General features: G+C 73.6%; 39 protein-coding genes, 1 tRNA gene and 1 pseudogene. 16 read left to right on the top strand and 25 right to left on the bottom strand.

Annotation, left to right across the window (positions count from 1 at the left end; all coding sequences use genetic code 11):
• Positions 1-130 precede the first annotated feature (130 nt).
• Positions 131-694 (bottom strand): hemerythrin domain-containing protein, encoded by a 564-nt coding sequence (locus tag ACWC24_RS23850; protein ID WP_450664881.1) that lies wholly within the window; start codon positions 692-694, stop codon positions 131-133.
• A gap of 166 nt (positions 695-860) precedes the next feature.
• The gene (locus tag ACWC24_RS23845) at positions 861-2,855 is read right to left on the bottom strand and encodes an ABC transporter ATP-binding protein (RefSeq protein WP_450664880.1); all 1,995 of its coding nucleotides are present in this window, start codon (positions 2,853-2,855) and stop codon (positions 861-863) included.
• Between the two features lie 165 nt (positions 2,856-3,020).
• Between ACWC24_RS23845 and ACWC24_RS23840 the strand changes: the two genes are divergently transcribed.
• Positions 3,021-3,953: a lysylphosphatidylglycerol synthase transmembrane domain-containing protein gene (locus tag ACWC24_RS23840; RefSeq protein WP_450664879.1), complete on the top strand. Its 933-nt coding sequence runs from the start codon at positions 3,021-3,023 to the stop codon at positions 3,951-3,953.
• Between the two features lie 81 nt (positions 3,954-4,034).
• Positions 4,035-4,799 (top strand): crotonase/enoyl-CoA hydratase family protein, encoded by a 765-nt coding sequence (locus ACWC24_RS23835; RefSeq protein ID WP_450664878.1) that lies wholly within the window; start codon positions 4,035-4,037, stop codon positions 4,797-4,799.
• A 50-nt stretch (positions 4,800-4,849) separates the two neighbouring features.
• On the opposite strand, the gene ACWC24_RS23830 is transcribed toward ACWC24_RS23835, so the two are convergent.
• The 3 genes from ACWC24_RS23830 to ACWC24_RS23820 form a co-directional block, all read right to left on the bottom strand.
• Positions 4,850-6,088, bottom strand: coding sequence for an NAD(P)/FAD-dependent oxidoreductase (locus ACWC24_RS23830; protein WP_450664877.1), 1,239 nt, complete (start codon positions 6,086-6,088; stop codon positions 4,850-4,852).
• Between the two features lie 72 nt (positions 6,089-6,160).
• Complete coding sequence (locus ACWC24_RS23825; RefSeq protein ID WP_450664876.1) at positions 6,161-7,564, bottom strand: FAD-dependent oxidoreductase; 1,404 nt, start codon at positions 7,562-7,564, stop codon at positions 6,161-6,163.
• Positions 7,565-7,709: 145 nt separating this feature from the next.
• Positions 7,710-9,149, bottom strand: a complete 1,440-nt coding sequence (locus ACWC24_RS23820) for an FGGY family carbohydrate kinase (RefSeq protein ID WP_450664875.1) — start codon at positions 9,147-9,149, stop codon at positions 7,710-7,712.
• A gap of 301 nt (positions 9,150-9,450) precedes the next feature.
• Here ACWC24_RS23820 and ACWC24_RS23815 point away from each other — a divergent pair, with 301 nt between their 5' ends.
• The 3 genes from ACWC24_RS23815 (at position 9,451) to ACWC24_RS23805 (ending at position 13,408) form a co-directional block, all read left to right on the top strand.
• Complete coding sequence (locus tag ACWC24_RS23815) at positions 9,451-10,434, top strand: hypothetical protein (RefSeq protein WP_450664874.1); 984 nt, start codon at positions 9,451-9,453, stop codon at positions 10,432-10,434.
• Between the two features lie 40 nt (positions 10,435-10,474).
• Positions 10,475-12,076, top strand: coding sequence for an amino acid permease (locus tag ACWC24_RS23810; RefSeq protein WP_450664873.1), 1,602 nt, complete (start codon positions 10,475-10,477; stop codon positions 12,074-12,076).
• A 240-nt stretch (positions 12,077-12,316) separates the two neighbouring features.
• A complete protein-coding gene (locus ACWC24_RS23805) occupies positions 12,317-13,408 on the top strand; it encodes a mechanosensitive ion channel family protein (RefSeq protein WP_450664872.1) in 1,092 nt (363 codons plus the stop codon).
• 35 nt (positions 13,409-13,443) lie between these two features.
• Here ACWC24_RS23805 and ACWC24_RS23800 read toward each other — a convergent pair whose 3' ends face one another.
• A complete protein-coding gene (locus ACWC24_RS23800) occupies positions 13,444-14,994 on the bottom strand; it encodes a M1 family metallopeptidase (protein WP_450664871.1) in 1,551 nt (516 codons plus the stop codon).
• Between the two features lie 197 nt (positions 14,995-15,191).
• Here ACWC24_RS23800 and ACWC24_RS23795 point away from each other — a divergent pair, with 197 nt between their 5' ends.
• The gene (locus tag ACWC24_RS23795; RefSeq protein ID WP_450664870.1) at positions 15,192-17,411 is read left to right on the top strand and encodes an NADP-dependent isocitrate dehydrogenase; all 2,220 of its coding nucleotides are present in this window, start codon (positions 15,192-15,194) and stop codon (positions 17,409-17,411) included.
• Positions 17,412-17,598: 187 nt separating this feature from the next.
• Here the strand turns inward: ACWC24_RS23795 and ACWC24_RS23790 are convergent, their stop codons facing one another.
• Positions 17,599-17,940, bottom strand: a complete 342-nt coding sequence (locus tag ACWC24_RS23790) for a DUF5713 family protein (RefSeq protein ID WP_450664869.1) — start codon at positions 17,938-17,940, stop codon at positions 17,599-17,601.
• Between the two features lie 81 nt (positions 17,941-18,021).
• Here ACWC24_RS23790 and ACWC24_RS23785 point away from each other — a divergent pair, with 81 nt between their 5' ends.
• Positions 18,022-18,819, top strand: a complete 798-nt coding sequence (locus ACWC24_RS23785; RefSeq protein WP_450664868.1) for an N-formylglutamate amidohydrolase — start codon at positions 18,022-18,024, stop codon at positions 18,817-18,819.
• 51 nt (positions 18,820-18,870) lie between these two features.
• Here ACWC24_RS23785 and ACWC24_RS23780 read toward each other — a convergent pair whose 3' ends face one another.
• Genes ACWC24_RS23780 through ACWC24_RS23770 form a run of 3 tightly spaced genes read right to left on the bottom strand, consistent with a single transcriptional unit; the run spans position 18,871 to position 21,508 of the window.
• Entirely contained in the window at positions 18,871-19,425 is a 555-nt protein-coding gene (locus ACWC24_RS23780) for a hypothetical protein (protein ID WP_450664867.1), read from the bottom strand.
• Positions 19,426-19,436: 11 nt separating this feature from the next.
• Complete coding sequence (locus ACWC24_RS23775; protein WP_450664866.1) at positions 19,437-20,075, bottom strand: RNA polymerase sigma factor; 639 nt, start codon at positions 20,073-20,075, stop codon at positions 19,437-19,439.
• On the bottom strand, positions 20,072-21,508 hold the full coding sequence (locus ACWC24_RS23770; protein ID WP_450664865.1) for a S8/S53 family peptidase: 1,437 nt from the start codon (positions 21,506-21,508) through the stop codon (positions 20,072-20,074). Before ACWC24_RS23770 ends, ACWC24_RS23775 begins: the two co-directional genes overlap by 4 nt.
• 155 nt (positions 21,509-21,663) lie before the next feature.
• On the opposite strand from ACWC24_RS23770, the gene ACWC24_RS23765 reads away from it, so the two are divergent.
• Positions 21,664-24,231, top strand: coding sequence for a CHAT domain-containing protein (locus ACWC24_RS23765; RefSeq protein ID WP_450664890.1), 2,568 nt, complete (start codon positions 21,664-21,666; stop codon positions 24,229-24,231).
• 30 nt (positions 24,232-24,261) lie between these two features.
• On the opposite strand, the gene ACWC24_RS23760 is transcribed toward ACWC24_RS23765, so the two are convergent.
• Positions 24,262-26,253, bottom strand: coding sequence for a LuxR C-terminal-related transcriptional regulator (locus ACWC24_RS23760; protein ID WP_450664864.1), 1,992 nt, complete (start codon positions 26,251-26,253; stop codon positions 24,262-24,264).
• Positions 26,254-26,564: 311 nt separating this feature from the next.
• On the opposite strand from ACWC24_RS23760, the gene absR1 reads away from it, so the two are divergent.
• Positions 26,565-27,650, top strand: coding sequence for a beta-glucuronidase AbsR1 (absR1, locus tag ACWC24_RS23755; RefSeq protein ID WP_450664863.1), 1,086 nt, complete (start codon positions 26,565-26,567; stop codon positions 27,648-27,650).
• 117 nt (positions 27,651-27,767) lie between these two features.
• On the opposite strand, the gene ACWC24_RS23750 is transcribed toward absR1, so the two are convergent.
• The 7 genes from ACWC24_RS23750 to paaA all read right to left on the bottom strand — a co-directional run bounded on the left by ACWC24_RS23750 (position 27,768) and on the right by paaA (position 32,780).
• Positions 27,768-28,634, bottom strand: coding sequence for a glutathione S-transferase C-terminal domain-containing protein (locus ACWC24_RS23750; protein WP_450664862.1), 867 nt, complete (start codon positions 28,632-28,634; stop codon positions 27,768-27,770).
• Between the two features lie 118 nt (positions 28,635-28,752).
• Positions 28,753-28,887 carry a putative leader peptide gene (locus ACWC24_RS23745; protein ID WP_450664861.1) on the bottom strand — a complete coding sequence of 45 codons (135 nt, stop codon included), beginning with the start codon at positions 28,885-28,887 and terminating at the stop codon, positions 28,753-28,755.
• A gap of 136 nt (positions 28,888-29,023) precedes the next feature.
• Complete coding sequence (gene paaE / locus ACWC24_RS23740) at positions 29,024-30,139, bottom strand: 1,2-phenylacetyl-CoA epoxidase subunit PaaE (protein WP_450664860.1); 1,116 nt, start codon at positions 30,137-30,139, stop codon at positions 29,024-29,026.
• On the bottom strand, positions 30,139-30,669 hold the full coding sequence (gene paaD / locus ACWC24_RS23735; protein WP_450664859.1) for a 1,2-phenylacetyl-CoA epoxidase subunit PaaD: 531 nt from the start codon (positions 30,667-30,669) through the stop codon (positions 30,139-30,141). The genes paaE and paaD overlap by 1 nt, the downstream gene beginning before the upstream one ends.
• Positions 30,663-31,514, bottom strand: a complete 852-nt coding sequence (gene paaC, locus ACWC24_RS23730; RefSeq protein ID WP_450664858.1) for a 1,2-phenylacetyl-CoA epoxidase subunit PaaC — start codon at positions 31,512-31,514, stop codon at positions 30,663-30,665. Before paaC ends, paaD begins: the two co-directional genes overlap by 7 nt.
• A 10-nt stretch (positions 31,515-31,524) precedes the next feature.
• A complete protein-coding gene (gene paaB, locus ACWC24_RS23725) occupies positions 31,525-31,812 on the bottom strand; it encodes a 1,2-phenylacetyl-CoA epoxidase subunit PaaB (RefSeq protein ID WP_450664857.1) in 288 nt (95 codons plus the stop codon).
• A complete protein-coding gene (gene paaA, locus ACWC24_RS23720; protein ID WP_450664856.1) occupies positions 31,809-32,780 on the bottom strand; it encodes a 1,2-phenylacetyl-CoA epoxidase subunit PaaA in 972 nt (323 codons plus the stop codon). The genes paaB and paaA overlap by 4 nt, the downstream gene beginning before the upstream one ends.
• A 153-nt stretch (positions 32,781-32,933) precedes the next feature.
• On the opposite strand from paaA, the gene paaI reads away from it, so the two are divergent.
• Both paaI and paaK read left to right on the top strand, forming a co-directional pair.
• Positions 32,934-33,473 (top strand): hydroxyphenylacetyl-CoA thioesterase PaaI, encoded by a 540-nt coding sequence (paaI, locus tag ACWC24_RS23715; RefSeq protein ID WP_450664855.1) that lies wholly within the window; start codon positions 32,934-32,936, stop codon positions 33,471-33,473.
• A complete protein-coding gene (gene paaK, locus ACWC24_RS23710; protein WP_450664854.1) occupies positions 33,470-34,825 on the top strand; it encodes a phenylacetate--CoA ligase PaaK in 1,356 nt (451 codons plus the stop codon). Before paaI ends, paaK begins: the two co-directional genes overlap by 4 nt.
• Before the next feature lie 702 nt (positions 34,826-35,527).
• On the opposite strand, the gene ACWC24_RS23705 is transcribed toward paaK, so the two are convergent.
• The 3 genes from ACWC24_RS23705 to ACWC24_RS23695 all read right to left on the bottom strand — a co-directional run bounded on the left by ACWC24_RS23705 (position 35,528) and on the right by ACWC24_RS23695 (position 41,381).
• Positions 35,528-36,076 (bottom strand): hypothetical protein, encoded by a 549-nt coding sequence (locus tag ACWC24_RS23705; RefSeq protein ID WP_450664853.1) that lies wholly within the window; start codon positions 36,074-36,076, stop codon positions 35,528-35,530.
• Positions 36,073-40,413, bottom strand: coding sequence for a polymorphic toxin-type HINT domain-containing protein (locus ACWC24_RS23700; RefSeq protein ID WP_450664852.1), 4,341 nt, complete (start codon positions 40,411-40,413; stop codon positions 36,073-36,075). Before ACWC24_RS23700 ends, ACWC24_RS23705 begins: the two co-directional genes overlap by 4 nt.
• 98 nt (positions 40,414-40,511) lie before the next feature.
• Positions 40,512-41,381: an FG-GAP repeat domain-containing protein gene (locus tag ACWC24_RS23695; RefSeq protein ID WP_450664851.1), complete on the bottom strand. Its 870-nt coding sequence runs from the start codon at positions 41,379-41,381 to the stop codon at positions 40,512-40,514.
• A gap of 431 nt (positions 41,382-41,812) precedes the next feature.
• Here ACWC24_RS23695 and ACWC24_RS23690 point away from each other — a divergent pair.
• Positions 41,813-42,440 (top strand): annotated as a pseudogene (locus ACWC24_RS23690) (tyrosine-type recombinase/integrase); the annotation flags it as partial.
• 85 nt (positions 42,441-42,525) lie between these two features.
• Here the strand turns inward: ACWC24_RS23690 and ACWC24_RS23685 are convergent.
• Positions 42,526-42,599, bottom strand: a tRNA-Pro gene (locus ACWC24_RS23685).
• A gap of 42 nt (positions 42,600-42,641) precedes the next feature.
• Complete coding sequence (locus ACWC24_RS23680; protein WP_450664850.1) at positions 42,642-44,075, bottom strand: MFS transporter; 1,434 nt, start codon at positions 44,073-44,075, stop codon at positions 42,642-42,644.
• Positions 44,076-44,506: 431 nt separating this feature from the next.
• On the opposite strand from ACWC24_RS23680, the gene ACWC24_RS23675 reads away from it, so the two are divergent.
• A complete protein-coding gene (locus ACWC24_RS23675) occupies positions 44,507-45,088 on the top strand; it encodes a TetR/AcrR family transcriptional regulator (RefSeq protein ID WP_450664849.1) in 582 nt (193 codons plus the stop codon).
• Between the two features lie 46 nt (positions 45,089-45,134).
• Here the strand turns inward: ACWC24_RS23675 and ACWC24_RS23670 are convergent, their stop codons facing one another.
• On the bottom strand, positions 45,135-45,767 hold the full coding sequence (locus ACWC24_RS23670; protein WP_450664848.1) for an SRPBCC family protein: 633 nt from the start codon (positions 45,765-45,767) through the stop codon (positions 45,135-45,137).
• Positions 45,764-46,126 carry an ArsR/SmtB family transcription factor gene (locus ACWC24_RS23665; RefSeq protein WP_450664847.1) on the bottom strand — a complete coding sequence of 121 codons (363 nt, stop codon included), beginning with the start codon at positions 46,124-46,126 and terminating at the stop codon, positions 45,764-45,766. The genes ACWC24_RS23670 and ACWC24_RS23665 overlap by 4 nt, the downstream gene beginning before the upstream one ends.
• A 190-nt stretch (positions 46,127-46,316) precedes the next feature.
• Between ACWC24_RS23665 and ACWC24_RS23660 the strand changes: the two genes are divergently transcribed.
• The 3 genes from ACWC24_RS23660 to ACWC24_RS23650 form a co-directional block, all read left to right on the top strand.
• Positions 46,317-47,093, top strand: coding sequence for an SDR family NAD(P)-dependent oxidoreductase (locus ACWC24_RS23660; RefSeq protein ID WP_450664846.1), 777 nt, complete (start codon positions 46,317-46,319; stop codon positions 47,091-47,093).
• 452 nt (positions 47,094-47,545) lie between these two features.
• The gene (locus ACWC24_RS23655; RefSeq protein ID WP_450664845.1) at positions 47,546-54,901 is read left to right on the top strand and encodes an SDR family NAD(P)-dependent oxidoreductase; all 7,356 of its coding nucleotides are present in this window, start codon (positions 47,546-47,548) and stop codon (positions 54,899-54,901) included.
• Positions 54,902-54,963: 62 nt separating this feature from the next.
• On the top strand, positions 54,964-57,671 hold a 2,708-nt coding region (locus tag ACWC24_RS23650), incomplete at its 3' end, for a beta-ketoacyl synthase N-terminal-like domain-containing protein (RefSeq protein ID WP_450664889.1).

Genomic DNA, 57,671 nt, shown 5'->3' with positions numbered 1-57,671 from the left:
CCTCACCTCCCCGCGACCAGTCCCCGCAACGGTTTCACCCGATCTTGGCACAGCGGCGTGTCCCTGTCGGTCCGGCGCGGAACGTGCGCCGGGCCTCGCCGCGCGAAAGGAATCGCGACCCGCCCCGGGCTCAGCCGGCCTTGCCGCGGCCCGTCAGGGCGTCGCGCAGCCGGTCGATCATGCCCACGCCCGGCGCCAGCATCTTGTTGGCGGGCGGCCGGTCCGGCGCGGCGGGGTGCGGCCGGGTCGGCGCCGCCTTCTTCGCCCGGCGGACCTTGTCGCCCAGGTCGTCGAGGGCGGCGGGCTCGCACGCGGCGCGCAGCCGGGGGAAGAGGTTGTTCTCCTCGTCGCCGATGTGGTCGCGCACCTCGGTCATGAGGGAATCGACCAGCGCGTCGAACCGCGGGTCGTCCGCGGCACAGCCCTCCAGGTCCTTCATGAGCCGCTCGGCACAGGCGTGTTCCTCGAGCTCCCGGTCCGCCAGGGCGTCGCCGCCCACGACGTGCTCGCGCACGGCCGGGTAGAGACAGGCCTCCTCGGCCACCGAGTGCCGCACCAGCTCCATCGTGGCCTGGTCGGCGTACAGCTTGCGGTCGCGGTCACCGGGCGGCAGCGCGTCGATCTTGCCGAAGAGCTCCTCCACCTCCCGGTGATCGGTCATCAGTTCGTCGATGACGTTTCCACCGTGTCCCATGCCCTCGACCTCCGCTCGTGGCAGGCGGTCCGTCCGATGCGGATGCGCCGCGGTCCGAGTCCCCGGTCCCGGGCGCGCCACACAAGTCGTGTGGCCGCGGGCGACCTCGGCGCCGCCTCATGAGGCGGGCCGGCCCCGCGTGGCGTGGCGGGGCCGGCCCGGCCGCTCAGCCCACCGGCGCGGCGGGGAGCTCCTCGTGGTCTCCGGGCGTCGTCCCGGCGGTCGCGTGGTCCCGGGGTGTCGTCGCGGTGGTCCCCTGGTCTTCGGGTGCCGTCGCGGTGGCCGTGACGGGTGCGGTCGCTCCCGGGGCGAACTGGGTGCGGTAGAGCTGGGCGTAACGGCCCTCGGCCGCCAGGAGTTCTCCGTGGGTGCCGCGCTCGACGACCCGCCCTGCCTCGATCACCAGGATCTGGTCCGCGGCGCGCACGGTGGACAGCCGGTGGGCGATCACGATCGCGGTGCGGTCGGCCAGGGCCTCGGTGAGCGCCTCCTGGACGGCCGCCTCCGAGGTGTTGTCGAGATGGGCGGTGGCCTCGTCGAGGATGACGACGCGCTGACGGGCCAGGAGCAGCCGGGCGATGGTCATGCGCTGGCGTTCGCCGCCGGAGAGCCGGTAGCCGCGTTCCCCCACGACCGTGTCGAGGCCGTCGGGCAGGGAGAGTACGAGGTCGTCGAGGCGGGCCCGGCGCAGCGCGTCCCACAGTTCGTCCTCGCCGGCGCCGGGGCGGGCCAGCAGCAGGTTGGCCCGGACCGAGTCGTGGAACAGGTGGCCGTCCTGGGTGACCATGCCCAGGGTCTCGCGCATCGAGGCGGCGGTGAGATCGCGCACGTCGACGCCGCCGACGCGTACGGCGCCCTCGTCGACGTCGTAGAGGCGCGGCAGGAGCTGGGCGATGGTGGACTTGCCTGCGCCGGAGGAGCCGACCAGGGCGATGGTCTGGCCGGGCTCGGCGCGGAAGGAGATACCGCGCAGCACCTCGGCGCCGCCGCGGGTGTCGAGGGCGGCGACCTCCTCCAGGGAGGCGAGGGAGACCTTGTCGGCCGACGGGTAGCCGAAGCGGACGTCGTCGAACTCGACGGCCACCGGCCCGTCGGGCACCCGGCGGGCGTCCGCCTTCTCCTCGATGAGCGGCTTGAGGTCGAGCACCTCGAAGACCCGCTCGAAGCTGACGAGCGCGCTCATCACCTCGACCCGGGCTCCGGCCAGCGCGGTGAGGGGGGCGTAGAGGCGGGTCAGCAGCAGGGCGAGCGAGACGACCGCGCCGGGCTCCAGGGTGCCGCGCAGGGCGAACCAGCCGCCGAGGCCGTAGACGAGTGCCAGGGCCAGGGCGGAGACCAGGGTCAGGGCCGTCATGAACACCGACTGGGCCGTGGCCGTGCGCACCCCGATGTCGCGTACGAGACCGGCGCGGGCGGTGAACTCCCGCGACTCCTCCTCGGGTCGGCCGAACAGCTTGACCAGGGTGGCGCCCGGCGCGGAGAAGCGTTCCGTCATCCGGGTGCCCATCGCCGCGTTGAGGGTGGCCGCCTCCCGCTGCATCCGGGCCATCCGGCTGCCCATGCGTCTGGCCGGCACCACGAACACCGGGAGCAGCACCAGGGCGAGCAGGGTGATCTGCCAGGACAGGGTGAGCATCACGGCGAGCGTGAGCAGCAGCGTGACCAGGTTGCTGACGACTCCGGAGAGTGTGTTGCTGAACGCGCGCTGGGCGCCGATCACGTCGTTGTTGAGACGGGAGACGAGCGCTCCCGTACGAGTGCGTGTGAAGAACGCGACCGGCATCCGCTGCACATGATCGAACACCGCCGTACGGAGATCGAGGATGAGCCCCTCGCCGAGCATCGCCGACAGGCGTCTGCCGAGGATGCCGAGCGCCGCCTCCAGCACCGCGATGAGCGCGATGAGCAGGGCGAGCCGTACGACCGTGCGGGGCTGTCCGTGCGAGACGATGGCGTCCACCACGCGTCCGGCCAGGACCGGGGTCGCCACGGCGAACAGCGCCGTCACCACCCCGAGGACGACGAACAGCGCGATACGGCGCCGGTGCGGGCGGGCGAAGGCGCCGATGCGGCGCAGGGTCGCGCGGTCGTAGGGGCGGCGTTCCGGCCGGGCGTTCATGACGCTGTACAGCTGCGTCCAGGCGGTGGTTTCCATGCTCATGAGACAGAACCTAGGACCTCAAGCTTCGTTGAGGTCAATGTCCGTCCGGAATTCCCGCAGACGAAGGACCCGATGACCCTTTCTCCCCAGCCGCTGCCCGTCCGCAATCCCCCGTCCCCGCAGCCGCAACCCGTCGTTGACGTGGTGCGGAAAGCCTCTCCGGATGTGAGCCACGTCCCCGTCCGCCAGATTCTCTGCCTGCTTCCGCTGCTGCTGCTCGGCGTGGTCGCGGTGCAGCACCGCTCCGTGCTGGCCGAGGGGATCGGCCACCTGCGCGGCGCCGAGTGGCCCTGGCTGCTGGCCGCGGCCGGGACGACCTGTCTGACCTGGGTGGCCGCGGCCTTCACCCGCCAGGGCGCGCTGGTCGAGCGGCTGCCCAGACGGCGGCTGCTCGTCACCCAGTTCGCGGCGGGCGCGGCCAACCACCTGCTGCCCACCGGGCTGGGGGCGAGCGCCGTGAACCTGCGCTTCATGACGGTCTGCGGGGTGCCGCTGGCCCGGTCCTCGGCGGCCCTCGCGCTGTATCTGCTCGCCGAGAGCGTGGGGCGGCTGGGTCTGCTGGCCGCGCTGCTGCTCGCGTTCCCGCACGCGCTGCGGCTCGGCACGCTGCTGCCGCACGGGGAGCTCGGGCCGCTGCTGTGGGCCGCCGGTGCCGTCGTGGCCGTGGCCGCGGTCGTGCTCGCGGCGGTACGCCGACTGCGCGACGCCGTGCTCTCCTTCCTGCGTACCGCGCTCGGCGAGGCGCGCTCGGTGCACACCCGTCCGGCGCGGGCGTTCGCCCTGTGGGGCGGTTCGCTGGCGTTCCCGGCGCTCCAGGCCACCGGTCTGGCGGCGGTCGGGCAGGCGCTCGGGCTGCCGGTGCCGCCCGCGCACATCGCGGTGGCCTATCTCGCGGCGACCGTCGCCGTGGCGCTCGTGCCCACCCCGGGCGGGCTCGGCTCCGTCGACGCGGCCCTGATCGTGGCGCTGGTGGCGGCGGGCGGCCCGGTGGCGGTGACCACGGCGGTGGTCCTCGCGTACCGGATCATCACCGTGTGGGTGCCGCTGCTGCCGGGGGCGCTGACGCTGGGCGCGCTGGTGCGGCTGAAGGTGATCTGAGCCCTCCTGCGAGACTCGCCCCAGCGAACTCGACGGACACGACGGATGCGACGAGTCCGTCGTACGGAAGGGGATTCCAGCATGCCGATCCGGACAGAGCGCCGCGGACACGTCACGACCGTCGTGCTCTCCCGCCCCGAGGCCCGCAACGCGGTGGACGGCCCCACGGCCGCCGAACTGGCCGCCGCCTTCCGCGAGTTCGAGGCGGACGACGGGGCGCGGGTGGCGGTGCTCTGGGGCGAGGGCGGTACGTTCTGCGCGGGCGCCGACCTCAAGGCGGCGGGCGGCGAGCACGGCAACCGGGTCGCCGAGGACGGCGACGGACCGATGGGTCCGACCCGGATGCGGCTGTCCAAGCCGGTGATCGCCGCCGTCGCCGGGCACGCCGTGGCCGGGGGTCTGGAACTGGCGCTCTGGTGCGATCTGCGGGTCGCCGAGGAGGACGCCGTCTTCGGGGTGTTCTGCCGCCGCTGGGGCGTGCCCCTCATCGACGGCGGCACGGTACGGCTGCCCCGGCTGATCGGTACGAGCCGCGCCCTGGACATGATCCTGACCGGCCGTCCGGTCCCGGCCCGGGAGGCCTACGGGATGGGCCTCGCGAACCGGGTGGTCGCCACCGGCACCGCCCGCGTCGCGGCCGAGGAACTGGCCGCGACGATCGCCCTCTTCCCGCAGGCGTGCCTGCGGTCCGACCGGGCCTCGGTCCTGGGCCAGGAGGGCCTGGACGAGGCGGCGGCGATCCGCGGCGAGCTGCGCCACGGCATGGGCGTGCTGGCGGAGGGGCTGGAGGGCGCGGCCCGCTTCGCGGGGGGCGCCGGACGGCACGGGGCGTTCGGGGACCTCTGAGGGGACCCGCGGGACCGGCGGACCCGCGGCGCAAGGGCTGTCGCGCGCGGTCAGGCGAGTGTCACCCGTACCGGGCCGCCCTTCGGGTCGACCCGTCCGGTCCAGTGGGCGGTCAGGGCCAGGGTGCGATGGGGCACGGCGGTGCGCGTGCGCAGTCGCTCGGTGTGCAGGAGGCGGTCGTCCTGGCTGACGTTCAGCACCGGGCGGGCGGCCACGACCGAGGTGCGCAGGACGTACGGACCGCGCTCGCCCTGGCTGCCGTCGGCCGGGACGACACGGTTCGGGGCGATCCAGCGCAGCGGCGGGTCCACCAGCAGCGGGACGCCGTCGGGCCAGCCGCCCGTGGCGAGCCAGTCCCGGACCGTGCTCCCCGCGTACGCGCCCTCGCGGGCGGCCGTCGCCGCGCTCTCCACCGCGTGCAGCACGCTGCCCGCGGCGAAGACGCCGGGCCGCGAGGTGCGCAGACCGCCGTCGACGGCGGGTCCGCGGGTGCCGGGGTCCAGCGACAGCCCGCCGCGCCGGGCCAGTTCGTGGTCGGGGACGAAGTCGCCGGTGAAGACGACGGTGTCGCAGGCGAGCGTGGCCGTGCGGCCGTCACGGTGGCGGACCCGGACGCCGGACAGCCGCCCGCGGCCGACGAGTTCGGTCACCGAGGTGCCGGTCAGCAGCGGTACGCGGTGCCGCAGCCGGGCGTCCGCGGCCCGCGCGGGCCCCGCCTGGGCCCGGGGCAGGTCGGTCACCATGGCCACCACGGCGACTCCGGCGGCCCACAGGGTGGCGGCCGCCGCGTACGAGACGTCCTCGGCGCCGACGACCACCGCGCGGGTGCCGATGTGCTGCCTGTACAGGTGCACCGACTGCTGGAGCTCGCCGGTCGTGTACACGCCGGCCGGGCGGGTGCCGGGCACCAGCCGGGCGGCGCGCGGCCGTTCGCGGGCCCCGGTGGCCAGGACGACCGCGCGGGCGTCGATCGTCTCCGGTCCGTGCGGGCCGACGGTGTGCAGGGACAGCGGTCCGGCCCAGTCGAGGGCGGTCACGCCGGTACGGACGCTCGCCCCGGCCCGGTCCGCCGCGTCGAGCAGCAGCCGGGCGTACCCGGGGCCGGTCAGGGGACGCAGCCAGGTGCCGTAGCCGCCGTGGGCGCAGTGCCGGGGCACTCCCCCGGCCTGCTCCTCCCGGTCCAGCACCTCGACCCGGCCCGCGCCCGCCGCGGCCAGCCGGGCGGCCGTCGCGAGGCCTGCCGGGCCGGCCCCGACGACGAGGACGTCGACCTCGCGTACGACCGTCACGTCCGGCCCTCCTCGGGCCGCGTGTGTCCGGCCGTCATCCCCGGACCTCCTCGAACAGCGCCTGTACGGCCGTCACTTCCGTGCCTCCTCGAACAACGCCCGTACCGCCGCCCCGCAGTAGAAGCCCTGGCAGCGGCCGGCCCTGGCCCGGGTCCTGCGGCGCAGGCCCTCCAGGGTGCGCGGGGGGACGGTGGCGGCGAGCGCGTCGCGGATCTCGCCGCGGGAGACGCGTTCGCAGTGGCAGACGAGACGGCCGTACTCCGGGTCGGCGGCGATGAGTTCGGGCCGTTGGTAGGGGCGGGGGAACGCCTCGCCGAGGTTGGGCATGCGGACCGGTTCCAGGTCCCGTGCCGGGCCCGGGTCGAGTCCGTCGGCGGCGAGCAGGGCGACCACGTGCTCGGCGATGGCGAGGGACGCGGTCAGCCCGGTGGAGCGGATGCCGCCGACGGTGACGTACGCCTGCCCGGGGTGGGCGCGGATGCGGTAGTCCTCGTGCTCGGTGGCGGCGCGCAGGCCCGCGTAGACGGCGGTGACCTCCTCCTCCAGCAGCTCGGGCAGGATGCGGCGGCCCTTCTCCCGCAGCCCGGCGAGGCCCTCGGCGGTGGACCCGGTGGCCCGTCGGTCGGGCAGGTCCTCCGCGGTGGGGCCGAGCAGGACGTTGCCGTAGACGGTGGGGGCGACCAGGACGCCCTTGCCGAGCGCGGTGGGGACGGGCAGCAGGATGTGCCGGACCAGGTCGCGGGCGGGCTTGTCGAAGACGAGGAGCTGGCCCCGGCGCGGGGTGACGGTGAAGTCGTCGTGACCGAGCCGCCGGTCGAGGGTGTCGGCGTGCAGGCCGGCCGCGTTGACCAGCCGGCGGGCGCGCAGTTCGCCCCGGGCGGTGCCGAGCACATGTGTGCCGTCCTGTCGACCCGCCTGTTCCACCGGTGAGTTGAGATGCAGGTCGACTCCGTTGCGGACCGCCTGGGTGGCGTACGCGAGGGTCGTCGTCCAGGGGCAGACGACGCTCTCGCCGGGTATGTGCAGGGCGCCCAGGGCGCCGGGGCCCAGGCGCGGTTCGCGGGCGTACAGCGCGGCGGGATCCAGGTGCTCGGCGGCGTGGTAGCCGTTGCGCACGGCCTTGTCCGCGAGGCGGGGCAGCGCGGCGAGCTGTTCCTCGTCCCAGGCGACGAGCAGCGCGCCGACGGGTTCGACGGGGATGCCGGACTCGGCGGCGTACGCGGCCAGCAGCCGGGAGCCCTCGCGGACCAGGCGGGCCTCCAGGGAGCCGGGGACGGCGTCGAAACCGGTGTGCAGGATGGCCGTGTTGGCCTTGGAGCTGCCCTGGCCGACGTCGTCCTGCGCCTCGACGAGCGCGACCCGCAGCCCGGGCCGGCGGGCGAGTTCCCGGGCGATCGCGCAGCCGACGACTCCGGCGCCGACGACCGCCACGTCGTACGTCGTCGCGGGCAGCGGCCCGTGCGCGGTGACGGTCATCCGCGCATCCGGCCCGGGGGCGTGCAGCGGCCTGCGTGCCTCCGGCGGGCGGGCGACCGGGTCAGGGGCGTCCGGCGTACGGGCGTACCGTCGGGGGCCCGTACGCCGTGGGCCGTGGCCGGGCGGACCCCGGCCGCCCGGCGTGTCATACGGGCGCTCCGTCGAGCAGGGCGGCCACCGCCGCGCGGAAGGTGGCGCGGCGTTCGGCCGCCTGGTCGGGCGAGATGCGCGGCTCGTAGACGGCCGCGGGCCTCCACTCCGGCAGGGCGTCGGCGACCGTCGTCCCCGGTACGGCTCCGAGCAGGGCCAGGGCGCCGGTGCCCAGGGCGGTCGCGTCGGGCAGCGCGGACACCTCCACGGGGCGTTGCAGCAGGTCGGCCTGGGTCTGCATGAGCAGCGCGGAGCGGGTCAGGCCGCCGTCGACGCGGAGTTCGGAGAGGGGGACGCCCTGGTCGGCCGCGGCCGCCTCGGCGAGTTCGGCCACCTGGGCGGCCAGGCCCTCGCACAGCGCGTGCACCACGTGCCCGGGGCCGGTGTCGAGGCCGAGCCCGGTGAGCGAGCCGCGGACGTCGCCGCGCCACCAGGGGGCGGCGAGGCCGGCCAGTGCCGGTACGAAGGTGACGCCGCCGCTGTCGAAGGCGGTGCCGCCGACCCGGTCGAGGTCGGTGGCGCCGGTGATGACGCCGAGGTCGGTGAGCCAGCGGACGGCGGAGGCGGCCGTGTAGACCTGGCCGTCGAGGCAGTAGGCGGTGCGGCCGCCGAGCCGCCAGGCGACGCAGCTGACCAGTCCCGAGGTGCCGCGCATCGGGGTGTCGCCGGTGTGGGCGAGCAGGAACGCGCCGGTGCCGTAGGTGCACTTGGCGCCGCCGGGCGCGGTGACGCGCTGGGCGAGCAGGGCGGCCTGCTGGTCGACGACGAGCCCGGTGAGCGGGATCTCGGGGCCGAAGGCGGTGGTGGTGCCGACGGGGGCGGCGTTGTCGACGACGTCGGGCAGCCGTTCGCCGGACAGTCCGTACAGGTCGAGGGCGCGGGGCGACCAGGCGGCCTGGTCGAGGTCGAGGAGCTGGGTGCGTCCGGCGGTCGCGGCGTCGGTGACGTAGCTGCCGGTGAGCCGGTGCACGAGCCACGCGTCGCTGGTGGTCACCACCCCCTCGCGGGTGAGATGACGTCGTATCCAGGCCATTTTCGGCGCGGCGAAGTAGGGGTCGAGCGGGAGGCCGGTGACGTGGCGTAACTCGTCCGCGTGCTCGGCCAGTTCGATGCACACGCTCTGGGCGCGGCGGTCCTGCCAGACGAGCGCGTCGGTCAGCGGGCGGCCGTCGGCGGGGTCCCAGGCGAGCACCGTCTCGCCCTGGTTGGCGAGGCCCACCGCGATGACGGGTTCGCCGGCCTCGGCGAGGGCGCGGGTACCGGCCTCGACCACCGAGGCGTGGAGTTCGCCCGGGTCGACCTCGACCAGGCCACCGGGCAGATGGCGGGGACGCACGGCCGTGAACCCGGTGCCGATGACGCCGCGTTCGGGGCAGATCACCAGCGCCTTGGTGCCGGACGTGCCCTGGTCGACGGCGAGTACCGGGCCTGTCATCTACACCTCTTCCGCAGGTGATCCGGAGGTGATCACAGCCCGACAGCCTGCCGTCGCCGCCGGTACCGCGTCAAGCACCGCCCACCTGGCGCCCCGCCTCGTCCTTCGTTGACTGAGGAACAGTCAACTAACCGCGTAGATAACGAAGTTCGAGACCAACCGGAATCCGGCGATGATGCCCAACAAGCACCTCTATAGTGACCGCCGTCCCGGCGCGATCTCCTCGACTGCCGCCCAGAGGAGGGCTGTTGTTACTCCACCCTGCCGTCCTGCCCCGCCCTCGTCCCGGGGTGGTCGGCTGATGGCCAGAGAGGGAGCCCGACCCTCCTACGACCCCGCAGGCCACGATTCCGCGCTGCGTGCCGCCCTCCAGGAGCTGCGCGCCGGACGCTGGATGTCGATGCGCGGGCTGCTGGACGAGACCGCCCAGTGGTGGCAGTGGACGCAGCGCACCCAGGTCCTGGCGGCGGCCGCCGCCGGCAGCGACGTGGTGCGCGCCTGGCTCGCCGAGGAGCCGTCCAGCGTCCCGGCCACGGTGATGCACGCCCGGGTGGCCGTGGAGCGGGCCCTGCGGGCGCACCGCGAGGGCCACCGCCGCGCCCATGAGCTGTGGATCGAGGCCTGGGACGCCGGCCGTACCGCCGCCGACCGCGCGCCCCGGGACCCGGTCCCCTGGGTGTGCCTGCTGTCGTTGGCGCAATTGGACCGGCAACTGCTGTGGGACGAGCACCGGGTGGCGGCACCGGAGCCGACGCTGCCGCCGGGTCCGTGGGGCCTGCTGGCCGAGGCCGACCGGCGTGACCCGTACAACCGCGAGGCCCACCACCGCATGGTGCAGTTCCTGTACACGCGTGCGGCCTCGGAGCGGCTGGCGGAGGCGACCGGCTACGCCCACCGGGTCGCCGGGGCGGCACCGCAGGGGTCCCCGCTGCATCTGCTGCCGCTGTACGTGCGGGCCGAGCGCTACCGGCGCGGCGGCGGCCGCGACGCCGCCCTCGACCTGCACTGGGTGGCGGAGGACGCCAGCCGCGAGGCGCGGCGGGCGCTGGTCACCTGGTTCGAGTCGAGCGTCCCCGAGCAGCGTTCCCCGCTGGATCTCAACCATCTGGCGCACGCCCTGTGGGGTGCGCTCAGGTTCCCGGACGCGGCCCGGGTGTTCGACGCGCTCGGGCCGTACTACACGCCTGTGCCCTGGGCGTACCGCGCCCCGGACGGCGGCCGGGCCATGGAGGTGTTCCTCCAGGCCCGCACGCGTTCCCGGGCGGCCTCGCACGACCCCGAATGACGCACTCCCGTTGTTTTTCCGTCTCTTCCGGAGGTTACGCATGTCCCGCACCTCTGATCCGTCCGATCCGCCCCTTGCGAAGGAGGGTTCCGTGGCCGGTCCATTCCTGGACGCGTCGGACGCGTCGGACGGTCCGCACGGCCCGAGCAGCCCGCACGACGAGGAGGCGCGGCTGCGCGAGCTCGGCTACCGGCCGGTCCTGGCCCGCCGCATGGGCGGCTTCGGCAACTTCGCGATCAGCTTCTCGGTGATCTCGATCCTGTCCGGCTGCATGACGCTGTACGGCTTCGGCCTGGGTACCGGCGGGCCCGCCGTGATGCTGTGGGGCTGGGCCGGAGTGGGCCTGTTCGTGCTGTGCGTGGGGCTCGCGCTGGCCGAGGTCACCAGCGCGTATCCGACGTCCGGCGCGCTGTACTACATGGCCGACCGGCTCGGCGGCCGCCGCTGGGGCTGGTACACGGGCTGGCTGAATCTGCTCGGTCTGCTCGGTGCGATCGCCGGTATCGACTACGGCGCCGCCCTGTTCGCCGGCGCCTTCGCCAACCTCCAGTGGGGCTTCGAGCCGACGCCCGGCAAGACGATGCTGATCTTCATCGCGATCCTGCTGCTGCACGCCGTGCTGAACCTGTTCGGGGTCCGGCTGGTCAGCGTGCTCAACTCGATCAGCGTCTGGTGGCACCTGGCGGGCGTCGCCCTGATCGTCGGCGCGCTGGCGATCGTCCCCGACCACCACCAGTCGCCGTCCTTCGTGTTCACCAAGTTCGTCAACGACACCGGCTGGGACAACCCCCTGTACGCGGCCGCGCTCGGTCTGCTCCTGGCCCAGTACACCTTCTGCGGCTACGACGCCTCGGCCCACCTGTCGGAGGAGACCTCCAACGCGTCGGTGTCGGCGGCCCGCGGCATCGTCCGCTCCATCTGGGTGTCGTGGATCGCGGGCTTCGTCCTGCTGGCCGGTCTCACCTTCGCCATCCAGGACTACGACGCCACCCGCAACAGCGCGACCGGGGTACCGCCCGCGCAGATCCTGCTCGACGGACTCGGCACGGACGGCGCGAGCGCGCTGCTCGTCGTCGTGATCATCGCCCAGCTGTTCTGCGGGAACGCCGAGGTCGCCGCCGCCAGCCGGATGGTGTTCGCGTTCAGCCGCGACGGCGCGCTGCCCGGGTCCGATCTCTGGCGCCGAGTCAGCAGCCGCACCCAGACCCCGGTCGCCGCCGTGTGGCTGTCGGTGGGGGTCGCCGCTCTGCTGGCGCTGCCGTCGCTGTACTCGGCGACCGCGTACGGCGCGGTCACGGCCATCAACGTCATCGGCATCACCCCCGCGTACGCGATACCGGTGCTGCTGCGACTGCGCGCGGGCGACCGGTTCCGGCCGGGCCCCTGGCACCTGGGCCGGTGGAGCAAGCCGATCGGCTGGATCGCGGTGGTGTGGGTGGCCGGTGTGACGGTGCTGTTCTGCCTGCCGCAGGCGTCGCCGGTGACGGTGGACACGATGAACTACGCCTGCGTGGCCCTCGCCGTCGTGCTGGTCCTCGCCACCGTGTGGTGGTTCGTCGCCCGCCGCTCGTACGGCACGCCCACGACCGCCGCGTACGGCTCCGACCGGGAACAGGCCGAACTGGCCGAGGGGATCGTCTGAGGCCGGTCGGTCATACGGTCCGGCAGCCGCCGAAATCGGTCTGATCTGCACGGCCTTGCGCCGGGTCCGGTACGAACCGCCTTACCGGATACGGCAGGATGAGCGTTCGCGCCGTCCGCGCGCAAGACGCGGACGGCGCGTTCGCGCTCCCCGGAATCGAGCAGGTGACTACGTGACGAGACTTCACATCCGGCCGTCGGCGGCGAAGCAGGCCGCAGATCGTCCCTCCGGAGGTGAACGGTGAACCGCGCGGTGACGCTCGACGACCTGATGCTCGCCGGGATCGCCCTGGCGGCCGGTCTGCTGGGGGCCTTCATCTCCCGCACGCTGTTGCGCTGGCTGGCCAAGCACGCCAAGCGCACCCGCTGGAGCGGCGACGACGTGATGGTGGACGCCCTGCGGACGGTGGTGCCGTGGGCCTCGCTCGCGGGCGGCGCGGCCGCCGCGGCGGCGGTGCTGCCGCTGACGCACACGGTGCAGCGGCACGTCAACCAGTGCCTGACCGTGCTGCTCATCTTCGTGGTGACGCTGTCGGCGGCGCGGGTGATCTCCGGGCTGGTGCACACCGTCACCCAGTCCCGTTCCGGTGTCGCCGGATCGGCCACGATCTTCGTCAACATCACCCGGGTGCTGGTGCTGGCGATCGGCTTCCTGGTCGTGCTCCAGACGCTGGGCATCTCGATCGCCCCGATGCTCACCGCCCTGGGTGTCGGCGGTCTGGCGGTGGCGCTCGCCCTCCAGGACACCCTGGCCAACCTGTTCGCCGGTATCCACATCCTCGCCTCCAAGACCGTCCAGCCCGGTGACTACATCCGGCTGACCAGCGGGGAGGAGGGATACGTCGTCGACATCAACTGGCGTCAGACGACCGTGCGCCAGCTCTCCAACAACCTGGTCGTCATCCCCAACGGTCAGCTGGCGAAGACGAACATGACCAACTACACCCGGCCCGAACAGCACCAGACCGTGCTGGTGCAGGCCGGTGTCGCCTACGACAGCGATCTGGAACACGTCGAGCGGGTGACCATCGAGGTGGTCGCCGAGGTGATGACCGGGGTCGCGGGCGCCCTGCCGGACCACGAGCCCGCGGTGCGTTTCAACACCTTCGGCGACTCGCGCATCGGTTTCACGGTGATCCTGGGTGTCGGCGAGTTCAGCGACCAGTACCGGATCAAACACGAGTTCATCAAGCGCCTGCACCGCCGCTACCGCGAGGAGGGCATCCGGATCCCGGCGCCGACGCGGACGGTGGCGTTGCAGCAGGGGTCGGTGGTGATACCGCAGCAGCGCAGCCACGAGTTCGTGCAGGGGGAGGCCCCCCTGCACGACTGAGAGCTCCGAGCCTCGACGGCTCGGAGCTCCGGGCCTCAGAGGGTGGCGGAGTTGTCGTGGTGCCCGCCGGTCCGCTGCCGCGGCACGGCGAGGGACGAGGCCACCGGCGTGACCGTCCAGTCGGGGTGGTTCGGCATCCGCGGGGTGGCGGTGCCGTAGAGCCAGTCCCGCAGGAAGCCGGTCAGGTCCTGCCCCGAGACCTCCGAGGCGACGGCGATGTAGTTCTCCGTCGTCGCCGAGGAGTTGCGGTACCGGGCGAGGAAAGCCGTCTCGATCGCGTGGAAGACGTCCTCGCCGACCAGCTCGCGCAGCGCGTACAGCACCAGCACGCCGCCCACGTAGCGCTGGTTGTCGAAGAGGTTGGCCGCGTTCGGCGCGGCGACCGGGCCGGAGTCGTGGCGCCACTGGTCGCCGAGCGCGTAGGTCGCCTTCATCCGGGCCTCCAGCGTGGTCAGCCCCAGCGAGTCCGGCCAGCCGCGCTCGTAGCGGTACAGCAGGCCGTAGAAGTCGGCGTGGCCCTCGTTCAGCCACAGGTCCGCCCAGGTGGCCGGGGAGACGAGGTTGCCGAAGTAGGAGTGGACCAGCTCGTGCATCATGTGCGAGCCGATCTTGGGCTCCGGCTGGAGCAGGTAGTTCGGCTTGTACAGCGTGAGGGTCTGGGTCTCCAGGCCGGTGAAGTCGAAGGCGGCCGGGTCGTCGGAGTTGCAGGGCAGCAGACCGTACGTCTCGAAGGGGTAGGCGCCCAGCCGGGCCTCCAGCCACTCCACCAGGCCCGGGGTGAGGGCGAGGGCGGGCTCCAGGGCCTCCGCCCGCGCGGTCGGCACGACGTCCCGCAGCGGCAGCCCGTGCGGCCCCTGCCGCTCCTTGAGCACATAGTCGCCGACGGTGACCTGCACCAGTTCGGTGGCCATCGGCGAGCCGGAGCGGTAGGTGGTCGCGGTGCGCCCGTCGGCCAGGTTCTCGGTGCACACCAGCCGGCCGCTCGCCACACCCTTCAGACCGGCGGGGACGGTGACGCGGAAGGTGAAGTCCGCCTTGTCCGACGGGTGGTCGTTGCAGGGGAAGACGGTGTGGGCCAGGTTGGGCTGGCCCGCCACCGCGAAGCCGTCCGGGGTGACGACCCAGCCGGTGAGCGGCTGCGCGATACGGCGCGGATCGGCGGAGTACGCCACGCGGACCGTGACGGGGGCGCCCTTGGGCAGCGGCCGGGCGGGCGTGATCCGCAGCTTGTGCTCCACCTGCTCGAACACGGCCTCGCGGCCGTCGACCTGGACGGTGCGTATGTCCAGGCCGAAGCAGTCCAGGGAGAAACGGGTCAGCGCCTGGGTGGCGCGCAGCTCCAGGGTGGCCGTGGCGTCGACCAGCCGGGTGGTGGCGTCGTAGGCGAAGTCGAGGTGGTACGCGTGGACGCGGTAGCCGTCGTTGCCGAGGCTCGGGTAGACGGGGTCGCCGAGCGTCTCGGCTCCGGGCGCGCCGGACGCGCCCGGCTCCCCCGGGGCCGCGTGGGCGCCGCCGCCCACGGTCAGCGCCACGGCGGTGCCGAACAGTGCGGCCGCCGGGGCCGTCACTCGGGTGCGATATCTCATGGTCAGCCTTCGTTCGGGCGGCCGGGTGGTCGGCCCGGCCGTCGTGGGGATCGGAAGACGATCTACTTCCAGGACCACACATTCGGCCGCTTCGGTTGCACGCCGGGACACGGAACCCGCCGGACCCCTGTCGAGCCGGGGCCGCTCACGAGATATCTTGATGTCGAGCAATGTTGCAGACGTGGAGCGGAGCACCGGTGACTGACTCGACCATCATCTACACACACACTGACGAGGCCCCGGCCCTGGCGACGTATTCCTTCCTGCCGGTGGTCCAGGCGTACGCCTCGCAGGCGGGCGTCACCGTGGAGACACGGGACATCTCGCTGGCCGGGCGCATCATCGCCGTGTTCCCGGAGTACCTGACCGAGGACCAGCGCATCCCGGACGCGCTGGCGGAGCTCGGTGAGCTGGCCAAGACGCCCGAGGCCAACATCATCAAGCTGCCGAACATCTCGGCGTCGATCCCGCAGCTCAAGGCCGCGGTCGCCGAGCTCCAGGCGCAGGGCTACGCGCTGCCGGACTACCCGGACGACCCCAAGACCGACGAGGAGCGGGACATCCAGGCCCGCTTCGACAAGGTCAAGGGCTCCGCCGTGAACCCGGTCCTGCGCGAGGGCAACTCCGACCGCCGCGCCCCGGCCTCGGTCAAGAACTACGCCAAGACCCACCCGCACCGCATGGGCGCCTGGTCGGCCGACTCGAAGACGAACGTCGCCACCATGGGTGTGGACGACTTCCGCTCCACCGAGAAGTCCGCCGTGATCTCCGAGGCGGGCGCGCTGCGCATCGAGCTGGTCGGCGACGACGGCTCCACCACCGTGCTGCGCGAGTCGGTACCGGTCCTCGCGGGCGAGGTCGTCGACGCCTCCGTCATGCACGTGGCCCCGCTGCGCGAGTTCCTCACCGCGCAGATCGCCAAGGCCAAGGCCGACGGCGTGCTGTTCTCCGTGCACCTCAAGGCCACGATGATGAAGGTCTCCGACCCGATCGTCTTCGGTCACGTGGTGCGCGCCTTCTTCCCGAAGACGTTCGCGAAGTACGGCGAGACGTTCGCCGCGGCCGGCCTGACCCCGAACGACGGTCTGGGCGGCATCTACAAGGGCCTGGAGTCCCTGCCCGAGGGCGCCGAGATCAAGGCGTCCTTCGACGCCGAGCTCGCCGAGGGCCCGGCGCTGGCCATGGTCGACTCCGACAAGGGCATCACCAACCTGCACGTGCCGTCCGACGTCATCGTCGATGCCTCGATGCCGGCCATGATCCGCACCTCCGGCCACATGTGGGGCCCGGACGGCCAGGAGGCCGACACCCTCGCGGTGCTGCCGGACTCCTCGTACGCCGGTGTCTACCAGGCCGTGATCGAGGACTGCCGCGCCCACGGCGCCTACGACCCGTCGACGATGGGCTCGGTCCCGAACGTCGGTCTGATGGCGCAGAAGGCCGAGGAGTACGGCAGCCACGACAAGACCTTCGAGATCCAGACCACCGGCACGGTCCGCCTCGTGGACCAGGCCGGCAACGTGGTGATCGAGCAGACGGTCTCCGCCGGCGACATCTTCCGCGCCTGCCAGACCAAGGACGCGCCCATCAAGGACTGGGTGAAGCTGGCCGTCACCCGCGCCCGCGCCACCGGCAGCCCGGCCGTGTTCTGGCTGGACGAGACCCGCGCGCACGACGCCAACCTGATCGCCAAGGTCCAGGCGTACCTGCCGGAGCACGACACCGAGGGCCTGGACATCCGGATCCTCAGCCCGATCGAGGCGACCAAGCTGTCGGTGGAGCGCATCCGCCGCGGCGAGGACACCATCTCCGTCACCGGCAACGTGCTGCGCGACTACCTCACCGACCTGTTCCCGATCCTGGAGCTGGGCACCAGCGCCAAGATGCTGTCTGTCGTCCCGCTGATGGCGGGCGGCGGCCTGTTCGAGACGGGCGCCGGCGGCTCCGCCCCGAAGCACGTCCAGCAGCTGGTCAAGGAGAACTACCTGCGCTGGGACTCGCTGGGTGAGTTCTTCGCGCTGGTCCCGTCCCTGGAGCAGTACGCGACGGCCACCGGCAACACCCGCGCCAAGGTCCTCGCCGACACCCTCGACCGCGCCACGGCGACCTTCCTCAACGAGGACAAGTCCCCGACCCGTCGCGTCGGCGGCATCGACAACCGCGGCAGCCACTTCTTCCTGTCCCTGTACTGGGCGCAGGAGCTGGCCGCGCAGACCGACGACGCCGACCTGGCAAAGGCGTTCGCGCCGCTGGCCGAGTCCCTCGCCGCGGACGAGCAGAAGATCGTCGACGAGCTGAACGCCGTCCAGGGCAAGCCGGCCGACATCGGCGGCTACTACCAGCCCGACCCGGCCAAGGCCGCCGCGGTGATGCGCCCGTCCGCCACCTGGAACGCGGCGCTCGCGTCCATCGGCTGACGCACCGGGCCCCGGGCCCGCTGTCGTCTGATCCGCAGTACCTGACTCCGCCCCGGCCGGCCTCGCGCCCGGCCGGGGCGGAGCCGTGTCCGGGGCCACCGTGCCCGCTGCCGCGGTGCGCGGCCGGGGCTCGGCCGCAGGGCTGTCCCCGCGTGCCCGCTCCCTCCCCGTGCCGGGTCGCGAGGGACTACCAGTCCCTGGTCGCGATGAGTTCCTCGACGTCCGCGTCCGGGAAGCCGTAGGCGTCGGCGACGAACCAGAAGTCCTCGGCTATCACCTCGCGCGCCACCGTCTCGATCTCGCTGTCGGCCGCCTCGAAGGCCGCCTGGAGGTCGTTGAACTCCTCGGTGGCGGCCTGCGTCAGGACGTAGAGCGCGTCCAGATCGGCGGGGCGCTCGGCCTCGACGCGCTCGCACAGCCGCAGCAGGACCGCCCGGCCCAGGTCCACCACATGGTCGGGGTAGTAGTCCGAGCGGTACAGCCCGCGCAGGAACGGATGCGCGCTCACGCGCTGGTCGCTGATCGGCATGGTGCTGCCCGCCTCTTCCGGTGTCCGATGTGACACCTTGATCGTGCACCACACCACTGACAACGCCCCTGGAGCCGCCGTATGCCGCCCGCCGCACCGTCCTTCGAGCTGCTGCCCGGTGTCGACGAGTCGCCCGTGATCCTGCATGTGCCGCACTCCGCGCGGGAGATACCGCCCGCGGTCCGCGCCGGGATCCTGCTCGACGACCCGGCGCTGGAACGGGAGCTGGACCACATCACCGACGCGCACACCGCGCGGATCGCCGCCGAGGCCGCCCGGCTCGCCGCGGTGGCGCCCTGGCGGTTCGTCAACCGGCTGTCCCGGCTGGTGATCGACCCGGAGCGCTTCCCCGACGAGCGGGAGGAGATGCTCGCCGTGGGGATGGGCGCGGTGTACACCCGCACCACGCACCGGGAAGCGCTGCGGGCCGAGGAAGCCGACCCGCGGCCGTTGATCGAGCGCTACTTCCAGCCGTACGCGCGGGCCATGACGGAGGCGGTGGCGGACCGGCTGGCCGCGACCGGTCGGGCCGTGATCGTCGACGTGCACTCCTACCCGGCCGAACCGCTCCCCTACGAACTGCACGGCGAGGGGCCACGGCCGCCGGTCTGCCTGGGCACCGACCCCTTCCACACCCCGCCCGCGCTGCGGGCCGCCGCGCGGGAGGCCTTCTCCGGCTGCGGGGGTACGGGGCTGGACAGCCCGTTCGCCGGGACGTACGTACCGCTGGAGTTCTACGGCAAGGACGCCCGGGTGAGCGCGCTCATGGTGGAGATCCGCCGGGACACGTACATGACCGAGCCGGGCGGCCCGGCGGGAGCGGGTCTGACCCGGCTCGCCGAGGCGCTGGCCGCCCTGGTCGACGCAGTCCCCCGCTGACCCGCGCCCCGCCCGGGACGGACGGCCCCGCCCGGCCGTCCCGGGCGGCCCTCAGGCGCGCAGCCACTCCGTGACGACCACCTCGGCGCCGGTGCGCAGCCGCAGCGCGAAGGGACCGGCGGGAGGCGCGTCGCAGATGAAGCGGCCCAGGTCGTCCGCGATGAGCGGAGCGGCCGTGCGCGGGCCGCTGAGCACCTCGATCCGGGCCGTCTGCGGCGGCAGCACCTGCCCCATCAGGCCTTCGGAGGTCACCTCCACGTCCACGCTCAGCTCACCCGTGCGGAACGTCAGCATCCGCGGCGGGTCCGCCACTCCCCTGACCGGAATGGCGTCGGTCAGCGAGTCGAAGGTCAGCTCGGCGATCCGGGCGTCGAGGTCGCGCAGCGCGAACGCCTCCATCGCGATCCGGTACAGCTCCCCCGGCACCGGGTCCAGCACGGCGGCGGCCCGGCGGAGTTCGTCCTCCAGCCGGTCGCAGTCCGGCCCGTCGTCGACCCCGTCCGCCGGACCGTCCCCCGGGCGGTCGCCCGGCTCCTCGTCCGGCCCCCCGTCGTCGAACCCGTCCTCGTCGAAGTCGTGCGGGTCCAGGCCGTTCATATCGCTCATGTCGCCCATGTTCACAGCGCTCCCCGTGCGTCGAGTCGGGCCCGCAGCCGGCGCAGACAGCGCTGGCGCAACGGTCCGATACTGCCGACGGCGATGCCCAGTGCCGCGGACACCTCCTGATAACTGGGTGGCTGCGCGGCCATCAGGACGCGCAGCAACTGCCTGCAACGCTCGCCGAGTTCCTCGAACTCCTGCCACACGTGCCGGATGCGCTCGCTCTCGGCGGCGGCCTCCTCCGAGTCGAGCACGGACTGCTCCGGCGTACGGTCCTCGCTGACCCGGTCGAGCAGCTGCGGATCGTCGGTGGGCATCAGCCGCTTCGAGCTCCTGATGACCTTCAGGCTCTCGTGCCGTGTCGTGCTCGCCAGCCAGGAACCCGCCTTCTGCGGTTCCCGGATCCGCCCCAGGTTCTGGGCGAACCGGAACCAGACGGTCTGGTACACCTCGTGTCCGTCGGCGTCCGAGAGCCGGTGGGCGCGCACCACCGACCACACCAGGGGGCTGAGCCCCTCCACGAGCGCTTTCCAGGCCGCCGCGTCACCGTCGACGGCGGACCGGACGAGCGCGCCGACATCTGTACGATCCACGGCCCCACCCCTCGTGTACGGCAAGTCATCGTACGCCGTGGAAGGGGCACCTCCGGCCCTCATGCGGGAGGCACGAGCTGCACGACCGGCACCGGACGCCAGGTGGGCGGCCGCAGCGCCGGTACGTGCGCCCCGCGCACCTCTGCGAACCCGGTGTTCGCCGCGAGGAGCTGCCTGCGGGCCGCGCGCGGGTCGGACTCCTTGTGGGCGCTCATGTGGGAGGCGATCAGTCCGGCGGTGACCGGGGTGGCGAAGGAGGTGCCGCTCCAGTGCGCGAACCCCTCGAACATCACCTGGTCGGCCTTGCCGGGTGAGGTCTCCCGCTCCTCGCTCAACAGGCCGGTGTGGCGCGGCGACTGGCAGGTGCAGACGTAGGTGAAGCCGTACCGGCAGGCGTCGTACGTGGAGTGCCGGTACACGTACGGGACGGGTGCGTCGAAGCCGGTGAGGGAGCTGGTGAGGCGCTCGCCGGGAGCGTAGACCTGCACCCAGGAGCCGTGGTTGGTGAAGCAGGCGCCGAACTCGCCGTCCCCCCGCAGCGCTCCGACCGACAGGACGGTGTCGGCGTACTCGGGCAGCGAGGCGTAGGCGGCGGGCCAGAACGGTGCGGCGCTGGAGTTGTTGCCGGCCGCCGCGACCAACAGGGTCGGCTGGTCGCGCAGTTCGCGCATGAAGGCGTCCACGCCGAGCAGGCCGTCGGTGCGGCCGTTGCTGGTGCCGGCCGAGAGGCTGATGATGTCGGGCCAGCCGTCGCGGTCGACGGCCGCGAAGAGCGCGTCGCCGAAGTCGGACTCCAGGATGGCGCCCGCGTCGTTGAGCGTGTTCCGTACGGTGACGTCGGTGTTGGGCGCGACCGCGGCGACCAGTCCGGCGATGAACGTGCCGTGGCCCACGTACTGCTGGAGGACGCCCTGCTCGTCGGTCTCCCGGAGCTGGGGGTCGCCGTCGGTGTGGGCGAGCAACGGGTAGGAGCGGTGGTCGTGCATCAGGCCGGTGTCGATCACCAGCACGCCTACCGCGCTCCCCTGGTCGTACGTCCCCTCGGCCGGGGCGGGGTTGGGCACCTGGGTGAGCGGGGCGGGCACGGGCTCGTCGCCGGGACAGGCGTTGACGGCGATGGACACGACGTGGTTGCGGCTGACCAGCCGGCGGCCCGCGCGTCCCTCCGCCTCGCGCAGGGCACGCAGGGCGCCCGCGACGGCGCGGTCGGCGCGCCGGTCGCCGTGTCCGGGGTCGCCGACCTGGATCCGGGTGATGCCGGAGCGGTTGGTGTCCGGGCCCGCGCGCCGCACATGGTCGGCGACGAGACCGGTGGTGCCGGTGAAGTGGGTGCGCACGGTGTCCTCGACGAGGCGTGCCTCCTCGCCGTCGCGGGCGAGGACGACACCCTTCTCGTAGATGAACTCGGCGGAGTCGTCCGGCCCCATCGCGAGAGGGACATCGGGGATCGAGCGCTGGATCTGGTCGAACTGCTCGTGGAATCGCTGCGGTGCCATGCGTGTCCTCCCACAGAGGCGGTGGTCTTCAATCAGAGTGACGCGGTCGTTGATTGATACAGCGTCAAACCCCCGTTCCATGGTTCGGGGCGCTGCGGAGCACTACCATCCGTTGCGTGACAGCGGGAAGCGACTCGGTTCTCGAACTGCTGCCCATGGTGTTCGCCGCTCCCAACGACGCGGTGGCGCGGGCGGAGGGAGTACTCGGCACCGATCCACCGCCGCTGCACGCCTCTGTCGCCCACCAGGTGATCGGCATCTGGCAGCGGGACTGGGGTGACATGCGGATCGCCCTGCGGCATCTGCGCCGTGCCCGGGACCTGGCGGCGCGCGCGGATTCGGCCGAGCGGGAGGCGGACGTGCTGGGCACGCTCGGGGTGGCGCTCGTGCACGCGGGCCGGACCCGGCAGGGCCTGGCCGCCTTCGAGCGGGGGGTGGGGCGCGGCAGCGGACACACCCGGGCCCGGGTGCTGTACCGGCGGGCCTACGCCTGGTGGGTGCTGGGTCATCATCGTGAGGCACTGGAGGACGTACGCAAGGCGATCCCGGTGCTGCGACAGGCGGACGACGTCATCTGGACGGCACGCGCGCTGACCCTGCGCGCCACCGTGCATCTGGCGCTGGGCGCGGTGGAGCGGGCGGACGCCGACTTCACCGCCGCCGAGGCGCTGTGGGACACCACCGGCCAGGAGCACGACAAGGCCGACGCGGTGGAGAGCCGGGGCCTGGCCGCGTTCCGCTCCGGGGACGTGCCCGTCGCGCTGCGGCTCCTCGACGAGGCCGAGGAGCGGTACGCGAAGCTCGGCACCCCGACGTTCATGCTCAACATCCGGCGCTGCGAGGTGCTGATGGCCGCCGGACTGGCGCCGGAGGCGCTGGCCGAGGCGGACGCGGCGATCGGGGTGCTGGACGGGATCGGCGGGCAGTCCACCCGCAAGGCGGAACTGCTGCTCGGGGCCGCCCGGGCCGCCCGGCTCTCGGGCGACCCGCACACCGCGATCGCCCGCGCGGACCTGGCCGTAAGGCTGTTCGCGGCGCAGCGGCGCGGCTGGTGGGAGACGCACGCGCGGCTGGTGCTGATCGAGGCGCGGGTGGCCGCCGGGCGCGGTTCGGGGCGGCTGGTCGCGGACGCTGCGGCGGTCGCGGACCGGCTGGCCGCCTTCGGCGCGCCGGCCGCGCCGGAGGCGTCGCTGCTGGCGGGCCGGATCGCGCTCGGCCTGGGCTGGACGGCGGACGCCGAACGGCATCTGGCCGTCGCGGCGCGCAGTCGGCACAGCGGGCCGCCGCTGGCGCGGGTGACGGGCTGGGCGGCGCAGGCGCTGAGCGCCCGCGCGGCCGGTTCCGGCCGGGGGGTGCTGGAGGCCTGCCGGCGCGGCCTGGACGTGCTCGACGACCACCGGATGACGCTGGGCGCCTCGGAGTTGCGGGCCCGCGCCACCGAGCAGGGCGCGGAGCTGGCGGCGCTCGCGCAGCAGGCGAGCCTGGCCCGGGGCGGGCCGCGGCGGCTGCTGGAGTGGAGCGAGCGCTGGCGGGCCACCGTGCTGTCCGCGCCGCCCACCCGGCCGCCGGCCGATCCGGCGCTGCTGAGCGGGATGACCGCGTACCGGGAGATCGCGGCGCGGGCCGAGGAGGCGCGCCGGGACGGGCGTCCGGTGCCCGCCCTGGAGCGGGAGCAGCGACGGCTGGAGCGTGAGGTGCGCTCGCGGACCCTGCACATCCGCGGCGCGGACCCCGGCGGCGGCGACCGGTTCGAGCCGGACCGGCTGCTGCGCCGGCTGGGCGATGACGTACGGCTGCTCGAACTCGCCGTGGTGGACGGGCGGGTGCATGTGCTGCTGTGCGGTCGGGGCCGGGTGCGGCGCTGGGCGGCCGGGCTGGTCGTGGACGCGGAGCGGGAGGCCGAGTACATCCAGGCGGGGCTGCGGCGGCTGGCGCATCCGGGGGCGGAGGGCCGGCTGCCGGTGGTGGAGGCGGCCGGCGCCCGGCTGGAGGAGCTGCTGTTCGGGCCCGCGGCCGGGCAGTTGGGCAGCGGGCCGGTGGTGATCGTGCCGCCGGGCCGGCTGCACCGGGTGCCGTGGGCGTTGCTGCCGTCGCTGCGCGAGCGGGTGCTGAACGTGTCGCCTTCGGCGAGCAGCTGGCTGCGGGCCCGGGAGACCGCACCGCCGCCGGGTGGCCGTCATGTGCTGGTGCGGGGACCGGGGTTGGCGACCGGCGGCGCGGAGGTGCCCGGGCTGGCCGACCGGTACGGCACACCGGTCGTGCTGGAGCACGCCGGTGCGCGGGTGCCGCGGGTGCTGGAGGAGCTGGACGGTGCCGCGCTGGCGCACATCGCGGCGCACGGCACCTTCCGGGCGGACTCCCCACTGTTCTCGTCGCTGCGGATGGCCGACGGGCCGCTCATCGTGCACGACTTCGAGCGTCTGGACCGCAGCCCGTACCGGATCATCCTCTCCAGCTGTGACACCGCCCGGTTCGCCTCGGTCGGCGCCGACGAACTCCTCGGCCTGGTCACGGCCCTGCTGCCGCTGGGCACGGCCGGGGTGGTGGCGAGCAGCGCACCGGTCAACGACGCCGCGGTGGTGCCGCTGATGCTCGCCCTGCACAAGGGCCTCAGCACGGGCCTGAGCCTGGCCGAGGCCCTGCGCGACGCCCGTGCGGCGCTGCCGGGTGACGCGCTGCACCAGGCCACGGGGTGGGCGTTCACCGCTTTCGGCGCGGCGTGAACGCCCTTGTTCCGGTGACCTGTTCGGGGTTCAGGCCGACCGGGGCTGCGGCTGCGGGCCGCCCGTGACGAGCCACGGCAGTGCGTCGCGGTCGCCGGCGCCGAGGCGGGCGTAGGCACCGTAGAGATGGTTGCCGACGGTGCGGATGGAGAGGGTGAGCTGTTCGGCGATCTCCCGGTTGCTCAGGCCCGCCGCGGCGAGGGTGACGATCTGCCGCTGCCGGGCGGTGAGTTCGCCCAGCGCCAGGCCCGACAGGGCCGGGGTGCGGGCGCCTTGGCAGCGCCGGGCGAGTGCGGCGGCACGGGTGCGTGAGGTGCGGGCGGCGCCCGGGGCACGGTGGGCCCGGGCCGCCTGGGCGTGCGCCTCCGCCGCGAAGAGCAGGAAGCCGCGCTGTTCCAGTGCCCGGGCCGCGCGGTCCAGGGCGGCTCCGTCGCCGTGCGCGAGTGCTCTGGCGTGGGCGGCGAGCACACCGTCGGCGGGCAGGCGGTGGGCGGCCTCGGCCGGTGCGCCGAGCCGGACGGCCTCGTAGCGGGCGTACGGGTCACGGTCCCCGGACCCGTCGCGCAGGGCCTTCAGCGCCGCGGTGACGTCTCCGCGGGCGGCCGCCAGCCACGCCTGCGACGCCCGGTCGGCGGCGGCTTCGCTCGCGGTCGTGACATCGCCCGACTGCGCCGCCGCCAGGGCCAGTTCGCGGCGGCAGGCGGTGTCGTCCGGGGCGCCGCACAGGCCTTCCCTGGCCCAGGCTCCGGCCTCGCGCAGCCGTCCGCGCAGCCGGCAGAACCGGGCCCTCACGGCCGCGTACCCGGGCGGCAGCGGTACGCCCTCCGCCACCAGCCACTCCCCCACGGGGGCCGGCAGGTCCCGTACGTCCGCGTGGGCGATCCGGTGCTCCAGCGCGGCCGACTCGCACTCCAGGGCGCGTTCCCGTTCCTGCGGGGTACGGGCCAGCCGCCCCGCCCGCAGCCGGCCGGCCGCGGCCCGCAGCACCGGGCCGTGCAGCGGGTGGGCGAGGCGGACGGCGTGCGCGGGCCCCACGGGCCGGGCTGCGCCCGCACCGCCGGGGAGGTCGTCGGTCTCGGTCAGGCCGCCGGTCTCGGTCAGGCCGCCGGTCTCGATCAGGCCGCCGGTCTCGATCAGGCCGCCGGTCTCGGTCAGGCCGCCGGTCTCGGTCAGGCCGCCGGTCTCGATCAAGTCGTCGGTCTCGATCAGGCCGTCGGACTCGAGGCGTTCGAGGACGCGCAGGTCGAAGGTGTCGGCGGGCAGCGGGAGGGGCTCGGCGAAGGCGAGGCGGTCCAGGGTCTCGCGCTCGTCGGGGCAGGGGCGTTCCAGGAGCGGGGCGGTGCGTTCGCGGACGGCGGCGGTCACCGGTACCGGGCCGCGCCAGGCGCGCTCGCCGGTGTCCGGGGACGGAGTGAGGGACCCCTGTGCGTGCAGTGCGCCGAGCAGTTCGCGCAGCAGCCGCAGATCGCCCCGGGACAGGCGGTGCAGCCGGTCGACGGTGAGCGGTTCGAGCGGGCCGCCGACCCCCGCCACCAGCAACCGCGCGCTGTCCTCGGGGGGCAGTGGCGTCAGCGCGAGGCGGGGCAGCAGTTCACCGGTCCACAGCCGGCTCACCGCGCCGGGTACCGGGGCGCCGTCGGTGGCGACGACCAGCAGCCGGGTGCGGCCGTGCACGGCCAGGTGATGGACCAGGGCGGCCGACACGTCGTCCAGCAGATGGGCGTCGTCGACCATCAACAGCCGGGTTCCGGAAAGGAGTCGGACGGCCCGGTGCAGGGAGACGGTGTCCGGGAGCAGCGGCGCGAAGGCGGCCAGCGGAAGGTCGCGGGTCTCGGGGGTGCCGGCCACGTGGACGCAGCCGGTGCCCCGTACGGCCTCCGTGGCGAGCCGGGTCTTGCCGCAGCCCGCCGGTCCTGTCACCACGAGGCCGGGGCGCCCGGCGGCCAAGGACCGCCTGACCAGCTCCAGTTCGCCCTCCCGTCCGGTGAACGGCCAGGGCAGTTCCAGTGCCGCGGCAGGCAACGTTTGTCCGTCAAGAGGCGGCGTTCGGTGCGTGCTCTCGGCGTGCCGGCCGGAAGTCCTCGTACTGGACGTACTCGGGCTTTCGGCCGGTGCGGCGGTGGGGGCACCGCCCGCGCGAGCGAAGCCGAGCGTGGGGGAGCGTGCCGGGCGTCGCGACGGGGCGAACGTCGCCTGCCGCGGCACCAGGGTCTTCGCGTCCCGTTCGAAAGTCGTCACGAGGGTATGAGCGGGGATACTCACCCCTGATACAGGGCGACTTGAGTAGACCGCGACTCAGGTGTGCCGGGGTCGGTGCGCGGCAGGCTGTGCCCATGACCGCTCGCTACTGCTCCCTCGCGCAGCAGTCGGCAGCCGCCTTCCCGGCGGGGCTGACCGCCGAGCGGCTCGGCGCGCTCGTGGGCGGGCGGTCGATGTGGGTCAACGGCACGGTCGTGCACTACCACTTCTTCGACGGCGACGCCGACGGGTCCCCGATCGCGCTGCCGGGCAGCGGCGAGACCCGGTGGGTGTCGTGGGTGGGTGCCGAGGAACAGCGTGACGTGGTGCGCGAGTGCTTCCGGGAGTGGCAGGACCTCGGTATCGGGGTGTCCTTCGTCGAGGTCGGCGACCGCTCGGAGGCCGAGCTGCGGATCGGGTTCCAGCTCGGCGACGGATCCTGGTCGGCCGTGGGCAAGGACGCGCTGCGGGTCGGTCTCAACGAGCGCACCATGAATGTCGGCTGGGATCTCACCGTGCCCGGGGAGCGCCCGACGGCACTGCACCAGATCGGGCACGCGCTGGGCATGGTGCACGAGCACCAGAGCCCGTTCGCCGGTCTGCACTGGGACGACGAGGCCGTGTACGCCGATCTGGCGGGCCCGCCGAACTTCTGGAGCCGGGAGACCACGTACAACAACATCCTGCGCAAGCTGGACCCGGCCGAGGTGAACGGCTCGGTCTGGGACCCGCTGTCGATCATGGAGTTCCCGTTCTCGTCGGGGCTGGTCCTGGAGCCCGAGCAGTTCCGCGGCGGGCTGCACCCGCCCGGCGGACTCTCCCCGCTCGACAAGGAGTTCGTGCTCCGCTGGTATCCGCCGGCCGGTCCGGGCCGGCCGCCCGCGCTGGTGCCGTTCCGTTCGGCGCCGCTGCGGCTCGGCCCGGGCGAGCAGGCCGACTTCACCGTCGAGCCGGCCGAGACGCGTACGTACACGGTGGGCACGTTCGGCGACGGCGACGCCGTCGTCGTGGTGTTCGAGGAGCGGGACGGGGAGCCCCGCTTCCTCGCCGGCCGGGACGACGGCGGCACCCCGCACAACGCGACGGTCAGGGCCCGTCTGGTCAAGGGCCGCCGCTATTTCGTCCGGGTCCGCCTGTACTCCGTCCGGGGGTCGGGCGAGACGGCGGTCATGTGCTGGTGAGCACAGGACCGGCCTGACCCGGACGCACGGACCACGGTCCGGCGCCGGGGGAAAGGGGCCGGTGACGTCACCTTCGGGGGAGGGAGACGTCATCGGCCCGCCGGCGTTTCGGCGTCCTCAGATCCGGTCGGTCCCGGCCGCCGCGTGGGCGGCCCAGTCCAGGATCTGGACGGCCGACCCGGCGGCCTCCAAGCCCCGGCAATGGGCGTGGTGGCGGCGGGCGATGCCGTCGAGGTCGAGGTGGGCGCCGAAGGCCGGGTGGGCGGTCAGCCGCCGGGCGTAGGCCCACAGGGCCGGGTGGTCGACGAGCCGGTGCACGGCGGCGGCGTCCAGATGGTGGCGGTGCACGGTGTCGAGGGTCACCAGGGTCACCCACAACTCCACGTCGGCGGCGGTCGGCCGGTCGTCGGCCGGCCAGGCGCGGCCGGCCAGCCCGCGCTCCAGTGCGCCGAGCGCGGCCAGCAGCACGTCGAGGGCGGCGGCCCGCTCGTCCTCCCCGGCCCCGGCCCGTCCGGCGCGCTGCGCGGCCTCGTCGATGTCGGACACGCCCGGCCACTCGACGGCCTCGGTGCCGCTCGGGTAGAGCGAGGGCCCGTCGCCGCCGAAGCCGCGGGCCAGGTCGCGCATGATGTCGGGGGCGTGGGTGCTGACGATCCGCCCCGACCAGTCGTCGGCGAGCACCGGCGCCAGGGCCGGTCCGGTGTAGTGGTGGGCGCTCGCCTCGTACAGCGGGCGCAGTACGGCGTGTCCGCCGTCGGGGTCGTCGGGCACCGCCGGCAGCCAGGTCACCGGGCAGGCCTCGGAGAGGTCGAGCAGGCTGTGGACGACGGCGATGCGCAGACCGTCGGGACAGGCGGTGGACAGGTGGAGCCGGTAGCGGCGCGGTACGGCGTAGTGGCCGCTGCGCGCGTCGCGGCCGAGGCGGCCGCGGAAGGCGGGAGCGGGGCGGGCGGAGGGCACGGCGGCGAGCGGTGTGACGGTCATGACTCTCCCCGAGAACGATCGCGCGACGGAGGCGCGGCGGAAGCGACGTCGGACGGGCGGCCCGGTGCGCTCGGACGGCAGGCCGCGGAAGGCGGGTGCCGGGGCGTGCGGGGCCGGCTCAGACGGCTCGGCCGATCGCACTGCAGACGCGCTGGAGGTCGATGTGGCGGCGGGAGGTCAGAAGGGGCGTCGGGCGAGGCGGCGAGGACGGCGAACGGCCCGCGCACGCGGTGACCGACCCGAGGCAGCCCATATTTCCCTACCTATTCACTAGGATTCCTATCGGGAGTGTCGGGCCGCCATGAGCCGACGTCAAGAGGGCGTTCGGCAGACGGACATGAGAAAACCCCGGGGCGCCTGGTTCGCGCCCCGGGGTGTCCCGGTCCGGCTCAGCTGTCGAAGTCGACGGTCAGTTTCTCCGACACCGGGAAGGTCTGGCAGGTCAGGACGTAGCCCGCGTCGACCTCGCCCGGCTCCAGGGCGAAGTTGCGGCGCATGTCGGCCTCGCCGTCGGTGACCAGCGCACGGCAGGTGCCGCACACCCCACCCTTGCAGGCGAAGGGCAGGTCGGGGCGGGTCAGTTGGGCGCCGTCGAGGATGGTGCGGCGACGGGAGAGGGCCGAGGTGGTGGAGCGGCCGTCGAGGGTGAGGGTCACCTGGCTGACCGGTCCGTCGGCGGCGTCGGTGTCCTCCTCGTGCCGCACCTCGCGGACCGGTTCGTCGTCGGCGTAGAACAGCTCCTGGTGGACGCGCCCGTCCGGTACGCCGAGGCCGGCCAGCACCGCCTGGGCGTCGCGGACCATGCCGTGCGGGCCGCACAGCCACCAGTGGTCGGCGCTCTCCACGTCGACGAGCGCGCCGACCAGCGCGCGCAGCCGGTCGGCGTCGAGCCGGCCGGAGAGCACCTCGGCCTCGCGCGGCTCGCGGGAGAGCACGTGGGCGAGCTGGAAGCGGCTGGGGTACAGGTCCTTCAGGTCCGCCAGTTCGTCGGCGAACATCACGGACCCGGTGCGCCGGTTGCCGTAGAAGAGGGTGACCCGCGAACGGGAGTCGGCGGCGAGGACGGACTCGGCGATGGACACCATGGGCGTGATGCCGGAACCGGCGGCGACCAGGACATGGTGGCCGGGCTCGGTGAGGTCGGGGGTGAACGCGCCGGTGGGCGCCATCACCTCGACCGTGTCGCCGGGGCGCACCTCGCGCACCAGCCAGGAGGAGAACAGGCCGCCGGGCACCACGCGCACCCCGATCCGCGGCACGGAACCGGCCGGGGAGCAGATGGAGTACGAGCGACGCTCGTCGCGCCCGTCGATCTCGCGCCGCACGGTGAGCGACTGGCCGGGGGCGAACGCGAACTCCTCGGCGAGTTCCTCGGGGATCTCGAAGCTGACGGCGGCGGCGTCCTCGCACAGCGGCTGGACGGCGGCGACCCGCAGCGGGTGGAAGGCCGGACGGCGGCGCGGACGCGGACGTACGGCCGCCGAGGCGGGGGCGGTCGGGGCCATCAGATCTCCTTGACGTACTCGAACGGCTCGCGGCAGGCGAGGCAGCGCCACAGCGCCTTGCACGACGTGGCGGAGAACCGTGAGGTCTCCTCGGTGTCCGTCGCACCGCAGCGCGGGCAGGGCACGGCCGTGCGCCGGGTCGCGGACAGCACCAGCGGCACCGGGCCGGAGGCGGCGCGGCGGGGGGCGGCGCCGGGCGGCGCGATGCCGTGCTCGGCGAGCCTGCGGCGCCCCTCGGGGGTGATCCAGTCGGTGGTCCACGGCGGGTCCAGGACGGTACGGATCTCCACCCGGGCGAATCCCGCGGCGCGCAGCCGGGCGGCCACGTCCGCGCGCATCTCGGCCATCGCCGGGCAGCCCGAGTAGGTCGGCGTCAGGCTGGCGACGACCGTGCCGTCCCCCGTCACCTCGACGTCGCGCAGGACGCCGAGGTCGGCCAGGGTCAGCATGGGAAGTTCCGGGTCGGGCACCTGCGCGGCGATGCGCCGGGCGCGCCGGACGTCCGTGGGCGGGGTCGCCGTGGTCACCATGTCGCCTCCGGGTGGGCCCGGGCCACGCTCTGCAACTCGGCGAGCAGCGGGGCGAGATGCTCGGTGCGGTCGCCGTCGCGGCCTGAACCGGGCAGCGGCCGGACGTCGGGCAGGGCGAGTCCGGCGGCGTCGAGCACCTGCCCGAGCACGGCCGTCACCTCCTCGCGCACGTCCGCCGCGTCGACCCCGAACCCCGGCCCGGTGGCGAGGAGTTCGTCGGCGTACGGGAGGACGTCGGCGAGGGCGGCGCGCATCCTGCGGTGCGACTCGTCCGTGCCGTCGCCGAGGCGTACGGCCCACTCGGCCGCGTACTGCCGGTGGTAGGCCAGCTCCTTGACGCCCTTCGCCGCGATCGCCGCGAGCACGGGGTCGGCGCAGCCGGCGAGCCGCTCGAACAGGGCGAGCCGCCAGGCGGACAGCACCAGCAGCCGTACGACGGAGAACGCGAAGTCGCCGTTGGGCAGTTCGGCCAGCCGTACGTTGCGGAAGGCGTCCGCGTCGCGGAAGTAGGCGTAGGCGTCCTCGCCCCGTTCGCTGCCGTCGACCTGGCCGCAGCGCGCGTACAGCAGCCGGGCCTGGCCGAGGAGGTCGAGGCCGATGTTGGCCAGCGCCACCTCCTCCTCCAGCTCGGGGGCACGGGTGGTCCACTCGGCGAGCCGCTGGGCGGACACCAGGGCGTCGTCGCCGAGCGCCAGGCAGCAGGCGGCCAGCGCGGCGGCGTCCACACCGGCCGGCACGGTCGTGTCCACGCCGTGCAGCGGGTCCTCGAATCCGGTGCCGAACGCCCAGCGGGCGTCGTCCTCGTGTCCCTCGGCGAGGGTCAGGTAGACGTGGTCGTCACTCATGCCCTGCTCCTCAGATGTGCGGGACGTCGTCGGGGATGTCGTAGAAGGTCGGGTGGCGGTAGACCTTGTCCGCGCTGGGCGCGAAGAACGGGTCCTTCTCGTCGCGGGTGGAGGCGGCGATGTGCTCGGAGCGCACCACCCAGATGCTCACCCCTTCGTTGCGCCGGGTGTAGAGGTCGCGGGCGTGGGTCAGCGCCATCTGGTCGTCGGCCGCGTGCAGCGAGCCGACGTGCACGTGGTTGAGGCCGCGCTTGCCGCGTACGAACACCTCGTACAGGGGCCAGTCCTGCTGTGTCATGCCGCCGTACCTTCCTGAACCCGCTTGTTCCGCTTCGCCGCGTGGGCGGTGGCCGCCTCACGCACCCAGGCGCCCTCGTCGTGGGCGGCCCGGCGGCGCGCGATCCGCTCGGTGTTGAGCGGGCCGTCGCCCTTGATCACCCGCATCAGCTCGTCCCAGTCCGGGGTGCCGAAGTCGTGGTGGCCGCTCTCCTCGTTCCAGCGCAGGTCCGGGTCGGGCAGCGTGACGCCGAGCTTCTCGGCCTGCGGGACGGTCATGTCGACGAACCGCCGGCGCAGCTCGTCGTTGCTGTGCCGCTTGATCTTCCAGGCCATGGACTGCGCCGAGTTGGGGGAGGCGTCGTCCGGCGGTCCGAACATCATCAGGGACGGCCACCACCAGCGGTCCACCGCGTCCTGGACCATCTCGCGCTGGGCGTCGGTGCCGCGCATCATGGTCAGCAGCAGCTCGTAGCCCTGGCGCTGGTGGAAGGACTCCTCCTTGCAGATCCGCACCATGGCGCGCGCGTACGGCCCGTAGGAGCTGCGGCACAGCGGCACCTGGTTGCAGATCGCCGCGCCGTCCACGAACCAGCCGATCACCCCGACGTCGGCGAAGCTCAGCGTCGGGTAGTTGAAGATCGACGAGTACTTCTGGCGGCCCTCGATCAGCTTCTCGGTGAGGTCCGCGCGGTCCACGCCCAGGGTCTCGGCGGCGGAGTAGAGGTACAGGCCGTGGCCGGCCTCGTCCTGGACCTTGGCGAACAGGATGGCCTTGCGGCGCAGCGACGGCGCGCGGGTGATCCACTCGCCCTCCGGCTGCATGCCGATGATCTCCGAGTGCGCGTGCTGCGCGATCTGCCGGACCAGGGTCTTGCGGTAGCCCTCCGGCATCCAGTCCCGGGGCTCGATCCGCTGGTCGCGCGCGATCGTCGCGTCGAAGTGCTCCTGGAGGCCCTCGGGGGCGGGCGTGGAGTCTGTCGTGGTCATCTGCACCAGCTTCCCAACCGACCATTCGTTCGGTTCCAGTGTGCCCGTTCCTCCCCGGCCGGGCAAGACCTTGACAGTCGACGGCGGTGCGGGATTACGTTGGCGGTGCGCACGCTAACCGAATGTTCGGTCGGTTCACAAGGTGGTGAGATCGTGACGCAGGCCAGTGACACGGCCCTCGGCCCGGCGGAGGAGATGTTCGCCGCGGACGAGGCCTCCCGCGGTCTCGGCATCGAGCTGCTGGAGGTCGGCACGGGAAGCGCCGTGCTGCGGATGACCGTGACCCCCGCGATGGTCAACGGGCACCGCATCGCCCACGGCGGCTATCTGTTCCTGCTGGCGGACACCGCCTTCGCCTGCGCCTGCAACAGCCACGGCCCCGTGACCGTCGCGGCCGGCGCCGACGTCGACTTCGTCGCGCCCGCGTACGAGGGGGACGTCCTCGTGGCGACGGCGACGGAGCGCACCCGGTTCGGCCGCAGCGGGCTGTACGACGTGAGCGTGCTGCGCGGTGACGAGGTGATCGCGGAGTTCCGCGGCCGCAGCCGCACCGTGCGCGGCGGGCAGCCGGATCGGTCCCAGCCGGACGGATCCCGGCAGGTTCGACCGCAACCTGATCGACCGCAACCTGATCGACCGCAGCCGGATCGGCCGCAGCAGGATCGAAGCACACAGAGCAAGGAGTCGCGATGAGCAGCGCAAGCGGACTGACGGGCCCCGCGGCCCCGGGCGGCGGACGGCTCGGGGACCCGGTCCCCGGCGAGCTGCTCGACGACGGCGAGCGCCTGACCCGCGAGCAGCTGCGCGAACTCCAACTGGAGCGGCTGCGCGCGACGCTCCGACACGCCTACGACAACGTCGAGCTGTACCGCAGGAAGTTCGACGACGCGGGCGTCAAGCCCGACGACTGCCGCAGCCTTGCGGACCTGTCCCGGTTCCCCTTCACCACCAAGGCCGACCTGCGGGACACCTACCCCTTCGGCATGTTCGCCGTGCCCATGTCGGAAGTGCGCCGGGTGCACGCCTCCAGCGGCACCACCGGACGCCCCACGGTCGTCGGCTACACCGAGAACGACCTCTCCGTCTGGGCGGACGTCGTCGCCCGCTCGATCCGCGCCGCGGGCGGCCGCCCCGGCCACAAGGTCCACATCTCCTACGGCTACGGCCTGTTCACCGGCGGTCTCGGCGCGCACTACGGCGCCGAACGCGCCGGCTGCACGGTGATCCCCGCCTCCGGCGGCATGACCGCGCGCCAGGTGCAGATCATCCAGGACTTCGAGCCCGAGATCATCATGGTCACCCCGTCGTACATGCTCACCCTGCTCGACGAGTTCGAGCGGCAGGGCCTGGACCCGCGCGACAGCTCCCTGAAGGTCGGCGTCTTCGGCGCCGAGCCGTGGACGGAGGAGATGCGGCGCGAGATCGAGGAGCGCCTCGACATCCACGCGGTCGACATCTACGGGCTGTCCGAGGTGATGGGCCCGGGCGTCGCGCAGGAGTGCGTGGAGACCAAGGACGGGCTGCACGTCTGGGAGGACCACTTCTTCCCCGAGGTCGTCGACCCGATCACCGACGAGGTCATGGCCGAGGGCGACAGCGGCGAACTCGTCTTCACCTCCCTCACCAAGGAGGCGCTGCCGATCATCCGCTACCGCACCCGGGACCTGACCCGGCTGCTGCCCGGCACCGCCCGGCCCGCGTTCCGCCGGATCGAGAAGATAACGGGCCGCTGCGACGACATGATCATCCTGCGCGGGGTGAACGTCTTCCCCAGCCAGATCGAGGAGATCGTGCTGCGCACCCCCGGGGTGGCCCCGCACTTCCAGGTGCAGCTCAGCCGGCGCGGCCGGATGGACCACATGGTGGTGCGGGTCGAGGCCCGCCCCGGCGCCGGCCCCGAGCAGCGCGAGGCGGCTGCCCGGACGATCGCCCAGGGGGTGAAGGACGGGGTCGGGGTCACCGTGGAGGTGACGGTCGTCGAACCGGAGACCCTGGAACGCTCGCTCGGCAAGCTCCGCCGGGTGAAGGACCTGCGGGATCAGTGAGCGCCCGCGGCCGCACCAGGGCCGCACCCGGCCTTCCGGGCCTCACGGGACGCATACGAAGAGGGCCCCCGCGGACTTCCGTCCGCGAGGACCCCTCGCACCGTCGGGACGACAGGATTTGGACCTGCGCCCCCTTGACCCCCAGGAGTGAGGGCCATGGGAACCATCTGCAGATATCAGGCAGAAAAAGGGCGGGAAGGATGTCGGCGTCACTCACGATCAGCGTCCTCCTCGGCAGCAGCGTGGCCTTCACCACGGCTGCACTGCGCCCCCAGGACGGGTCCCGGCTGCACGGCAGTGGGACGACGAGGCCCGCATTACCTCCAGCGACTGCGCCCCCGCGCACTCACATCAGCCAGCTCAGAGCACTTCCGACACACGCCCCAGGACACGGGCCGGGAGTCCCGGCTCCGCCCCCAGGGGCAAAGCAGCTACGAGTGACGCTCACACGGTTCTCGTACTGGCGGCGGGCTTTGCGCTGCACCGGGATCGCCGGGGCGCTGGGCGTGCCGTCGAGGGGCTGAGCTCATCGGCGCCGCCATCGACTTCGCCCGCCTCGACGCTCGCCCCACCGAAACGCTCCGGGCCCGCACCCGGACCATGCACTTCCGCACGGCTTCGCCCCGCCGAGCCGGAACTCGGCGGGGCGAATCGACCCACAGCGTCTGCGGCAGGAAACGCCCTCGGCTGTCGTCGGCAGGGTTACGGCAGGTCGTCGGCCGACCGCTCCCATTCCTGGACCTCACCCCAGCGGGGGTGACCGGCGAGAAGCGGGGCTAGCGAGCGTACCGCAGCGAGCAGCCGTCGGATCATCCGTAGCGCCAGGATCTGCTCACGATCCAGCTCCCGCCAGTGCGGGGCCCACCGGGCGGCCTCCGCGGGCGACATGGGCATGGCGGCCAGCGCGCGTTCCAGCACGGGCTCCGGATCGAGCAGGGCCACGCCCGCGCGCGGCCCCACGTGCTCCAGGAGCCAGGACCGCAGGTACAGATCCCGCAGCAGCCATTCGCCCCGTTGTGGGCCGGTCGACCGCTCGGCACCTGCCAGCAGCGCCGTCCAGGCGTGCTCGACCGCGCGCCACTGCTCGTCGCTCAGCCCGGTCGGATCGCCCTGGAGACGGGCGGCGAACTGCTGGGCCGCAGCCGCCCACTCGCTCACCGCCCCGTCGGCCAGTCCTGCGTCAGGCGCTGACCAGCGCCGCACATGGCCGTCGAGATCGAGCCTGTCGAGGCCGTCGAAGCACCCATTCATCCGAACATCACCCCGGCCGCCTCGAACATCTCCCGGCCGAGTTGCTCCGCTCCGCCGCCGACCTCCCAGAACGGGTCGCCCGACTTGAAGAAGTGACCGCTGTGGGCGTTGATCTCCAGCCCGAAGTACTGGCCGCCACTGCCCGCGATCTGCGCCTCACCGGCGGCCCGTACAGCGCCACCGCCGCTCAGCACGGGGTGGGAGAGCTCCTCTTTCCCCACCATCTTCGGCATGATCACGAGTTGTCCGTCCTCCAGTACAGCCCATTTGATCGCTTCGCCGTCCATGTCGATGTACTTGTCCCAGTTCGCGGAACCCGGCTTGGCCGGGCGGATGCCCAGCCGCTCGGCGGTGGCGAGTTCCTGTTCGAGGGTGACCGCCATGTTGTTCGGCCAGATCCGACAGGCATTGTGCACCAGCACCTTCGACGAACCGACGAAGTAGGTGTGGTCGCCCTCGACCTCGAAGTTGAACACCTGGACCGGGCCACGCTGCTTCGTGACCGACTCGACCTGTGCGCCCTTGCCGTCCAAGGTGGTCAGCCGGTCGCCGGGGCGCAATGCCTCGGCCCCGGTCCAGCCCTTGCCCCGCACCCAGAAGGGATGCTCGGCAGTGGCCCGGAGGGCCTCGGTGCCGATGTCGACGGATACCAGGGCATCGGCGGTGCGCTCCATCACCCCGGCGACCGTGCGCAGCCGACGCTCGCCGGTCTCCGGGTCCTGCGCCCAGATTCGGTCGCCGGCCCGGATCTCCTCGATCGGCTTGGTGCCGTGTTCAGTGGCGATCTTGGTACCGGCTGGGAAGCACATGGAGTTCAGGGCCTGTCGGCCGAGGTTCTCCAGCCTGGCCGCCGCGGACGCGGACAGCCCCGAGCCACGCAGACCCCAGATGGCCCGGCCGATCCCGGCACCGCTGCGCATCGCGGTGCGGACCGCGAATGCCGCCTCCGCCGCCTTCACCAGCAGGCCGGGGATGATGATGCTGCCGAACAGCCACGCGCAGCTGCTGATCTTGCCCTTGGAACAGCCGACGATGTCCGCGACGGCACCTGTGGCGATCGCCTTGAGGACGGACGCGGTCAGCTCGAGCCCGTCGACGTGGACGTCCTCTTCCTTGAATCTGACGTCCAGGGGAGAGCTGGTGAGGTAGTCGCGCTGGAGGGCCGAGCCACAGTGGGCGCGCTCCACACCGGGCAGCGGGCAGGACTCGACGTAGAAGTCCATCTCGCCGTAGATGTGGAATTCCAGGTCGATCTCGCAGCCGATGTCCTTGCCACTGCCGCTGCCCACACAGTCGCTCAGCGGATTGATGTCGACCTTGGAGTCGCCGCTGGGCTTCATCACGACGCCCTCGACGCTGGTGCCGCCGCCCTCGGCGGTGCGCTCTTGCTCCTTGCGGTCCTCGAAGTCGACCTGCTGGGTACGGATGGCGGCCTCGGCGGCCTCCACGGCGAGGTTGCGCGCGTTGGCCGCGGCGGCCTCGGCGACGGTCGCGTCCTGCTCCGCCTTGTCGGCGACGGTCCGCGCGGTGGAGGCGTCGGCCTCGGCCGCGTCGGCCGCACTGCGGGCGCTCGCCGCGTCCCGTTCAGCGTCGTCGGCGGAGGCGTCCGCGTCGGTGGCATAGCCGTCGGCCGCGGTGGCTGCGGTCTGCGCGGCGGCCGCGTCGTCGATGGCCTGGTTGTTGTACTCGACCGTGTTGGCCTCGGACTTCTTCGCCGCCTTGGCCGATGCGGCCGCCGCGTCGGAGGAGGACTGGGCCGCTGCCGCGGACGCGGTGGCCTGCGCGGCCCACTCGGCCGCGTTCGCAGCCGCCTCGGCCGCCGCCTTCGCGTCGGCATCCGCCTGGGCCGCCAGTGCCTTGGCCTCGGCGGCCGCCTTCTTGGCCTGCGCCGCCTTGGCGTTGGCGACGGCGACCTGCTGCTGGGCTGCGGTCTTCGCGGCCTGCCCGGTCAGCACCGCGAGGCCCGCCGAGGAGTCGGTCTCCGCGTACGGGGAGCCCAGCTCGATGGCGTCGTTGGCCGGCTTGACGACCTGTGCCGCCGAGTCCCGGGCCGCCGCGGCGGCCTGTGCGGTGGCGTAGGCGTGGCCGGCGGTGCGGATCGCGTCGGCACCCGCGAGCACCGCCTCGGAGCGGGCGACCACGGCGTCGCCGTGTGCCTTGTCGGCGGCCTTGCGCGCGGTCTCGGCCTCGGCCTTGGCGGCGATGGCGTTCCACTTGGCGGCCTGGGACGCGGCGATCGCGTCGGCGGCGGCCGAGTGCGCCTTCTTCACCGCGGCGTCGGTGACCGCGACATCGCGCTTGGCGCCGTCCGCGGCGGCCTGCGCGCGCTGGGCCGCGCCCTGTGCCTTGGTGGCCGCCTCACGGGCGTTGGTGGCTGCCTCGGTGGCCTCGTTCGCCGCCTGACGGGCCTCCGTGGCCGCGGTGGTGGCGTCGTCGGCGGCCGCGCGGGCCTTGGTGGCGGCCTGCCGGGCCTCGATGGCGTCGGCGGTGCCGTCCACTGCGGCGAGCAGCGCCTCCGCGGCCTCGGCCTTGGCGACCAGGCTGTCGCGGCGGTCCTCGGCAGCGAGCGCGCCGTTACGGGCGTTGCGGGCTCGGTTCTCGGCGGCGAGCGCGGCGTCCTTCTTGTCGGCCGCCGTGCCGCCCGCGGCCTGCGCGTCGGACAGCTTGTCTGCGGCGACCTGCCGCTGGGACTGGGCGCGGTTCTCGGCGGCGTGCGCCTTCTGCCGCTCGGTCGCGGCGGTGTCGGCCTGTGACTTGGCGTAGTCCCGTTCGGCCTCGGCCTTCTGCCGCTTGGCCCTGGCATCGGCGGCAGCGTCCTTGGCGGTCTGCTCTGCCGCTTTCGCCTTGCTCTCCGCGGCCTTGGCCTCGGCGGCATGCTTGGCCGCCTCCTCGGCCTGGGCGGCGGCGCCCTCGGCGGCGGCCTTGGCCTGGGCCTCGGCCTCCTGGGCGGCGATGCGCCGAAACTCGGCCTTCGCGGCGTGCGCCTGGGTGTTGGCGAGGGAGTCGAGCGTCTTGCTGTCGGCGGCGGAGGCACGAGTCGCGTTGAACGCGGTCTCCGTGGCCTTCGCCGCGGCCTGTGCCGCCGCCGCGGACGCCTTGGTGACCTGCGCGGCCTGCTGGCCGTACAGCAGACCCCGGCCGCGCGGCAGACCGGCCGCGTCGGCGATGCCGTACGCCTGCGTCTGTGCCTGGGTGACCAGCTCGGCTTGGGCTTTGGCGGACAGCGCGGCCCGGGAGGCGACGTAGAGCCGTCCGCCGGCCCGGCCCTGGGTGTCCGCGATCCACTTCTTGACCTCGGTGAACTCGGCCGTGGTCGGGTAGTCGTTCGGGTGGTCGCCGGCCTTCTGGCCGGTCCAGTAGGCCTGCCAGTCCGTGAGCCGGTTCGCGATCAGCGACTCCGCAAGCGCCTCACCGAGCGCTTGCGAGGCCGTCGCCAAGTCGGCGTTGGCCTGCTTCTCGGCCCGGATGATGGTGTCCCGCTGCGTCTTCTGCCCGTCGAGCTCCGCCTCCCACTCGGTGTGCGCCGTGGCGATCTCGGCGCCGAGCACCTCGTGCGGGTCCTGCGGGTCGGTGTACGCGCAGGACGCGAAGCGGGCCTTGAGGTTCTCCACGTCGATCCGGAACTCCATCGAGTCCGGGTCGGTGACTTCGGTCGGGAAGCCGCCGTACTGGAGGAAGAGCCGGGCGTCGTCGGCGTACATGTCGTGCATGCCCGCCTGCAGTGACCGCCACGCCGCCTCGTCCCGGTAGTCCACGTTCGGGTCGGAGCCGTAGCGGGCGTTGTAGACGGTCGTGGCCGCTTCGACGGACGCCTTGTTGGCCTTGGGGTGCGGGTCGGTGTAGAACTCCCACTCGGCGTTCCAGAACTGTGCGGCGACCCACTTGGAGAGGCCGACCTTGCGGAAGGGATTGTCGGGGTCCTCCACCCACTGGAACCCGGTGTACGTATAGGTCGGAGGAGGAGACTTGACACTGAGAGACGTCTGCCACACGTACCGGCGGTCCCACAGCTCGTCCAGCTTGGCCTCTGAGGCGGCCTGGTCCGTCTCGAACGCCGAGCTGAGCGGGGTGGTGGCTTCTTTCCAGTACTCCGGGTCGGCGGCTGTGTGAAGCTGGTCCTCGGTGCCGATGAGGCCGGCCCGGGCGACCTCCTTCATCGCGGGGCCGCCTTTGCGCAGGACCCCGCTGAGGAGGCACTGCTCCCGGCGGACGCGTTCTGCGGCCGTGAGGTCGAAGGGGGTGGGGGCCGGGTCGGCCGCGGTCGCGGTGCGCGGCGACTGGGCCCTGAGGTCGGGGAGCTGACCGCCTGTCACCGCGATTGCGCCGGCGACGGTCATCGCGGTCAGGGGCAAGAAACGGGATCTCGGCAAGAGCCCCCGTCTGCGTGCGTTCGTACGCATGGGAAACCTGTCTGTGAGAACGGCGAGTAGGGGACTCAGAACAGGAGGTTGTACTGGGTCCAGCCGCTGGTGCCGATCTGGACACGGGCGCTGAAGGGGGCGCTGGCGGTACCGGTCCCCTTGTAGAGCCAGAGGGCGCCCGCCGCGTCGACGGCCATCAGGTCCGCCTTGCCGTCACCGCTGTTGTCGCCGGTCGAGACGACGGCGGTGTAGTCCTTCCAGCCCGTGGTGGCCGCGGTGATGGTCGTACCGAGGACCGCGTCGGCGGTGGCCTTGCCGGTGCCGGGGTAGATCAGCAGATTGCCGACGCTGTTGCGGGTGACGAGGTCGGCGATGCCGTCACCGGTGTAGTCGCCGCGCCCGGCAAGGACGCTCATGCCGTTCCAGCCGGTGGAGTCCTTCATCCGGATCCTGGTGGCGAGGGTGCCGTCGGCCTTGCCCTGGTAGAGCCAGAGCTGGCCGTCGGCACCGCGGGCGACCAGGTCGGGCTGGGCGCTGCCGGCCATGTTCCCGACGGACACGATGAGGTTGTACTGGTCCCAGCCGGTGCCCAGCACCTTGGTGGCATTGCCGCGTTCGGCCGCGTAGTAGAGGGTGCCGCCGATCCGGAAGTAGAGGTCGTTGCCCCGGCCGCCGTCGGAGATGTCGGCCTGCACGAGCGCGGTGGCCACGGAGTAGCCGGTGCCGAGGTCCGCGCGGGCCTTCCAGCCGCCGGCGCCCTTGGCCTCGTAGTCCCAGAGGCGGCCGTCCTTGCCGCGGGCGAGGAGCGGGAAGAGGCCGGTGCCGTCGGCCGCAGCCTGTTGGAGCAGGGGAACGCTGTCGGTGACGGCCGCATTGTCCGTGACGGCCGTTCCGTGTGAAGGCGGCTCGCTGTGCGCCGTGGTGAACGCCACCACGGAAGTCACGGCGCCCGCTAGAACAAGAGCAGCCGCCCGGCGCAGCGAGCGGCTGAGGGATATCGATGTCAAGGCGAAAAGTCCCCGTTCGACGAAACCGGCGGGGTCCTCACGGCTCACCATGACACCGCGAACACAGCTCAGGTGATCCCCGGTGTCGCCCCCGCACCGCAGCTGGTCATGCCCACGGCAACGGCGATCCTATGGGGACCATGTGGAACGTGTGAAGGAATTTTCTCGAGTGACTCAGCCTGTCGCCTCGCACCGAGGCCTCCGGCGTAGCCAACGCGACCCTGGACGGCGCCGACACGGCCATGCCGAGGAAACCCGCCGGGCGCGGACAGCACGGAGAGAACACGCACGACCATGTAGCAGTCGAGGGAGCGTCCGGCAGGAGTCCGGCATTCGCGCAAGTCGCCGTCCCGCCAGCCGAGGACGAACTCCTCGCGCCGGCCGATGCGTTGGGGGCCGCCTCCCACGACCAGTACCGCGGCTGGGGAGACGTGGTCGTCTCCGCCGCGTGCGCCGCCGCCCGGATAGGCGAGGTCTCAGACTGCCGTGTCGGGGACATCGACACCACCCGGTGGATCCGGACCGTGCGGCGTCAGATCACACCCGCACCCGGGGGGGCTGACCGACAGGGGGACCAAAGGCAAGCGGGCCCGCACGGTTCCCATCGTCGAGGAGATCCGTCCCCTCGTCGCTCAGCACGTCCTGTCCGCCGACCCGAATCCCGATGCCCGCCTGTTCACCGGCCCGCGCGGCGGACGCATCTCCGCCGCCGTACAGCGCTACGCCCCACACTGGGACGACGTGGTCACCAAGCTCGGCTACGAGCACCTACGCCGCCACGGCCTCCGGCACACCGGACCGACCTGGTTCGCCGACGCAGGCGTGCAGGTCCACGCCCCTGCGACGCATCGCCGGCCACGGATCCCTGACCACCGCCCAGCGCTACCTGCGCCCGGACGTACACAAGATCACGGCTGCCGGGCGGCGCTCTCCGCGCACCTCAGTGTGTTGCGCGCACCGCGCTCGCCGCCGAGCCCAATCGTCGTGACCCGCTGACCTGAATCCCCAACTGGTCCCCAAGACAGGTCAGGGCCGGTTTCGGATGCCTCCGAAACCGGCCCTGACCCGTGACTGTCTCCAGTCGGGACGACAGGATTTGAACCTGCGACCCCTTGACCCCCAGTCAAGTGCGCTACCAAGCTGCGCCACGTCCCGGTGCGAATTCCGCGGCGAACCGCGTGATCACGCAGGTCAACACTACCGTACGCGCACGGGTGCCTGCGTCGGGGCGCCCGTCGCGCGGGGCGGGCCGAGCGGGCCGGCGGTGCGCTTGACCGGGACCAGGAGGGCGGCCAGGGCCGCGCCGAGGCACAGCAGGGCGAGCAGGGCGAAGGCGTGGGTGTAGCCGGAGGCGTAGGGCAGGCCCGAGGGCTGGAGCCGGCCGGTCACCAGGAGACCGGTCACCGCGGCGCCGACCGAGCCGCCGATGGTGCGGATGTTGGCGTTCATGCCGGTCGCGGCGCCGGTCTGCTCGGGCGGGACGCTGCCGACGACGAGGTTGGCCATCGAGGCGAAGGCCAGTCCGATGCCCAGGCCGAACACGCCCGCGACGAGAGCGACCTGCCACCGGGTGTCGTGCCAGAGGGTGAGGAAGCCGAGGGCGAGAGCGCCGAGGGCCGCGCCTGCGGTGAGCAGCGCCTTGGCTCCGACGCGGGGTTCCAGCCGCCCGCCCAGCACACCCGAGAGGAACATCGCGACCAGCATGGGCACCATCAGCAGCCCGGACGCGGTGACGCTCGCCCCGAAGCCGTAGCCGGCCGAGCCGGGGGTCTGGACGAAGCCGGGCAGGAAGGACCAGATCGCGTACATCCCGGCGCCGAACAGCAGCGCGGCGAGGTTGGTCGTCCACACGGCGGGCAGCCGCATCACCCGCAGGTCGATCAGCGGGGTGGCGGAGCGGGCCTCGGACCGCAGCCACAGCGCGCACACCACCGCGGCCAGGGCGAACAGCCCGATCACCCGGGGGGACCCCCAGCCCCACCGGCCGGCCTGGCTGAGCGGCAGCAGCAGGGCGACGAGCCAGCCGGACAGCAGCACGGCGCCGGCCCAGTTGACCCGGCCCGCGGACCTGCGGGGCGACTCGGGGACGTAGCGCAGGGCGATGAGGACGGTGGCGGCGACCACGGCGACCGGGATCCAGAACAGCCAGCGGTAGTCGAGCGCGGAGACGATGGGGCCGGCGGCCACCATGCCGACTCCCCCGCCCGCGGCGATCACCGCGGAGAGGTTGCTGATGCTGCCGCTGACCTCGGCCGGGGCGAACTCGTCGCGGATGATGCCGAAGGACAGCGGGAACAGCGCGCCACCGATGCCCTGGACGATCCGGGCGACGATCAGCACGCCGATGTTCGGCGCGAGCGCGGCGAGCAGACAGCCCGCCAGCACGGCCACCAGGACGGCGACCAGGGTGCGCTTCTTGCCCATCAGGTCGCCGACGCGGCCGAGGATCGGGGTGAAGACCGAGGCGGACAGCAGATAGGCGGTCATCACCCAGGTCGCGGTGGACTGGGAGGTGTGCAGCGCGTGCTGGACGGTCGGCAGGGCCGGCGCGATCAGCGACTGCAGCATGGAGAACACGCCCGCACCGGTCGCGAGGACCGCGAAGGTGAGGCGGGTGGACGTGCGGGGCATGGAGGGTCTCTCCGAATCCGGGCAGGGGTCGGGTACGTACGGGCACGGGGCGGCCGGGGACATCGGGCCGTGGCCGTGCCGGGTGGTGCGCCACGGCGTGCCACGAGGCGGCGCCGGGCATGCCGACGGCCGCGGCTGACGCCGCGCGGGACGATGGCGGGGGCATGACGTGGTGACGACGGTGTCGTGACGTCGTGCGGTGACGTGCAGTGCGGTGACGTGCAGTGACGTGCGAAGGAGCGCACCGCGGCCGCAGTGCGGCGCGGTGGACGCGCGGCGGAACCGGACTGGGGCGCGGCGGAGCGGTCGCGGGCGTGACGCGGTGGGGCGCGATCACGGCGGGCGCAACCCCGCACTGCTAAAGTGGAGGTACTCCTCCACTGTAACGGAGGCGACCCTCCGTTTCAACCTGATCCGCCCGGGAGGCAGCAGTGACGGCTCGGTCCTTTCCCGTCAGCGAGGTCGTCGCGGCCCAGCGGCCGCACCGCAAGGACGCGGCGCGCAACTTCGACGCACTGCTGACCGCCGCGCGTGAGGCGTTCGCCGAGCACGGCGCGGAGGCGTCGCTGGAGGACATCGCCCGCCGCGCGAACGTCGGCATCGCCACGCTGTACCGCAACTTCCCGACCCGCCGCGCGCTCTTCGAGAGCGTCTACGCGGACGAGGTGAACGAGCTGTGCCGGGTCGCGACGGAGGTGGTGGACGAGCTGGAGCCGTGGGAGGCGCTGACGGCCTGGCTGAACCGCTTCGCGGGCTATCTGGTCACCAAGCGTGCCGTGCGCGAGGCGCTGGAGGACGAGTCGGAGATCTTCCTGGCCTGCCGGGACTCGATGTACGCGGCGGGCGGTCCGCTCTTCGAGCGGGCACAGCGGGCCGGAGCGGCCCGCCCGGACATGGATTTCGGCGATCTGCTGCGCCTGATCGCGGGCATCACGGCGACCTCCTTCGTGGACGACGCGCAGCGCGACCGCGTCCTGGCCATCGCCCTGGACGGAGTACGCGCCGCACGCTGAGACCGCTCGGGCCGGGATCCCGGCTCCCGCCGGCCGGCCCGCCCCCTCACTCCGTCCCGGTGTACGCGGCCGTGGTCCGCCGGGCCGACTCGCGCGCCCGGGTCTCGTCCTCGCCGCCCGCGATGTTCGCCGCGCCCCAGGCCTCGCTGCTCCCGACGACGAACCGGCGGCCCTCCTCGGAGCCGAACCAGGCCATGGCCGCGGCCGGGTCGACCTGTTCGCCGGTGGCCAGGTGCAGGGACAGGCCCACGAGCGCCATGTCCCAGCCGACCCCGACGGCCCCCGGCCCGAACTCGGCCCACTTCGTGTCGTCGACGTGGGCGATGTGCTCCAGTTCGAAGCGGGTCGCGTTCTCGCCCTGCGGCGTCAGGCGCAGCTCGATCCAGCTCACCTCGCCGCCGAACTCCCAGGTCGCGAAGAAACTCTTGGGCGGGTCGCAGCGCTCGACCGTGCCGCCCGCGTTGCCCTGGAGCTGGTAGTGGCCGCCGGGGCGGAGCTCGCCCTCGACCGGGAGGAACCAGCGGGGGATCCGCTCGGGGTTGGTGCAGGCGTCCCAGACGTCGTCGAGCGGGGCGTCGTACGTCTGGCTCACGACGACCACGCGGGCCTCGCCGGCCTTGAAGTCTCGCTTGCCGACCTGCCGGCGTACGGCGTTGATCTGGTGGGTGACATCGATCATGTGGTGCTCCTCGGGGGTTCGTCGGCGTCGCGCAGCCGGCGCTCTCGCCGGCCGCGGGCCAGTTCCGTGGCCAGGGCGTCCAGGTGCGGGGTCCAGAAGCGGCGGAACCGGTCGAGCCAGGCGTCGATGTCCCGCAGCGGTTCGGAGTTCACCGCGTACAGACGGCGGGTCCCCTCGGGGCGCACCGTCGCGAAGCCGTTCTCCCGCAGCACCTTCAGATGCTGCGAGACGCCTGGCTGCGATATCCCGAACTCCGCTCGGACGATCTCGCCGACCGCGCCGGAGGTCATCTCCCCGTCGGCCAGCAGCTCAAGGATCCGTCGGCGTACCGGGTCGCCGAGGACGTCGAAGGCGTGCACCTGGCCAACGTATCACTGGACACTTATATAAGCAGCTACTGAAGAAGACCTCGTGCCGCGGGTCTCGCGCCACAGGTCTCGCACCCCCTCCCCCGAACCCGTCCGTGCACATGCCTGTCACTCTTCGCCGCGCCCCGCTACAACCTGGGGGCACACGGATCGCCTTCGCCCGAGCGCTGGAGGTACGGACATGAGCGGGCAGGACTTCTCCGGCCGGGCGGGCACCGCGTTCGTCGCGGGCGGCACCGGCGCCGTCGGGGCGGCGGTCGTCCGGGTGCTGGCCGAGCGCGGCAGCGACGTGACGTTCACCTACCGCAGCGACGCGGCGGCGGCTAGGGCTCTGGCGGACGAGGTGGACAAGCACGGCGGACGGGTCCGGGCGGTGCGACTGGACCTTTGCGACGACACGGCCACGGCCGCCGCGGTGTCCGGGGCCGCCCGGACCCACGGCGGACTGCACACGGTGGTGTACGCCGCCGGGCCGCACGTGCCGATGCTGCATCTGAGCCGGGTCGCGCCACAGCAGTACCGGGCCCAACTGGAGGGCGACGCGGTGGCGTTCTTCAATCTGGTCCACCCCTGTCTGCCGCTGCTGCGGGAGAGCCGGGGCGGCATCGTCGCGGTCACCACGGTCGCCACGCGCCGCTTCCCGGTCCGTGACGGGCTGTCGTCGGGGGCCAAGGGGGCGGTCGAGGCGGTGGCGCGGGCCCTGGCCGTCGAGGAGGGGCGCTACGGCGTGCGCGTGAACTGCGTGGCTCCCGGCATGCTCACCGACGGCATCGCGGCACGGCTGATCGACTCCGGGGACCTCGACGAGCGGGCCCTCGCCGCCGCCCGGCGCGCCATCCCGCTGCGCCGCTTCGGCGAGGCGAGGGACATCGCGGAAGCGGTCGCGTTCCTCGCCTCGGACCGGGCCGGGTTCATCACCGGACAGGCCCTGGGAGTGGACGGCGGATACAGCGCGTGAACGGCGTACCGGACAATCGCCGGCGCCCGCGGAAGCCGGCACACACCCTTCCCGGTCACTTCAAGATCGCCCCGTGGAATTCCCCCGCACCCGTCGTACGAGGGGAAAGGGCACCCCGATTCGGACATGCCGCACCAAAGAAAGTTCCATATTCACCTATCGGTGTTTCATCGATGTGTGAGGAGAGTGAACAGCCCGGCACCATCAAGGAATTGCTCCGATTTCCGACGCCTCTTCCGGCACCCGCGACTGACCGAATCAATGCGCCTGCTTACTGCCCCGCTGATTCAACATTGACCAGTCAGTAATAACAGGGCTACCTTTCAACCCGTTTCGAGCAGGATCTTTAATCGGTGTTCCCGGGTCCCTCGGGTCCGGCCGGAATCCGACGCGCCGCCATCGTTGTCGTACCGCACCCCCCACCATGCAGTCTCAGCTTGATTCGGAGAATCATGACGTCTGCTGTGCGTTCCGAGGACATGATCATCGGCATCACCCCGTTCGGTGAACCCGACGCCGGGCTCGCGGCGGCGGTGTGCCGGGCCGGCGGGCTCGGCGTGCTCGACCTGGGCGACGGGGACCGAAGATCCCGTGACGCGCTGGGCCGGCTGCGCCGGCTGGCCCCGGGCCCGTTCGGGGTCCGGATCGGCGCCCGCTGCCGGCTGGACCCCGCCGACCTGGAACCGGGGAGCGAGGACGCGGGACGGCCGGACACGGTGGTGCTCGCGGTCGACGCGCCGTGGCGGGCCGAGGACGTGCCGGCCGGTCACCGGGTGCTGGTGGAGGTCACGGACCTCGACGAGGCGCGGGCCGCGGTCCGCGCCGGGGCGTACGGGCTGATCGCCCGCGGCAGCGAGTGCGGCGGCCGGGTCGGCGAACTGAGCGCCTTCGTCCTGCTCCAGCAGCTGCTCGCCGCGCCCGACATGCCGCTCCCCGTCTGGGCCTGCGGCGGCATCGGCCCCCGGACGGCGGCCGCCGCGATGGCCGGCGGGGCGGCCGGGGTCGTCCTGGACGGCCAGCTCGCGCTGCTGGCCGAATCCTCGCTGCCGGAGGCGGCAGCCGCGCGGCTGCGGTCCCTGGACGGTTCGGAGACGGTGGTGCTGGCCGGTCACCGGGTGCTGCCGCGCCGTGGCCCGGACGCGCCACGCATCACCGGCACCGACCCCGCGGCGGTGGCCGCGGCACTGGGCGCGCAGGATCCGCGCACCCGGTTGCTGCCGGTTGGCCAGGACGGCTTCCTCGCGGCCCGGTTCGCGAACCGCTTCGGTGATGTGCGCGGGACGGTGCGCGCGCTGACCGACGCGGTGCGCGAGGCCGTGGGCGACGACGTGGCCGCCGGGGCGCTGGGCGCGGGCTCCCCGATGAGCCGGGCGCTCGGCACCCGGCTGCCCGTCGCGCAGGGGCCGATGACCCGGGTCAGCGACCGTGCCGAGTTCGCGGCGGCGGTCGCCGCGGACGGCGCGCTGCCGTTTCTCGCCCTGGCACTGGCGGACGGCGCGCGCACCCGGGCGATGCTGGCCGAGACCCGGGCCGCGGTCGCCGGGCGGCCCTGGGGAGTCGGCGTGCTCGGCTTCGCGCCGGAGGAGGTGCGGACCGCCCAGCTGGAGGCGGTACGCGAGCTGCGGCCGACGCACGCCGTCATCGCGGGCGGACGCCCCTCCCAGGCGCAGGCGCTGGAGCGGGACGGGATCCGTACCTTCCTGCACGTGCCCTCGCCGGGACTGCTGCGGCAGTTCCTGGAGGCCGGGGCCCGCCGGTTCGTGTTCGAGGGCTCCGAGTGCGGCGGACACGTCGGTCCGCGCGGCAGCTTCCCGCTCTGGGAGGCGCAGCTCGCGGTCCTGGAGGACTTCCTGGACACGGCCGACGGGAATGGCGGGAACGGCACGGACGGCAGAAACGGTGGGCACGGCAGGCACGACGGGCGGGACGCGCGCGGCGAGAACGGCGGGCAGGACGGGCGCGGCGAGAAGGGCGAGAGTGCGGCCGCGGCGCTGGAGGTGTTCTTCGCGGGCGGTGTGCACGACGAGCGCTCGGCGGCGATGGTCGCCGCGCTCGCGGCCCCGCTGACCGCGCGCGGGGCCGCCGTCGGGGTCCTCATGGGCACCGCCTACCTGTTCACCGAGGAGGCGGTCGCGCTCGGGGCGATCCGGCCGCTCTTCCAGCGCCGGGTACGGGCCGCCGAGCGCACCACGCTCCTGGAGACCGCGCCCGGTCACGCCACCCGCTGCGTGCCGAGCCCCTTCACCGCCGGTTACCGCGAGCACGAGGGGCGGCTGCGGTCAGCGGGCCTGCCCGACCGGCAGGTCTGGGAGGAGCTGGAACAGCTCAACATCGGGCGGCTGCGCCTCGCGAGCAAGGGCGTGGACCGCGACGACGGCGGGGCGCTCAGGCCGGTCGACGAGGAACGCCAGCTCACCGACGGCATGTTCATGGCCGGGGAGGTGGCCGTGCTGCGCTCCGCCACCACCACGGTCGCGGCGCTGCACCGGTCGGTGACCGCCGGGGCCGCCGGGTTCCTCGCGGAGCGTACGGCACGGCTGCGCGACCGGCTCGACACCCGGCCGGGGCAGCGGCCGAGCGGCTCCGGGCCCCGGGAGCCGGTGGTGCCCGCGCCGCTGGACGTCGCGGTCGTCGGGATGGCCTGCATGTTCCCCCAGGCGCCCGACCTCCCCACCTTCTGGGCGAACGTTGTCGGCGGCCGGGACGCGGTCGGCGAGGTGCCGCCCGAGCGCTGGGACCCGGCCGTGCACTACGACGCGCAGGGCACCGGCGGCGCCACCCCCTCCCGATGGGGCGGCTTCCTGCCCCGCATCCCCTTCGACCCGCTGCGCTACGGCATCCCGCCGGCCTCACTCGGCAGCATCGAGCCGGTCCAGCTGCTCTCCCTGGAGGCCGCCCGGCGCGCCCTGGAGGACGCCGGATACGGCGACGGGGGACGGGAGTTCGACCGCTCCCGCACCTCGGTGGTGTTCGGCGCGGAAGCGGGCAGCGACCTGTCCAACGCGGCCACGCTGCGCGCCGTGCTCCCGTCGTACCACGGGCGCGTCCCCCAGGGTCTGGACGGCCAGTTGCCCCGGCTGACCGAGGACTCCTTCCCGGGCATGCTCGCCAACGTGATCTCCGGGCGGATCGCCAACCGGCTCGACCTCGGCGGCGCCAACTTCACCGTCGACGCCGCCTGCGCCTCCTCGCTGGCCGCGGTGGACGTCGCGTGCAAGGAACTCGTCGGCGGCACCAGCGACGTGGTGCTGTGCGGCGGCGCCGACCTGCACAACGGCATCAACGACTACGTCCTGTTCGCCTCGGTGCACGCGCTCTCCCCCACCGGCCGCTCCCGCTCCTTCGACGGCTCGGCGGACGGCATCGCGCTCGGCGAGGGCGTCGCCTGCGTCGTACTGAAGCGGCTCGCGGACGCCGAGCGGGACGGCGACCGGATCTACGGGGTGATCAAGGGCCTGGGCAGTTCCAGCGACGGCCGCTCGCTGGGCCTGACCGCGCCCCGCCCCGAGGGCCAGCGCTCGGCGCTGGAGCGGGCCTACCGCAACGCGGGTGTCTCCCCGGCCGACGTCGGGCTCGTCGAGGCGCACGGCACCGGGACCGTGGTCGGCGACCGCACCGAACTGACCGTGCTCGGCGAGGTGTTCGGCGAGGCCGGGGCCGAGCCGGGCAGTTGTGTGCTCGGTTCGGTCAAGTCGCAGATCGGGCACACCAAGTGCGCCGCCGGACTGGCCGGACTGATCAAGACCGTGTTGGCGCTCTACACCGGGGTCCGGCCGCCCACCCTGCACCTGAAGCGGCCCAACGCGGCCTGGGACGCCGAGCGCAGCCCGTTCGTCTTCCACACCCGGGCCCGGCCGTGGGCGGCCCCGGCACGGCAACGGCTCGCCGGTGTCAGCGCGTTCGGCTTCGGCGGGACCAACTTCCACGTGGTGCTGGGCGCGTACGCGCACGGCGCCCCGCCGGCCAGGACGCTGGACGTCTGGCCGGCCGAACTCTTCGTGTTCCGGGGCCGGGACACCGCGGCGGCGCACCGGGCCGTCGAGGAGCTGCTCGCGGCCGCCGAGACCGAGGGCCGGCCGTGGCGGCTGCGCGACCTGGCGCTGAGCGCGGCCCGCCGGGCCGACGTCTGCCCGGATCCGGCGCGGGTCGCGGTCGTGGCCGCCGACGTGGACGAACTGATCGTACGGCTGCGGCAGGCGCTGGCCGGCGAGCACGATCCGGCGCACGGCGTCCATCTCGCCGACGGTCCCACCGCCCGTCCCGCCCAGGACCCGGCCGAGGGCAAGGTCGCCTTCCTCTTCCCCGGCCAGGGCAGCCAGCGCCCCGGCATGCTCGCCGACCTCTTCGTCGCGTTCCCCGACCTGCGCCACTACCTGGAACTCGGCGCCGACCAGGCGGACCTGCTGTACCCGCCCGCCGCCTTCGACGCCGGCGCACACGACCGGCAGCGGGCGGCGCTCACCGACACCCGGGCCGCCCAGCCCGCCCTCGGCATCACCGGACTCGCCGCCCACGCCCTGCTCACCACGGCCGGGGTGCGGCCGGACATGGCCGCCGGGCACAGCTACGGCGAACTGGTCGCCCTGAGCGCGGCCGGCGCCCTCGACCCCGAGACGCTGCTCGCGCTCAGCCGTGAACGGGCGGCGGCGATCCTCTCGGCCGCCGGTGCGGACCACGGAGCGGACCCGGGCACCATGGCCGCGGTCACGGCCGGCGCCGCCGAGGTCACCGAGGCCCTGCGGACGGCTGGGGCCCCGGCCACGGTGGTCGTCGCCAACCGCAACGCGCCCCGCCAGACGGTGATCTCCGGCCCGGCCGACGACGTCACGGACGCCGTACGGCTGCTGCGCGAGGCGGGGTACGGCGCCCAGCGCATCCCCGTGGCCTGCGCCTTCCACAGCCCCCTGGTCGCCGCGGCCGGCGAGCGGTTCGCGGCGGCGCTGGCGGCCCGGCCGGTGCGCGCGCCGGAGTTCCCGGTGTGGTCCAACCGCACCGCGCGGCCGTACGCCGCCGACCCGGACGCGGTACGGGCCGAACTCGCCGCGCAGATCGGCGCCCCGGTCGGGTTCGTCGAGCAGATCGAGGCGATGTACGAGGCGGGTGCGCGGACCTTCGTCGAGGCGGGTCCCGGCTCCGTGCTGACCCGGCTGGTCGGACAGATCCTCGGCGACCGGCCGCACCGGACGGTGGCCTGCGAACCGCACCCGGACAGCGGACTGCGCGGCTGGCTGGACGCCCTGGCCCGGCTGGCCGTCGCGGGGCTGCCGGTGCGCACCGGCCCGCTGCTGCGGTGCCGCGACGCCGTCGACGCGGTGCGTACGCCGGTGCCGAAGCGGCCCGGCTGGACCGTCGACGGACAGTTGGTGCGCACCGCCGCCGGAGACCTCCTTCCCGGTGCGCTCGCACCGGCCCGACGAGTCGTGGAGACGACTGTGCCGACGAACCCCCCGCACGCGGTCCCGTCCGACCGGGACGGCCACCACGGCCCGCACGGTCAGGACCGTCAGGCCGCCCAGGACGCGCTGATCGCCGAATTCCTGCGCACCAGCCGCGAGATGATCGCCGCCCAGCGCGATGTGCTGATGACCTATCTCGGCGCCGCGGCCGGCGAGCGGACGGCCGCGCCCCCCGCTGTCGTCGCCCCGCTGCCCCCGCAGGCGGTCGCACCGCCGGTGGAGTCGCCGCGTGCGTCGGTGCCTTCGCCCCAGCCGCCGTCGGTCACCGGGTCGTCGGCCGCCCGGGCGGCCGGCACCGGGCCCGCGCCGGTCGCGGGCCCCGACGTCCGGCAGTTGGTCCTGGAGATCATCAGCGAGCGCACCGGCTATCCCCTCGACATGATCGAGCCCGATCTCGACCTGGAGGCCGACCTCAGCGTCGACTCCATCAAGCGGGCCGAGATCGCCGGTGAACTGGCCCGGCGCCTGGGCGCCGGGAACGGCACGGACCTCGCCGGCCTCGACGACGCCGAACTGGAGGAACTGGCGAAGGCACGGACGGCCGCCGCGGTGACCGACTGGCTGACCGCACGGCTCTCCGGACCCGCCGAGGCGACCGAGACGGCCGAGGGGACCGACACGGCTGAGACGATCGAGACGGTCCAGGTGCGCGACGCGGACGTACACGACGCGGATGTGCGCGACGCGGACGTACACGACACGGATGTGCACGACGCGGACGTACACGACACGGATGTGCACGACACGGACGTACACGACACGGATGTGCACGACGCGGCGGTGAGCGGCGAGGCGCCCAAGCGGTATCTGCTGCGGTCGGTGTCCCTCGGGCCGGAGGGCGGTACGGCGGATCCGGCGGCCGAGCTGTCCGGGACCCGGTGGGTCGTCCTCGGCGACGCTCCCGAGATCGGCGCCCGGCTCGCCGCGCACGGCGCCGACGTCGTCGTACGCGACCGGGACCATCCACTCACGCAGGACGACGGCCGGGTGGACGGGGTCGTGTATCTCGTGACGGGTGACACTCCGGTGCTGCCGGACGCCTTCCCCGTCCTGAAGGCCGCCCTGGCCCGGGGACCGCACCGGCTGCTGGCCCTGCGGGCCGCCCACGGGGACGCGCCGGACCCGGTGGCGGCGGGGCTGCGCGGCTTCTTCCGCACCGTGGCGCGCGAGTACCCGCTCACCGTCGCCCGGACGGTGGAGGTGGCGACGGCATCCGCCGCCACGGACCCGCCGACCGTCAAGAACTCACCGCCCGCCACGAACCCGACGACCGGCACCGGCACCGGCACCGGCACCGGCACCGGCACGCCGACCGTCGCCGAGGCACTGCTGCTCGCGGACGCGCTGGTCGACGAGGTGTGCGCGCCCGACCGCACCCCGGTCGTGCTGCGCCGGCCGGAGGGCCGGTTCGGTCTGGAGCTCGCCGAGACACCGCTGGGCATCCTCGGCAGCACCGGCGCCGGACCGGCCGGGGCGGGGGCGGCCGAGGCCGCCGCGCTCGGCCTGGACCGGGACGCGGTGGTCCTGCTGGCGGGCGGGGCACGCGGCATCACCGCGCAGTGCGCCGCGGCCCTCGCCGCGGCGGCCGGGTGCCGGCTCGAACTGCTCGGCAGGACACCCGTGCCGGACGGCCCTGAGGACCCGGAGACGGCCGCCGCCCGCACCCCGGCCGCCCTGCGCGCGACGCTCGCCGCCCGCGGCGGGACGACACCGGCCGCGATCAACAGGACCGCCGGACTCCTCCTCGCCCAGCGGGAGATCACCGCGACGCTGGCGGAGCTCACGGCGCTCGGCAGCCGGGTCCGCTACCGCTGCGTCGACTTCCGGGAACCCGAGGCGGTGCTCCAGGCGGTGAAGGAGATCCACGCCGAGCACGGACGTCTCGACGGTGTCGTCTACGCGGCCGGGGTGATCGAGGACCGGGTCGTCGCCGAGAAGACGGCCGAGTCCTTCCAGCGGGTCTACGGCACCAAGGCGACCGGCGCCGACGCCCTGCTCACCGCCCTGGAGGAGCTGCCCGACGGGCCCGCGTTCAGTGTGCTGTTCGGCAGTGTCTCCGGTGTCCTGGGCAACCGGGGCCAGGCCGATTACGCGGCCGCCAACGACGCGCTCCAGACGCTCGGCGCGGCCTGGGCCGCCCGCACCGGGCACCGGGCACTGACGGTGCACTGGGGACCGTGGGCGCCCGCCGCCCGGCACGGCGGCATGGTGGGGCCGGAGCTGGCCCGCGCCTACGGCCGCCGGGGCATCCGTCTGATCGACCCCGAGGAGGGCACCGCGGCCCTGCTGCGTGAGCTCGCGTGGGGCGACCCGTCGGCCACCGCCGTCGTCTACACCGCCTCGGGCTGGTGAGGGCCCCGGTGACGGGCCCCGCAGAGGGTCCCGCACAGGGTCCGGCGGTCGCCATCGTCGGTATGGCGGTGCTGCTGCCCGGCGCCCGGGACCTGGCGGCGTACTGGCGCAACCTGCGGGACGGGGTGGACTCGATCGGCGAGGTTCCGCAGGACCGGTGGGACGCCGGGTACTACCGTCCCGGGACCGCGTCCGCACCGGCTGTCGCCGACCAGGTGTACTGCCGCAGGGGCGGCTTCGTGGACGCGCCGGCCGAGGTGGAGGTGACCCGGTTCGGGATCATGCCGAACTCGGTGGCCGGCACCGAGCCCGATCAGCTCATCGCGCTGCATGTGGCCGCCGCCGCCCTCGCGGACGCGGGCGGCACGGACCGGCTGCCCGACCGGCGGCGGGTCGGCGTCGTCCTCGGCCGTGGCGGCTATCTCACCCCCGGACTGGTCCGGCTCGACCAACGGGTGCGCACGGCCGGGCAGTTGGTACGCACCCTGGGCGAACTGCTGCCCGACCTGACGGACGCCCAACTGGAACGCGTGCGCACGGCGTTCACGGATCGGCTCGGTCCCGACAGCCCGGAGTCGGCGATCGGCCTGGTGCCCAACCTGGCCGCCTCCCGGGTGGCCAACCGGCTCGACCTGCGCGGCCCCGCCTACACCGTGGACGCCGCCTGCGCCTCCTCGCTGGTCGCGGTCGACCAGGCGGTGGGCGAACTCGCGTCGGGCCGCTGCGACATGATGCTCGCCGGAGGCGTCCACCACTGCCACGACATCACCCTGTGGAGCGTCTTCTCCCAACTGCGCGCCCTCTCCCCCAGCGAGCGCATCCGTCCCTTCCACCGGGACGCCGACGGCATCCTCGTCGGCGAGGGCACCGGAGTCGTCGTACTGAAGCGGCTGACCGACGCCCGGCGCGACGGCGACCGGGTCTACGCGGTGATCCGGGGCACCGGGGTGGCGAGCGACGGCCGGACCTCGGGCCTGGTCAACCCCGATCCCGGCGGTCAGGCGAGCGCCGTGCGCCAGGCGTGGCGCGCCGCCGGACTCGACCCGGCCGCGCCCGGCTCGGTCGGGCTGCTGGAGGCGCACGGCACCGCGACCCCGGCCGGCGACCGGGCCGAACTGGCCACGCTCACCGCGGTGTTCGGGCCGCCCGAAGAGTCCGGGGCGGAGCGCGCGGTGCTCGGCTCGGTGAAGTCGATGATCGGGCACACCATGCCGGCCGCCGGGGTGGCCGGACTGGTCAAGGCCGCCCTCGCGGTGCACCACGCGACGCTGCTGCCGACCCTGCACTGCGACGACCCGCATCCGGCGCTGGCCGCGACCCGCTTCCGCACGCTGGAGAAGGCCGTCCCCTGGGAGACCTCGCCCGGTGGGCCGGTGCGGCGGGCCGCGGTGAACGCCTTCGGCTTCGGCGGGATCAACGCGCACGTGGTGCTGGAGGAGGAACCGGCGCCCGTCGCGACGGCGCCCGCGTCGAAGGCCGCGCACGCGGTGGTGCGGGTCGCCGAGCCCGAGCGGGTCCTGCTGCTCGCCGCCGACGGTCCCGAGCCGCTCGCCGCCCTCCTGGACACCGACGACGACAAGGTCCGCGCGGCCGGCCTCGACCCCGCGCTGCCGCACACGGCCGCGGGCCCGGCCCGGCTCGGCGTCGTCGACCCGACCGCGAAGCGGCTGGCCGTGGCCCGCCGGGCGGTCGGCCGGGGCCGCCCCTGGCACGGCCGGGGCGACGTGTGGTTCCGGCCCGGTCCGCTGCTCGGCCCCGGCCACGGCGGGCTCGCCTTCGTCTTCCCCGGTCTGGAGGGCGAGTTCACCCCACGTGTCGACGACGTGGCCGCGCACTTCGGGCTGCCCGACGTGACGGCGCCCGGCGGCGACCGCGTCGGCGACGTGGGCCGGCACGGTCTCGGCGTCGTCGCCGTCGGGCGCCTCCTCGACGCCGCGCTGCGTCGCACGGGCGTGGTCCCGGACGCGGTCGCCGGGCACAGCGTCGGCGAGTGGACGGCGATGACGGTGGCCGGGCTGTACTCCGGGGACGAGGTCGACGCCTTCATGGCGGACTTCGACCCGGACTCGGTGACGGTGCCGGGACTGGCCTTCGGCGCCGTCGGCGCGCCCGCGCAGCGGGTGCTGACCGCCCTGGAGGAGGAGTGGGCGGGCGCCGGTCTGGTGCTCTCCCACGACAACGCGCCGGGCCAGTCGATGGTGTGCGGACCGGACGCGGCGGTCGAGGCGTTCGTACGGTCGTTCCGGGCGCGCGGGGTGCTCGGCCGGGTGCTGCCGTTCCGGTCCGGCTTCCACACGCCGATGCTGGCGCCGTACCTCGAGCCGATAAGACAGGCGGCGCGGCGCTTCCGGCTGCATCCGGCGAGCGTCCCGGTGTGGTCGGGGACGACCGCGGCGCCGTTCCCCGAGCGGGAGGCGGAGGTACGGGAGTTGTTCGTCCGGCATCTGCTGGAGCCGGTGCGCTTCCGGCAGTTGGTCGAGGCCCTGTACGTGGCGGGGCACCGGACGTTCGTCCAGATGGGCCCCGGGCAGCTCGCGTCGCTCGTGGGCGACACCCTGGGCGACCGCGACCATCTGGCCGTGGCCGCCAACTCCCCGCACCGCAGCGGCCTCGCCCAGTTGCGCCGGGTGGCGGCCGCGCTGTGGACGGCGGGGGCGGCCGTGGCCCCCGCCCTGCCGACCGGGACCCGTACGGGATCCGCCGTCGGAGCCGGACCGGGATCGACCGCCGGAACAGGGGCGGGATCCGCCACCGGAACCGAGCCGGGATC

Source organism: Streptomyces sp. NPDC001443 (genome assembly GCF_053597355.1).
This window is presented reverse-complemented; position numbering and strand designations above follow the sequence as displayed.

Excerpts from the sequence above, each read along its gene's own strand:
- ACWC24_RS23660 (WP_450664846.1), top strand. The coding sequence starts at position 46,317 with ATGAGCGGGCAGGACTTCTCCGGCCGGGCGGGCACCGCGTTCGTCGCG.
- paaC (WP_450664858.1), bottom strand. The coding sequence starts at position 31,514 with ATGAGTGACGACCACGTCTACCTGACCCTCGCCGAGGGACACGAGGAC.
- ACWC24_RS23775 (WP_450664866.1), bottom strand. The coding sequence starts at position 20,075 with ATGAGGGCCGGAGGTGCCCCTTCCACGGCGTACGATGACTTGCCGTAC.
- paaD (WP_450664859.1), bottom strand. The coding sequence starts at position 30,669 with ATGGTGACCACGGCGACCCCGCCCACGGACGTCCGGCGCGCCCGGCGC.
- ACWC24_RS23770 (WP_450664865.1), bottom strand. The coding sequence starts at position 21,508 with ATGGCACCGCAGCGATTCCACGAGCAGTTCGACCAGATCCAGCGCTCG.
- ACWC24_RS23670 (WP_450664848.1), bottom strand. The coding sequence starts at position 45,767 with ATGATCGATGTCACCCACCAGATCAACGCCGTACGCCGGCAGGTCGGC.
- ACWC24_RS23700 (WP_450664852.1), bottom strand. The coding sequence starts at position 40,413 with ATGACCGTCGCCGGCGCAATCGCGGTGACAGGCGGTCAGCTCCCCGAC.
- paaK (WP_450664854.1), top strand. The coding sequence starts at position 33,470 with ATGAGCAGCGCAAGCGGACTGACGGGCCCCGCGGCCCCGGGCGGCGGA.
- ACWC24_RS23845 (WP_450664880.1), bottom strand. The coding sequence starts at position 2,855 with ATGAGCATGGAAACCACCGCCTGGACGCAGCTGTACAGCGTCATGAAC.
- ACWC24_RS23750 (WP_450664862.1), bottom strand. The coding sequence starts at position 28,634 with ATGACCGTCACACCGCTCGCCGCCGTGCCCTCCGCCCGCCCCGCTCCC.
- ACWC24_RS23780 (WP_450664867.1), bottom strand. The coding sequence starts at position 19,425 with ATGAGCGATATGAACGGCCTGGACCCGCACGACTTCGACGAGGACGGG.
- ACWC24_RS23705 (WP_450664853.1), bottom strand. The coding sequence starts at position 36,076 with ATGAATGGGTGCTTCGACGGCCTCGACAGGCTCGATCTCGACGGCCAT.
- paaB (WP_450664857.1), bottom strand. The coding sequence starts at position 31,812 with ATGACACAGCAGGACTGGCCCCTGTACGAGGTGTTCGTACGCGGCAAG.
- ACWC24_RS23835 (WP_450664878.1), top strand. The coding sequence starts at position 4,035 with ATGCCGATCCGGACAGAGCGCCGCGGACACGTCACGACCGTCGTGCTC.
- ACWC24_RS23800 (WP_450664871.1), bottom strand. The coding sequence starts at position 14,994 with ATGAGATATCGCACCCGAGTGACGGCCCCGGCGGCCGCACTGTTCGGC.
- ACWC24_RS23745 (WP_450664861.1), bottom strand. The coding sequence starts at position 28,887 with ATGGGCTGCCTCGGGTCGGTCACCGCGTGCGCGGGCCGTTCGCCGTCC.
- ACWC24_RS23850 (WP_450664881.1), bottom strand. The coding sequence starts at position 694 with ATGGGACACGGTGGAAACGTCATCGACGAACTGATGACCGATCACCGG.
- absR1 (WP_450664863.1), top strand. The coding sequence starts at position 26,565 with ATGACCGCTCGCTACTGCTCCCTCGCGCAGCAGTCGGCAGCCGCCTTC.
- ACWC24_RS23655 (WP_450664845.1), top strand. The coding sequence starts at position 47,546 with ATGACGTCTGCTGTGCGTTCCGAGGACATGATCATCGGCATCACCCCG.
- paaE (WP_450664860.1), bottom strand. The coding sequence starts at position 30,139 with ATGGCCCCGACCGCCCCCGCCTCGGCGGCCGTACGTCCGCGTCCGCGC.
- ACWC24_RS23825 (WP_450664876.1), bottom strand. The coding sequence starts at position 7,564 with ATGACCGTCACCGCGCACGGGCCGCTGCCCGCGACGACGTACGACGTG.
- ACWC24_RS23680 (WP_450664850.1), bottom strand. The coding sequence starts at position 44,075 with ATGCCCCGCACGTCCACCCGCCTCACCTTCGCGGTCCTCGCGACCGGT.
- paaA (WP_450664856.1), bottom strand. The coding sequence starts at position 32,780 with ATGACCACGACAGACTCCACGCCCGCCCCCGAGGGCCTCCAGGAGCAC.
- ACWC24_RS23790 (WP_450664869.1), bottom strand. The coding sequence starts at position 17,940 with ATGCCGATCAGCGACCAGCGCGTGAGCGCGCATCCGTTCCTGCGCGGG.
- ACWC24_RS23765 (WP_450664890.1), top strand. The coding sequence starts at position 21,664 with ATGGTGTTCGCCGCTCCCAACGACGCGGTGGCGCGGGCGGAGGGAGTA.
- ACWC24_RS23810 (WP_450664873.1), top strand. The coding sequence starts at position 10,475 with ATGTCCCGCACCTCTGATCCGTCCGATCCGCCCCTTGCGAAGGAGGGT.
- ACWC24_RS23815 (WP_450664874.1), top strand. The coding sequence starts at position 9,451 with ATGGCCAGAGAGGGAGCCCGACCCTCCTACGACCCCGCAGGCCACGAT.
- ACWC24_RS23785 (WP_450664868.1), top strand. The coding sequence starts at position 18,022 with ATGCCGCCCGCCGCACCGTCCTTCGAGCTGCTGCCCGGTGTCGACGAG.
- ACWC24_RS23820 (WP_450664875.1), bottom strand. The coding sequence starts at position 9,149 with ATGACAGGCCCGGTACTCGCCGTCGACCAGGGCACGTCCGGCACCAAG.